At 41.8% G+C, this 57,671-nt stretch carries 54 protein-coding genes (2 of these 54 only partly in view); 6 read left to right on the plus strand and 48 right to left on the minus strand.

Annotation, left to right across the window (positions count from 1 at the left end):
• The 24 genes from CKK33_RS18180 to CKK33_RS18285 form a co-directional block, all read right to left on the minus strand.
• Positions 1-1,988: the 5' portion of an AAA family ATPase gene (locus CKK33_RS18180; RefSeq protein WP_095705479.1), read on the minus strand. The gene continues 22 nt to the left of window position 1, outside the view; only the first 1,988 of its 2,010 coding nucleotides appear in the window; it begins with the start codon at positions 1,986-1,988; its stop codon lies off the left edge, out of view.
• 158 nt (positions 1,989-2,146) lie between these two features.
• Positions 2,147-2,524 (minus strand): helix-turn-helix domain-containing protein, encoded by a 378-nt coding sequence (locus tag CKK33_RS18185; RefSeq protein WP_095705480.1) that lies wholly within the window; start codon positions 2,522-2,524, stop codon positions 2,147-2,149.
• A 93-nt stretch (positions 2,525-2,617) separates the two neighbouring features.
• A complete protein-coding gene (locus CKK33_RS18190) occupies positions 2,618-3,847 on the minus strand; it encodes a site-specific integrase (RefSeq protein WP_095705481.1) in 1,230 nt (409 codons plus the stop codon).
• A 563-nt stretch (positions 3,848-4,410) separates the two neighbouring features.
• Entirely contained in the window at positions 4,411-4,836 is a 426-nt protein-coding gene (locus CKK33_RS18195; protein ID WP_095705482.1) for a MarR family winged helix-turn-helix transcriptional regulator, read from the minus strand.
• Positions 4,837-5,443: 607 nt separating this feature from the next.
• Entirely contained in the window at positions 5,444-5,674 is a 231-nt protein-coding gene (locus tag CKK33_RS18205; RefSeq protein WP_095705484.1) for a hypothetical protein, read from the minus strand.
• A gap of 482 nt (positions 5,675-6,156) precedes the next feature.
• Positions 6,157-6,594 (minus strand): HD domain-containing protein, encoded by a 438-nt coding sequence (locus CKK33_RS18210; protein ID WP_095705485.1) that lies wholly within the window; start codon positions 6,592-6,594, stop codon positions 6,157-6,159.
• Between the two features lie 4 nt (positions 6,595-6,598).
• On the minus strand, positions 6,599-7,198 hold the full coding sequence (locus CKK33_RS18215) for a hypothetical protein (RefSeq protein ID WP_095705486.1): 600 nt from the start codon (positions 7,196-7,198) through the stop codon (positions 6,599-6,601).
• A gap of 3 nt (positions 7,199-7,201) precedes the next feature.
• Entirely contained in the window at positions 7,202-8,515 is a 1,314-nt protein-coding gene (gene rseP / locus CKK33_RS18220; protein ID WP_233138283.1) for an RIP metalloprotease RseP, read from the minus strand.
• A gap of 26 nt (positions 8,516-8,541) precedes the next feature.
• Positions 8,542-9,147: a D-sedoheptulose 7-phosphate isomerase gene (locus tag CKK33_RS18225; protein ID WP_233138258.1), complete on the minus strand. Its 606-nt coding sequence runs from the start codon at positions 9,145-9,147 to the stop codon at positions 8,542-8,544.
• Complete coding sequence (locus CKK33_RS18230) at positions 9,119-9,604, minus strand: MgtC/SapB family protein (protein WP_233138259.1); 486 nt, start codon at positions 9,602-9,604, stop codon at positions 9,119-9,121. Before CKK33_RS18230 ends, CKK33_RS18225 begins: the two co-directional genes overlap by 29 nt.
• The gene (locus CKK33_RS18235; protein ID WP_095705488.1) at positions 9,594-10,205 is read right to left on the minus strand and encodes a hypothetical protein; all 612 of its coding nucleotides are present in this window, start codon (positions 10,203-10,205) and stop codon (positions 9,594-9,596) included. The genes CKK33_RS18230 and CKK33_RS18235 overlap by 11 nt, the downstream gene beginning before the upstream one ends.
• Before the next feature lie 3 nt (positions 10,206-10,208).
• Entirely contained in the window at positions 10,209-10,385 is a 177-nt protein-coding gene (locus tag CKK33_RS19650) for a hypothetical protein (RefSeq protein WP_198952498.1), read from the minus strand.
• A 30-nt stretch (positions 10,386-10,415) separates the two neighbouring features.
• Complete coding sequence (locus CKK33_RS18240) at positions 10,416-11,075, minus strand: DUF1345 domain-containing protein (protein WP_233138260.1); 660 nt, start codon at positions 11,073-11,075, stop codon at positions 10,416-10,418.
• A 59-nt stretch (positions 11,076-11,134) separates the two neighbouring features.
• A complete protein-coding gene (locus CKK33_RS18245) occupies positions 11,135-11,860 on the minus strand; it encodes a ZIP family metal transporter (RefSeq protein WP_095705489.1) in 726 nt (241 codons plus the stop codon).
• On the minus strand, positions 11,850-12,605 hold the full coding sequence (locus CKK33_RS18250; protein WP_143822996.1) for a hypothetical protein: 756 nt from the start codon (positions 12,603-12,605) through the stop codon (positions 11,850-11,852). Before CKK33_RS18250 ends, CKK33_RS18245 begins: the two co-directional genes overlap by 11 nt.
• Entirely contained in the window at positions 12,524-13,834 is a 1,311-nt protein-coding gene (locus CKK33_RS18255) for an Nramp family divalent metal transporter (protein WP_095705491.1), read from the minus strand. Before CKK33_RS18255 ends, CKK33_RS18250 begins: the two co-directional genes overlap by 82 nt.
• Positions 13,827-15,950, minus strand: coding sequence for a heavy metal translocating P-type ATPase (locus CKK33_RS18260; protein WP_198952499.1), 2,124 nt, complete (start codon positions 15,948-15,950; stop codon positions 13,827-13,829). Before CKK33_RS18260 ends, CKK33_RS18255 begins: the two co-directional genes overlap by 8 nt.
• A gap of 60 nt (positions 15,951-16,010) precedes the next feature.
• Positions 16,011-17,246 carry an efflux RND transporter periplasmic adaptor subunit gene (locus tag CKK33_RS18265; protein ID WP_095705493.1) on the minus strand — a complete coding sequence of 412 codons (1,236 nt, stop codon included), beginning with the start codon at positions 17,244-17,246 and terminating at the stop codon, positions 16,011-16,013.
• An 8-nt stretch (positions 17,247-17,254) separates the two neighbouring features.
• Positions 17,255-21,628 carry a CusA/CzcA family heavy metal efflux RND transporter gene (locus tag CKK33_RS18270; RefSeq protein WP_095705494.1) on the minus strand — a complete coding sequence of 1,458 codons (4,374 nt, stop codon included), beginning with the start codon at positions 21,626-21,628 and terminating at the stop codon, positions 17,255-17,257.
• Positions 21,629-21,634: 6 nt separating this feature from the next.
• The gene (locus CKK33_RS19760; protein WP_095705495.1) at positions 21,635-21,820 is read right to left on the minus strand and encodes a hypothetical protein; all 186 of its coding nucleotides are present in this window, start codon (positions 21,818-21,820) and stop codon (positions 21,635-21,637) included.
• 63 nt (positions 21,821-21,883) lie between these two features.
• Entirely contained in the window at positions 21,884-22,198 is a 315-nt protein-coding gene (locus CKK33_RS19915) for a DUF6660 family protein (RefSeq protein ID WP_369803581.1), read from the minus strand.
• A 383-nt stretch (positions 22,199-22,581) separates the two neighbouring features.
• The gene (locus CKK33_RS18280; protein ID WP_095705496.1) at positions 22,582-24,609 is read right to left on the minus strand and encodes a heavy metal translocating P-type ATPase; all 2,028 of its coding nucleotides are present in this window, start codon (positions 24,607-24,609) and stop codon (positions 22,582-22,584) included.
• Positions 24,610-24,626: 17 nt separating this feature from the next.
• Complete coding sequence (locus CKK33_RS19655; protein WP_198952500.1) at positions 24,627-24,803, minus strand: hypothetical protein; 177 nt, start codon at positions 24,801-24,803, stop codon at positions 24,627-24,629.
• Between the two features lie 49 nt (positions 24,804-24,852).
• Positions 24,853-25,266 carry a Fur family transcriptional regulator gene (locus CKK33_RS18285; RefSeq protein ID WP_095705497.1) on the minus strand — a complete coding sequence of 138 codons (414 nt, stop codon included), beginning with the start codon at positions 25,264-25,266 and terminating at the stop codon, positions 24,853-24,855.
• A gap of 748 nt (positions 25,267-26,014) precedes the next feature.
• On the opposite strand from CKK33_RS18285, the gene CKK33_RS18290 reads away from it, so the two are divergent.
• The 6 genes from CKK33_RS18290 (at position 26,015) to CKK33_RS19570 (ending at position 33,121) form a co-directional block, all read left to right on the plus strand.
• Positions 26,015-27,694 carry a hypothetical protein gene (locus CKK33_RS18290; RefSeq protein ID WP_095705498.1) on the plus strand — a complete coding sequence of 560 codons (1,680 nt, stop codon included), beginning with the start codon at positions 26,015-26,017 and terminating at the stop codon, positions 27,692-27,694.
• A gap of 598 nt (positions 27,695-28,292) precedes the next feature.
• Positions 28,293-30,470 (plus strand): SulP family inorganic anion transporter, encoded by a 2,178-nt coding sequence (locus tag CKK33_RS18300; RefSeq protein ID WP_198952501.1) that lies wholly within the window; start codon positions 28,293-28,295, stop codon positions 30,468-30,470.
• Positions 30,471-30,518: 48 nt separating this feature from the next.
• On the plus strand, positions 30,519-31,697 hold the full coding sequence (locus CKK33_RS18305) for a retropepsin-like aspartic protease (protein ID WP_095705500.1): 1,179 nt from the start codon (positions 30,519-30,521) through the stop codon (positions 31,695-31,697).
• 303 nt (positions 31,698-32,000) lie between these two features.
• Positions 32,001-32,156: a hypothetical protein gene (locus CKK33_RS19565; protein WP_158223476.1), complete on the plus strand. Its 156-nt coding sequence runs from the start codon at positions 32,001-32,003 to the stop codon at positions 32,154-32,156.
• Between the two features lie 48 nt (positions 32,157-32,204).
• Complete coding sequence (locus CKK33_RS18310; protein WP_095705501.1) at positions 32,205-32,966, plus strand: HAD-IIB family hydrolase; 762 nt, start codon at positions 32,205-32,207, stop codon at positions 32,964-32,966.
• Positions 32,963-33,121, plus strand: a complete 159-nt coding sequence (locus CKK33_RS19570; RefSeq protein ID WP_158223477.1) for a hypothetical protein — start codon at positions 32,963-32,965, stop codon at positions 33,119-33,121. Before CKK33_RS18310 ends, CKK33_RS19570 begins: the two co-directional genes overlap by 4 nt.
• A gap of 274 nt (positions 33,122-33,395) precedes the next feature.
• Here CKK33_RS19570 and CKK33_RS18315 read toward each other — a convergent pair whose 3' ends face one another.
• The 24 genes from CKK33_RS18315 to CKK33_RS18430 form a co-directional block, all read right to left on the minus strand.
• The gene (locus CKK33_RS18315; RefSeq protein ID WP_095705502.1) at positions 33,396-33,590 is read right to left on the minus strand and encodes a hypothetical protein; all 195 of its coding nucleotides are present in this window, start codon (positions 33,588-33,590) and stop codon (positions 33,396-33,398) included.
• Positions 33,591-34,220: 630 nt separating this feature from the next.
• Entirely contained in the window at positions 34,221-34,877 is a 657-nt protein-coding gene (locus CKK33_RS18320) for a metal-dependent transcriptional regulator (RefSeq protein ID WP_095705503.1), read from the minus strand.
• A gap of 986 nt (positions 34,878-35,863) precedes the next feature.
• A complete protein-coding gene (locus tag CKK33_RS18325; protein ID WP_143822997.1) occupies positions 35,864-37,141 on the minus strand; it encodes an efflux RND transporter periplasmic adaptor subunit in 1,278 nt (425 codons plus the stop codon).
• Entirely contained in the window at positions 37,107-38,375 is a 1,269-nt protein-coding gene (locus CKK33_RS18330) for an HlyD family efflux transporter periplasmic adaptor subunit (protein WP_095705505.1), read from the minus strand. Before CKK33_RS18330 ends, CKK33_RS18325 begins: the two co-directional genes overlap by 35 nt.
• A complete protein-coding gene (locus CKK33_RS18335; RefSeq protein ID WP_095705506.1) occupies positions 38,350-39,582 on the minus strand; it encodes a TolC family protein in 1,233 nt (410 codons plus the stop codon). Before CKK33_RS18335 ends, CKK33_RS18330 begins: the two co-directional genes overlap by 26 nt.
• Positions 39,583-39,586: 4 nt before the next feature.
• On the minus strand, positions 39,587-41,479 hold the full coding sequence (locus tag CKK33_RS18340) for an efflux RND transporter permease subunit (protein ID WP_095705507.1): 1,893 nt from the start codon (positions 41,477-41,479) through the stop codon (positions 39,587-39,589).
• Entirely contained in the window at positions 41,476-42,750 is a 1,275-nt protein-coding gene (locus tag CKK33_RS18345) for an efflux RND transporter permease subunit (protein WP_095705508.1), read from the minus strand. Before CKK33_RS18345 ends, CKK33_RS18340 begins: the two co-directional genes overlap by 4 nt.
• Before the next feature lie 60 nt (positions 42,751-42,810).
• A complete protein-coding gene (locus CKK33_RS18350; protein WP_233138261.1) occupies positions 42,811-43,071 on the minus strand; it encodes a heavy metal-binding domain-containing protein in 261 nt (86 codons plus the stop codon).
• A gap of 39 nt (positions 43,072-43,110) precedes the next feature.
• A complete protein-coding gene (locus CKK33_RS18355) occupies positions 43,111-43,533 on the minus strand; it encodes a hypothetical protein (RefSeq protein ID WP_095705509.1) in 423 nt (140 codons plus the stop codon).
• Between the two features lie 126 nt (positions 43,534-43,659).
• A complete protein-coding gene (locus CKK33_RS18360) occupies positions 43,660-44,034 on the minus strand; it encodes a hypothetical protein (protein WP_095705510.1) in 375 nt (124 codons plus the stop codon).
• A gap of 362 nt (positions 44,035-44,396) precedes the next feature.
• Positions 44,397-44,582 (minus strand): hypothetical protein, encoded by a 186-nt coding sequence (locus CKK33_RS19765; protein ID WP_095705511.1) that lies wholly within the window; start codon positions 44,580-44,582, stop codon positions 44,397-44,399.
• A 263-nt stretch (positions 44,583-44,845) separates the two neighbouring features.
• Positions 44,846-45,496 carry a c-type cytochrome gene (locus CKK33_RS18370; RefSeq protein WP_095705512.1) on the minus strand — a complete coding sequence of 217 codons (651 nt, stop codon included), beginning with the start codon at positions 45,494-45,496 and terminating at the stop codon, positions 44,846-44,848.
• Positions 45,493-45,921, minus strand: a complete 429-nt coding sequence (locus CKK33_RS18375) for a hypothetical protein (protein WP_095705513.1) — start codon at positions 45,919-45,921, stop codon at positions 45,493-45,495. The genes CKK33_RS18370 and CKK33_RS18375 overlap by 4 nt, the downstream gene beginning before the upstream one ends.
• A 15-nt stretch (positions 45,922-45,936) precedes the next feature.
• Positions 45,937-46,440, minus strand: a complete 504-nt coding sequence (locus tag CKK33_RS18380; RefSeq protein WP_095705514.1) for a GNAT family N-acetyltransferase — start codon at positions 46,438-46,440, stop codon at positions 45,937-45,939.
• 26 nt (positions 46,441-46,466) lie between these two features.
• The gene (locus tag CKK33_RS18385) at positions 46,467-48,572 is read right to left on the minus strand and encodes a heavy metal translocating P-type ATPase (RefSeq protein ID WP_233138262.1); all 2,106 of its coding nucleotides are present in this window, start codon (positions 48,570-48,572) and stop codon (positions 46,467-46,469) included.
• 7 nt (positions 48,573-48,579) lie between these two features.
• Positions 48,580-49,155, minus strand: coding sequence for a TlpA disulfide reductase family protein (locus CKK33_RS18390; protein ID WP_095705515.1), 576 nt, complete (start codon positions 49,153-49,155; stop codon positions 48,580-48,582).
• Positions 49,156-49,512: 357 nt separating this feature from the next.
• Complete coding sequence (locus CKK33_RS18395) at positions 49,513-52,323, minus strand: multicopper oxidase domain-containing protein (RefSeq protein WP_095705516.1); 2,811 nt, start codon at positions 52,321-52,323, stop codon at positions 49,513-49,515.
• A 61-nt stretch (positions 52,324-52,384) separates the two neighbouring features.
• Complete coding sequence (locus tag CKK33_RS18400; RefSeq protein ID WP_095705517.1) at positions 52,385-52,846, minus strand: heme-binding domain-containing protein; 462 nt, start codon at positions 52,844-52,846, stop codon at positions 52,385-52,387.
• Between the two features lie 4 nt (positions 52,847-52,850).
• On the minus strand, positions 52,851-53,456 hold the full coding sequence (locus CKK33_RS18405; protein WP_095705518.1) for a DUF3347 domain-containing protein: 606 nt from the start codon (positions 53,454-53,456) through the stop codon (positions 52,851-52,853).
• An 84-nt stretch (positions 53,457-53,540) separates the two neighbouring features.
• Positions 53,541-54,041 carry a DUF3347 domain-containing protein gene (locus tag CKK33_RS18410; RefSeq protein ID WP_095705519.1) on the minus strand — a complete coding sequence of 167 codons (501 nt, stop codon included), beginning with the start codon at positions 54,039-54,041 and terminating at the stop codon, positions 53,541-53,543.
• A gap of 75 nt (positions 54,042-54,116) precedes the next feature.
• Positions 54,117-54,545 carry a hypothetical protein gene (locus CKK33_RS18415; RefSeq protein WP_095705520.1) on the minus strand — a complete coding sequence of 143 codons (429 nt, stop codon included), beginning with the start codon at positions 54,543-54,545 and terminating at the stop codon, positions 54,117-54,119.
• 91 nt (positions 54,546-54,636) lie between these two features.
• Positions 54,637-55,887 carry a hypothetical protein gene (locus tag CKK33_RS18420; protein ID WP_095705521.1) on the minus strand — a complete coding sequence of 417 codons (1,251 nt, stop codon included), beginning with the start codon at positions 55,885-55,887 and terminating at the stop codon, positions 54,637-54,639.
• 162 nt (positions 55,888-56,049) lie between these two features.
• Positions 56,050-56,772, minus strand: a complete 723-nt coding sequence (locus CKK33_RS18425) for a methyltransferase domain-containing protein (RefSeq protein WP_095705522.1) — start codon at positions 56,770-56,772, stop codon at positions 56,050-56,052.
• Positions 56,773-57,033: 261 nt separating this feature from the next.
• Positions 57,034-57,671 carry the 3' portion of a multicopper oxidase domain-containing protein gene (locus CKK33_RS18430; RefSeq protein WP_095705523.1) on the minus strand. 460 nt of this gene lie beyond the right edge of the window, so only the last 638 of its 1,098 coding nucleotides appear in the window; the start codon falls outside the window, past its right edge — the gene reads right to left on this strand; the stop codon is at positions 57,034-57,036.

Genomic DNA, 57,671 nt, shown 5'->3' on the forward strand with positions numbered 1-57,671 from the left:
GTGGTTTTACTAACCCCCAGTTGTTGGCCTATTTGCCTAATAGTAATCCCTGGTACAGTAGCCCTTAGACGCATTGCTTCTTCTTTTAAACTCTCCATATCTAAAGAATCTGCTAACAAAGATGCTTCGTCACAAAACTCGATGAACTTGAACGTTAGTAGTGATTCGTCAGATTCCTCCCTTTGCAACTCACATTTTAGTACATTACTTTTATCATATACAAGTTCACCACTTCTACTGGGTTTAACTTGTTTAACGTATCGATGACCTGAATCGGCCGCTGATACCCCAATAGCAAACACCGTGTCAGCAAAATTGCTGAGTTGTTTACTTCCCGCTAAGTCATTAATTGTAAGCGATTGAGAGGCCTGCCTTTTGGGAGTATGGGCAAGCACTAAGATGGTTACACCCAGTTCCGTTTTTAGCTGCTTCAAAAGCTTCATCAATTCCATTGCAACCTGAACATCAGAAGATGTTTGAGCACTTAAAAAAGTGATGTTGTCAATAACGATGAATTTAGCATCTGTATCAATTATATCTTGCTTTATTTTATCCAATAAAGCATTTTCAAATTTATATTGACGATCTGTTACCAACTGGGTGAAATCTACGTTGTCCGTAAAAAGATTATCGCTAAACATGTGCATGGTACCGCCTTCGCTACTATACCTTTTTTGAAATTGCTTGTCAGATAATTCAAAGTCGTAGTAAATCACTTTGCAAGGGTCACATTGATTCTCTAACGATAACAAATTACTCCCTCGGCTTACAGCATCAGCAATAGCTACAGCCAAGATGCTTTTGCCGATACCTGTATCGCCAAATAATATACCTAACTCGCCCGAGTGTAAAAACACATCAAACATCTTGTATATTTCAGGCATATTCTTCGCATCTTCCATTCGTTGGGAAGCAGTACGGACGCTTTTTCTTTGCGAAGTTGGTGCTGGAAGTAAATGGTTCGAGACTGCTTCCCCTATGATTTGATTTAATTCTGATATAGTACCACCATGTTTAAAGAAGTCTGAAACGTCTTTGCCGCCGACATCTTTCAACCAACAAGGCAACTCAACTGAAGGGCAATTGAACGTTTTTGATAATTCTTTACTTCTTCTTACTCCTGTTTCGTCATTATCATACAGAACAGACGTTATGCGCATTCTGCTATCAAAAAGATTCTTTTTTTGTTTAGGTGTGAAATCCGAAGTCTCGCTGTTAAGTGTAATAGCGTTGTAACCATGAGCAATCAACGATAATGTATCTTTTTCACCGGCTGCTAAAATCACATCTTGCGTTTCTGGGTAATTATCGAACGGTGTTCCAAAGGTGTAATCAACTGGTTTTATACCAACATACCAAAAAGCTTTGGGGTTTGGGCTGTAAATTTTTCCGTAATTATCCCCTTTGTAGGCAAACCACATTTTCCCAGCTGGTCGCTCTTTAAATATCGGTAAGAGGTCTTCATCATGCTGTATGCTATAAGAATCTAAAGCAACAACTCTATGTTTATCCAGTGTTGCACCGTCAATTCCATATTGACTCCAATAAGAAAGCTCATCAGAGGTAAAGTCAATGCTTTTTCTGTCATTGAATTTTACCTTAACAAAATCGTTGTCTTTATTTAAGATATTAGGTTGAACCCAACTGTTTATAGTCGTCTCATCGAAGCTATCAACATGCTTCCACATTGTAGCCAACAGTAGCTCAATCTCGTCTTCAGGGTCAATCCCATATAGCGTGCCTGCAAATTCAAAAACGTTGCCGGCATAGCTTTCATCACCGAAGTCTTTGAACCGCCATTGACCATTCCAGTAATAAATGCTTAAACTGGGATTGGAGTCATTATAAAATGGGTTACGTACAGATTTACAACTTACATTATTTTCTTTGACTGTTAGGTTAGGTATAATGCTTTTGTAGAATAGAAAGCCACCTTTAGTGGCATCGAGTATGTCTTGTTTTAATGTTAAAATTTGTTTATTAAACATTTGTTCTTTTTCTTTTGAAGTTTACACTTCGGTAGTATTTCAGTCTTACGTTGTTATCAACGCTAAGTAATTGCTGATATTTATATATCTACGTCATATGTTTTTTAAATGAGGAAAGGGCCGATTTCTCGGCCCTTGATTTATTAATTTGTATTAATTTATTTTTTATTTAGTTGTCGTCCTTTTTTTCGACTGACATTTTTTAGAGAATCCAATACCTCTGTTTTATTATATAAGCACTTTCGGCCTATTCGCACAACCGGAATTAGTCCCTGGCATTGGTATCTATGTAATGTCGGGTAAGAGATTTGGAGGAGGTCGGCTACTTGCTCGCGGGTAATGTATCCGTCGTTTAAATTATCAACGCCGGGGTGGGTTGTTTTTTGTTGACTTAGCTCGGCTATAATATTCTTTGCAGCTTTGTCTACGCTCTCCTGAACAGCATCAGTGACAAGCGTTAAAAATTGATTTACGAAGGTAACCATGCTTAACTGCTGGCCTTTTAAAATGTTGTTTCCTTCTGTTTGGGATGCCATTAAATTTGAAATAAAATCATTTTAATATAATTAATTGATTAATAAATATCTTTTATAGATATATATAAACGCAAGGTCTCACAAATTTAAAAACTATACAAGCGAGCCGAAAGCTAAGTTCATTGCATCGGATTTTTGCTGATCTTGAATACTGTTGTACTTAGAAAAATTTCGATGGGTTTTATGGTTCGAAAGCTTCATTATAACTTCACTCGGCACGCCTTGGGCAAACATGTAACTTATAAATGTACGCCTTGAGCAGTGAAAATGTAATATCTCGTGTAACGGACAAGTTTGTTTTAATAGAACAGATCCCCTATACTTCATTGTTGTAACTAACCTATTCAATTTTGCTTGCTCACCAATCTTTTTCAAATTGTTATTGACTTTTTGGCCGGTGTAGACGGGGATGGCTAAAGCTATCGGCGTATCACGATACTTATCTAATATTGCTTTAGCTTGAACATTCAGCGGAACTTTTAAATAGTCTTTTGTCTTTTGAACGGTAACGTTGATAAAATGATCAGTAATATCTTCTTTGCGCAGTTTTTGTATGTCTGAAAAGCGAAGCCCGGTAAAACAACCAAACAAAAACGCATCTTTTGCAACCGACAGATAAAAGTCAGTAAGTTGTAGGTCCATGACAGCTTTTAATTCGCCAGTAGTTAACGCAATGATTTCGTTTTCGTGCTGACGTATATTCCCACTGATTGACAAATTGATCTCTGTAGCATAACCGTTTTTACTTGCCCATTTCAAAAACCACTTAAAATTGCCGATATTCTTATGTATAGTATTATTAGTGTGTTTTAGATCATTAATGTAGTATCGCTCAAATCGGCTTATAAACGCGTCATCAATATATTTAAACTCGATTGTTCCTTCCTTTTTAGCAAAATTGCGTAGATGCTGTAGGTTCGTTTTAAGTTTCTTAATGGTGCTTTCCGAAAAGTTAGCATTTGATTTGATAAATTCCTCGTAAAGTTGAAATACAGATTTTCGAGCGGTGATTTTATTGCCGTTAAGGGCCTCCCTGATATATTTGATTGAAGGCTCTGTACCTGCTGCAATTGCATTACGATAGATACCCATAACATCGTCTCTTTTTTTCTGTAGCACGTTATTGATCTCTGCCGCACCTATCGCTGAACTCTTTACCTTTTGTTTGTCATCATCCCATTTATTCGCGTCGATTCGCTCACCTGTAGGAATCCACATTCTATTGTTATCAAAGCTGAAGGACAATAATATTGGTACGTTTTTAGTCTTTATTACTCCATCCGCACCTTTACGCTTTTCGATATAAAATTTAGTACTCGCCATTCTAACTGAAAATGTTAATTAATAATAATTTATTGGTTTTTAACTATTTGTATTTTGAATTGGCGCAAAGAGGATACAAATATTAAAACTTTACAAACTTTATTTTTGCGCCTTGAGGATGGATTTTGAGGAAGTCGCATACAAAAATCCATACGAATTTTCCTTTACTCAAATTGGCGTTCTTTCTTTGTCAGAGATGAGCGACGAATAAAAAATTATAGGGCTATATAGATTGGTAGAGAAATTGGAATAGGTAGTAATAGGGGGAGCGTTCAACGTCTGGAACGATATTCTCCACACTGATAATCAAGGCTTTACGAATTTTCGTAAAGCCTTTTTTCTTTCCGATAAAACAGTGATAAAACAAGGTTTTTTTAAATAGATTTAAGATCTATTTATTTTTATGGATTAAAGGGGGTTTTGCAGACCTAAATGTCTAATTTTTTTTGAAACATATTTGCAAACTTGCGCGATCAAGTCTGTTTTGCTGTAATTATTGTGATTTCCTACCCGGATAGTCGAGTAATTATCCAGAACCAATCTGAAGCTAACTTCGTTTACCACTATAACGCAATCTCAACTAAGTTAGATTGCATTTTAAAAAGCGTTGCGTAGAAATGATCCAAGTGCGTCTTATCTAGTTGCTGGTTGATCAAATTATTCACTTGCTCTATCGCTTCTTGAATCTTGGGCACACTTTCCTTGCCCTTACTTGTCAGGTAAACAAAATGGGCCCTTCTGTCTGCGCTGTTCTGTTCGGTATAAACAAAACCGTTCCTGGTCATACCTTCGATGAGCACCGCTATGCGCGACTTATCTACTTGGAATAGCTCAGCCAGCTCTTTGTGAGTTGGAGTGTGTTCCGTGGAGGCCAGTAACAGGATAATCTCTGCGTAATGTTCGAGGCGGAGGTCAGGCAGGACTTTAACGATGGCACGGCTGTACAGCCTGCTTAAACGACGTAAACTTTTCGATAATAAAATTTGCATAATAAATTTCTTTTAGAAAAATAGAAATGAAACAAGCCGGACTGGACAGTTTGTCAAACAGTTAATAACTAAAAGAATCAAATACGAAGGGAGAGCCGGAAAGGGAAAATGGACGAAAAGTAATGCCGAATTGGAACTGGCGGTCTTAGTTGCCACACCGTCTTGGCAATTAACAACAATATCAAAAATACCCCGGCCAGTTTCAAAAACAAGCTCTGTATATTTTGATCTTTATTCAATACTGACTTATCAGTACGATGCATCAAACTAAAAGTCTGGGCGCTGGCATTATCCAATTTCCTTTTAAAGATCGAATTATAGCGCGCCTGCGACTTATTTGACACCAGGTGATGGTTAGGCAGCATGAGTATATGGGTAAGCACAATAAAAAGGTATGCCGCAGTTAGTAACAGTACACTTGTTTTTTTATGATCAGGCAGCCTCATAGACAAATGTAAGTAATTTGGTTTATTTAATTCAAATCGCCAGTACAAGACAATACCACTTATGAATCGTCATTAATGCCGGAAGAACACACTGATTAACACATAAACGATATACACACATGAAAATGAAAATAATTATCTTAGGCACGGCAGACTGTTTATTAGCAGCCTGTTCCGGTAATCGCAGGGCGTTGAATAGCACAACTTAATTGCACCACCGCGCTTCGATGAATTGTAAATAACATATTCATTCCAGCCATATTATCACTCTCATTTTTAAATACCGCTTGGATATTCAACAAATAAGCGCCATCTGTTACCACGATCTCCCCCGCATTTAGTCCTGATAGAACAGGCACATAAATTTGATTACCCACACCTGCTTTAATCATTGTGGCGAAAAACCACCAAATTGTATTCTCAAGTACAACTATGTCTTAAATTGTAATTATAGATTTCAAAGTTCTGAAATAAGTAGCGGTTTCATTGCGAAAGCTGCTACCAATTCGATCGGACTAAAATGGCAGTTGAGAAATAGTGAGTGATCAATATGGCAGAATTCCCTTTGATCGCTGAATGAGACGAGTGTTGTTAAAGCCAAAATGTGAATACAATACCTAATTAAATGCCCAAAAATACATATTTATAAAAATACTTTTTTCAAAAAACAGATTATGATTCGATGATGTAATACTTATATAAATAAGCTATTAATTAATGTCCTTTTTAACAATCGCGGAACTCAGCGTTTTGATGTTTACCTGTTTTCTACTCTCCAGAATCTGCCGTCCATAATCTGTATGAAACTGGTGTTTCCTCAACATTTCGAGATTCTGTAAATTCCAATCTCGATCTGTAAAGGTTTTATGCAAAATTAAAGACCATTCCGCCCGTAAACGCCCGGCATAATCGTTATAATTTTTTTTGAAAAATGATAGAGATCGGCATCACAAATGATTTGTTCCAACAAGTTTTCCGGTTTCTGTGGAAACCGGGTCGACCAAATGCAGTTTAATACTTTTTCAATGAAAGATCGCTCGCAATTTTCGTTGTTCAGAAAACCATCTGCAATATCAACGCTGGAATTTTCGTGCCCTTCGTATTCAAAGCAGTAACCGGTATCGTGAAACCAAGCCGATACAGCCAGAACATCCAGATCTCCTTCATGCAACGGACTGCTCAGACCAATCTGGTTAACAGCGTAAGCTACATCCTCCGCGTGACCAATATTGTGAAAGTGCATGTTTGCCGGTAGATTTGTTGTTAGAAATTCCCTGACAAATATTTCTGATCTTTTAACTACTTCTAACATCCCCTTACCTTTGTTTTAAAAGTTCAACCAGTTTGTTTTGCTTTTTGATACTGTCCCAGGCCAGTTGCTTCAACTGTTCACTTTTTCCCATTGATACAAAAGCGATACTGATCTGATCCATATTTTCATAAAATTCAATGAGGACAGCTGCCAGCAGCTTGCCGGCTTTGATATTTGGCTGGTAATTGAACCTGCTGAAATGCTGTAAAGCGGCATCAACCGTTAATTTAAAGCGTGCGTCTACCGTTGTTTCTTTGGATTTGACGGACAGAAAACCGACAAAGCGATTACTCATTTGGCTATGAAATCGCTGAAACAGGGCTGATTGTTGTGCAAGGCTGTTTGATGGCCCATTCCTTATTTGGAATTTTACCATGTCGTTCGCTCCGTCGTACAAAGCGAGCATAAGTTTAACATAATAATTATCAGTACCGCTTTCTACCGGGATCGCTTTGAATTTAGCAACACGGGCATTAAGCAATTTGCTCAGGGAGGAATCGACCGACTGAATGTTATTACTTCTTAAGGGAATTGTATGGCCTTGAACACCCTGGGTTAAGCCCAAGCTGCAGTAAATCAATAAAGCTATGATGATGATTTTCATTTATTATATATTAACAAGTCTTATTATATCTATAAAGCATACATAAATTGCCAGCAGTGCCAGGATGACTAATCCGCTGATCTGCAGGTAAGCTGTTATCGTAGTGCTGATTGGCTTTCCCCTGATCGCTTCGATACCAATAAAAAAAGCTTGTCCACCGTCAAGTACAGGCAGCGGCAACAAATTAAAAAAAGCTATTGCGGTGGAAAGTACGGCAAGCAGGCGCCAGAACCGGGGCCAATCGAAACTGCCGCCGAACAATACAGCAATTCCTATCGGTCCTGTTACCGCGTCCGCCACTTTTATCCTACCGCTCAAAATATCATTTAACCCATTGTCTGAAAATGCTGACCATGCACGTCCGGCACCATAGGACAAGTTCTGCGGGACACTGATCTCCACCGGCTTCATTTGAGGGTGTATGGCCTGCAAAGAAAAGCCGAAATGCCCGTCTTTATCCTTGTGTGCAATTACCTGACTGGCCTTTCCATCATGGATAACGGTCAATTGAATCTGCTTTTTTTTGTTCTTTTGCAACCTTACCAAGAAGTCCTCATAGAAATTTAACGGCTTTCCATCAAGTTCGGTTACACGATCGTTTTTTTGGATCCCAGCAGTTTTAAGATCGCTGTTGGTATAAATAGAATCAAATTTAAAGATCGTGCCCATCCTGAAAAATTCGGTAGGTGCCTTATCTGCCAGCAGGCGCATGATCTCAGGGGAGATTTTAAGATGCATATGTACCTTTTCGTTCGCTTTCGTCCTGATAACCGTCAGTATCGTGTTGCCTTTCAGGATACGTGTGCTTAGTAATTCATCTTGATAAAAAACAGAGTCGCCGTCAAGCGCAACTACTTTATCACCCGGTAATAAACCGGCCTTTAAACCAATCTCGCCGGGCAATATCTCATAATCAGTTTTTAATTTGCGGATATAATCTTTGCCGTAAATCGCTGTTTGAACGGAAAAAATCAGAACTGCCAATATCAAATTTAAAAGGACCCCGCCGGACATTACAATTAATCGCTGCCAGGCAGGTTTTGAAGAAAATGATCCTGCTTGCTCGTTGCTTCGACTGCCGTCCTCTTCATCATCAATTTCATGCAAGCCGGTCATTTTTATATAGCCACCTAAGGGTAGCCAGCCTATTCCGTATTCAGTGCCATTTTTTTTAAATTTAACCAGGCTCAAACCCCAGGCATCAAAGAACAAATAAAATTTTTCAACACGAATACCGAATGCTCTGGCGGCAATAAAGTGCCCCAGTTCATGGACTGTTACCAGTATAGAAATGCCCAGTATGAACTGCGCTATCATGATCACTATATCCATATCAGTGTTTATTAGTATAATCTGTCGACCGCGCTACAAAGGATATGGCCGAGCAAAATATGCATTTCCTGTATGCGGGCTGTCGTCCGGCAATTGACATTTAACAAAACATCGGCCAATCCGGCCATTTTTCCACCTCCATTTCCGGAAAATCCCAGGGTGTGGCATTGGATATTTTTTGCCATTTCCAAGCCTCGCAGGACATTTTCACTGTTCCCGCTGGTTGATATGCCGATAACCAGGTCTCCCGGCTGGGATAACGCTTCTACCTGACGTGCGAATACCCTTGAAAAGCCATAATCGCTACTGATCGCTGTGAGTGCTGAAGTGTCCGTTGTCAAGGCAATTGCGGGCAGGCCTTTGCGCTCTTTAACATAGCGCCCGGTAAACTCCGCCGCAATATGCTGGGCGTCGCTGGCTGATCCGCCGTTACCGAATACGAGGATCTTTTTGCCGCCGGAAATAGTGGTGGTAATCAACCTTGCTGCCGCCGCAATTGCATTTAATAATCCGGGTTCATAAAGTGTAGCGACTGTTTCCTGGTGCTCACGGATCGCCATGGTGATCAATTCCTCATTTTCCATCATATTATTCTTCATCATTTTTTTCACTTCCATGTTTGGCCTGCATTTTTTTCTTCCAGTTTGTATACCACGACTGATGGTGCAACGCCAACAGGGCATAAAGCGCGCCTGCTGCTACGAAAGCAATGATCAGCATGTTTAATCCGACTGCCACACCTATCCCGGCCGTGCACCAAATCGTTGCCGCTGTTGTTAATCCGCTGGAACTATTGGTGACATCATTTTTATAAATAATGCCTGCACCTAAAAATCCGATTCCAACGAGAATATTGGCGATGATCCGGGACGCTGCCGCGAGGTCACCCAAATGCTCGCCAATAGCTGTGAATAAGGCCGCACCCATACAGACAGCGGCGTAGGTCCTGATGCCTGCACTCCGGCCATGTTTTTCCCGGTCAAGCCCAATAACGCCGCCGAGTGCTACTGCCAGCAGCAGTTTTAAAACGATTGTCCACTCGCTTTCATTATTCATCATATCATTATAATTCATTACGGTTAATCACATTAATATTATGGGCAATACTTTGCACTGATTTAATCAATATCGTATCATAAAAACCGGAACATTTGCCGCAGAGAATATGAATAAAAATTTCACTTTCGAGTAGAAGCTCCGGTAGGTAAGGGATTCGCTGCGTTCCCAAAAACGAATGCAGATCCTGTTCTGAACCGGACTTAAGCGCAAATACCGTGATAGAAGACGATGTGTCCCCAAAAGTGTCTTCTGGAAAACTTTGCAGCGTCAGCAGGTCTTTAAGTGGAAAATATGCACTTTGCTCCTTAACGACATTGCCGTTACTCAATCTATGGGACAGACTAAATCCAAGATCTGTACCTAATCCCTGAAAATCGTCCGACTGCAAATTGTAATGCCAGTCTGTGGTATATATGACCGGCAATACCTCCGCCAAGAACGGAGAATATCGAATCAGCATGTAACAATTAAGTCCTGACGTTAATTTTTTAGCCAGCGACAGGTAATAGTGCAGGTGCCTGTAATACTGTGTTGTACGATGATCAGCTGCTGTCTGTTTAACGAATAAATAATTGTTCAGCCCTTCACCGGAGGTTTGATTAAACATAATATCCATTGCTCAGCCCTCCATATTTAAAAACCATTCCTGGGCCTGCTTTATAGCTTCCGGCACAATTGACAATTCAGATACCGTGCGCTCTTCTTTCAGTTTGTTGGCGATCTCGATCGCCTTTTCCCGGACCTGTGGCTCCAGGTCATTCATTTCAAAGGGATAGTGCTCATTATTCCAAACCATAGCTGTTATTTTTAATTGTTACCATTCATTCTATTTTTGCATTAAACCGGCAACCACATTAATACTTAATGCAACAATGACGGTATTGAAAGTAAAGGATAGTAAGCCGTGCATCAGGGCAAGCCGCCTGATCCTTTTAGAGGTAATCTGCACATCTGAAACCTGGAACGTCATGCCGATCACGAAAGAAAAATAGCTAAAATCCAGATAATCCGGCTTGTTTTCCTCCGGGAATTGCAAGCCGCCGGGTTTAGGATTTTTACCGTCGGCATCTTTATCAATATCGCAATAATAAAAATGCGCATAACGGAAAGTAAAAATAGTATGCACCAGCACCCAGGAACTGACCACGCAGGCCAGGGAAAGCAGGATATGTAAAGTTAGCTGTTGGGTATTCTTATCACTTCCCGTAGTTCGTAAAAGCAGCAGTATCGCCAGCAGGCTGGCCAGCGATGCAAACACCGCAAAGACAAAAACGATCGTCCGGCTGGAATCCTGCGCATGGGCTTCCCGATGCACTTCGGCGGGATGAATGTTAAATATAGTCAAACCTGATAAGGTCAGCGAAGTGGCAGCATAGGTCAGCCAGGTAACCATGAAATGTACGGATCCTGAGAAACGGCCAAGCGTAACAAAAAAGCAAATCCCCGCCAGACCCAATGAAACATAAAGTTTGTGATGCGCGTCCATACGGTTGATGTTAAATTTTGTTTTTGTTATCATGTTTTCTTTACTGAAATCCTTACTGGTCAAATTACCATTCCCAGGATCATAAAAATTAAAAAGCCGCCGAAAAAAGCAGCCGTTAAAAATGGAGAATCGCGCTCTTCGTGTGCTTCTACCAGCAATTCTTCGGTAACCAGGAATAAAAGTGCCGCTGAACCGAAAGACAGGATCAGCTCTAATACTTTGTCACCTGCCGCATGTAATAGCAACAAGCCAATCAGTGCACCAATGATAAATAACCCGCTTAATCCTAATAAGATGATCATGACAGTTTTCTTCGGCAAAGATGATTCCTGCAAAGTGGTTACTGTTGCCATACCGAGAGAAAAACATTCCAGCGCAAGCGCTAATGCCAGCAATACACCTTCTTTTGCTCCGGCGGCAAAGCCGATTCCCAACAAGATGCCATCGAGTAACAAGTCAACACTGATAGCCGTCAGTATTCCCCAGGGAAGTGATTTGCTTTCTTTTATAATGCTCTCCTTATTCGCCAGTTTCTCGGTATAATGTTTGATTAGCAGCATTGCCGTTATACCCATTGTAAACCCAATTATGATAGATTTCGCATCGTGTATTTTGATCATATCCGGCAAAAGCTCAACGGCGACCACGGAGAACACTACGCCTGCAGCAAAGTGAAGCACAAAACTTTTCACGACTGCGCCAGGCGGCCGGTATAAAGCGATAAGACCGCCAGCACATAACAGTAGCACCGGAATAATGGAAAACAGGATTTCTTTAGTGTTCATTTCGGTATAGTTTTTTTACAGTTGATTCGGCACCTAATCGCTTAAACCAGGTACGGCAAACAATTGCGCTGATCAGCCCTGTGCCCATACCTAATAACACGGTAACCGGCAGATCATCACCTAAATAGATCAGGTTATAAATAAAGATCAAGGCAAAAATCAACATCAATACCTTGATCACGGTAAATCTTTTATCCAAATAAAGACTGACAAAAATTGCAGCGCCGAAGAAAAGCGTGGTTTTTAAACAGACGAATGAGCAATCCACAGAAACAATGGCGCTATAATTATAATGGAATTGATTACAAGAAAAAATCTTCGTGCCAATGCTGTTTAATCCATAAGCAGATAAACCCGCGATGACGAGATAGGCCCCAAGAAATACGCAGTTTCTGAAAAACTTTACCCGGTCGAGACCGATTAATAATAAGACCAGGCAACAATAAAAAGGAATCCAGAAGTAAAAATTTCCAAAGTGCGGCGAAAGAGTATCCATCAAAGGAAACCGGGCGCTATTGATCCCCTGACCTACCTGCCGATTGATAACCGCTAACTTTGTGGTTAGCGCAGCGTTAGCCAGGCACGTAAAAGTGATCACGCTGAAGAATACCAGCCCGACCAGTTGTACAGGAAATTTCATATCTATCTCCTTCATCATCATTTTCAGAATTGGAGGTAAATAAGAAAACCCGCCCCTGCGGTCATGACCAGCAGGCAAAGACCACCCAGTGTATTGGATAGCCATTTATTTGTATAATTACCCATAATCTTTTTATTGTTGGCGATATGCAATACGATAGCTATGATCACCGGACAAGTTACCCCATAAAGGATAGCCGTATATAGCAGCGCATCAACCGGGTTGATCCCGAAATAGTTGATACTCAACCCGAGCAATACCGAAACGATCAAAATCGCATAGAAAGCTTTCGCCTTGCGAAATTTTTTATCCAGGTTACCTTTCAGGCCGAAGGTTTCCGTTACGATATAGGACAAGGAGCCGCTTAATACCGGGATGGCTAAAAATCCAGTTCCAATAATCCCTAATGCAAACAGCAAATAGGAAAATTTACCGGCAACAGGTTCCAGAGCTTTAGCCGCCTGCTCAACCGTATCAATATTTCTGATACCGTGGCTATATAATGCGGTACCGGTCGCCAGTATGGTAAAAAACATGATCAGGTTGGAAAGGAACATACCCAGATTAACATCAATGCTCATTTTTTGGATCAGTAGTTCCAACAGCCGGCTTTCGCGTTTTTTGCCGTTGTCGGGAAAACTATCGCTAACAGACAACAATCTTTTATTGATCATGATCTGCCTTTTAACCGCTTTTACATCTTCAGCTTCCATAGCGGTTTGCCAGAAAAACAGGTAGGGGGAGATGGTCGTGCCTAATATCGCCACCAACACGCCTATAAAATCCTTATCCCATTTGATCGTCGGCATCAGTGTTTGCTTTAAGACTATACCCCAGTCGGGTTTAGTAAAAAAAGGCACAGCGATATACAACAACAAGGTGAGGCATAAATACTTCAGCACTGCGGCTAACTTTTGATAAGGCAGGTACACAATAAAAAATAACAGCAGGCCTGTAAAGAGTATACTGAAAAAAATGGCCCGAACCGATGGAAACAGCAGATTAGCAACCGCGCCCATCGCGGCGATATCCGCCCCGATATTCAGGATTATAGCAGGAACGCTGAAAATCACCATCAGATAAAGCACAGGTTTACCATAGTGCTTTTTCAGCGTAGTGGTCAGCCCCGCGGAAGTAATCAGGCCGATTCTGGCGCACATTTCCTGGATGGCGGCCATCAAGGGGAAAGTAATTAGCACCGTCCATAATGTAGCGATACCATATTTTGCGCCTGCCTGTGAATAAGTCGCGATACCCGACGGGTCGTCGTCACTTGCACCTGTTACGATCCCCGGCCCTAACGCGCCGAAGAATTTTTTTACTTTTTTAAGCATCTTTTTTCTTTTCCGTTTTAGCTACATTTTTATGGTCATTATCATAAGCCAGCAGCCGAAGTGCGTTGAACACAACAAGTAAGGTTGATCCCTCGTGAGCGATCACGGCCGGCCCGATTGAGGCGATGCCTAAAATGGTAAGCGGTATCAGTGCAGCTACTACACCCAGGCTGATCCAAAGATTTTGTTTGATGATACCCTTTGCTTTACGACTCAATCCAATAGCAAATGGCAGGCTTTCCAGTTTATCCCCCATCAAGGCAATATCAGCGGTTTCTAATGCTACATCTGACCCCGCAGCTCCCATAGCGATGCCTACAGTACTTTTGGCCATAGCCGGCGCGTCATTCACACCGTCGCCAATCATGGCAACCATTTTTTCCGACTTGTCCAGTTTTTGTACAGCCTTCACCTTGTCTTCCGGCATCAGGTCGCCCCAGGCCTCCGTAATGCCGATCTGTTTGGCAACCGAATCCGCGACCTGCTGGTTATCACCGGTGAGCATGATCATTTTTTTGATACCTAAACCGCTTAGTTCAGAAAGGACGTGCTTGGCTTCTTTGCGCGGTACATCCATTAACGACAGTAAGCCGATGAAATCCTTGTCCCTTTTGACCAGCATCGTTGTATGTCCTTGCTTTTCCAGGTCTTCAACTTGCTTAAGTATCCCATCGGGTATGCTTTTTGCAAATAACGCTTTATTCCCAATAAGAACTTTTTTTCCGTTAACTTCAGCTTGTACGCCCCTGCCTGTAATACCTTTCACATGATGCGCTTCCGGGATATGGGCCTTTTTCAGTTTTTCCATGGCTCCATTAACGATAGCCTCTGCGAGGGGGTGGTCACTTAATTTTTCCACCGCTACCGCCACTGTCAGCAGTTCCTCTTCGGTTATTTTATCAAATGGGATCGCATTAGTTAATTGCGGCTTGCCTTCCGTTAAAGTTCCGGTTTTGTCAAAAGCAATTGCATTCAGAGAACCGAGGTCCTCCAAGGGTCTTCCGCCTTTGATGAGCACACCACCACGGGCTGCACGGGCTACGCCGGCAAGTACGGCGCTTGGCGTTGATATCGCAAGAGCACAAGGGCTTGCTGCAACCAGCACCGACATGGCGCGGTAAAAGCTTTTGCTGAACGGTTCATCAATCACCAGGTAAGCAAAACACAGCGCTGTAACCAAGATTAACACTGCCGGCACGAAGAACTTTTCGAATTTATCGGTGAACAGCTGAGTCGGAGATTTTTGCTTTTCTGCTTCGTTGACCATTTTCACCAAACGGGATATGGTAGAATCTTTGGCCTCTTTGATCACTTTCACCTCTAAAGCGGAAGCACCGTTGATCGTTCCTGCAAAAACCCTGTATTGCGGTTTGATGCTGACATCCTTGCTATAATCTTTTCCGGCATCAGGCACCGGAGATTTATCTACTGGCACACTTTCGCCCGTGATCGGTGCCTGGTTCACACTGCTTTCACCTTTAACGACTACACCATCGGCCGGTATCTTGCTGTTAGGTTTAATAATAATGACGTCACCTAACACCAGTTCTTCAATTCGAACTTCTTCCTGTTTGCCGTCGCGTGAAACGAGCGCCGTAGGCGGTGCGAGACTGGTAAGTGCCGCGATAGATTTTCGGGCTTTGGCCATCGCGTAATGTTCCAGGGAGTGCCCCAGGCTGAACAGGAACAACAATAATGCGCCTTCAGCCCAGGAGCCTAAAATAGCCGCCCCGATAGCCGCCACAAGCATCAGGAAATCGATCTCGAAGCCACCCTTAAGAATGGTCTGCACTGCTTCCCTGGCCGTGAAGAATGCTCCAAAGAAATATGCGACGATATAGAGGGACAGGCTTATCCAGGAAGGCAGGCCGGTAACGAATGTAAGGCCCCAGCCAGCTCCAAGTGCCGCACCGCAAATGGCAGCGAAGATCATTTCCGTGTTTTTTCCGAAAATTCCGCCATGCTCATGGCCTTCTTCTTCATCGTGGTCATCTCCCTCTTTGTGGTTATGCCCGTCTTTGGGCGCATCTTTTGCCTTAGGTTTGCCTTTTTTTATGCCGTCTGAAGATGAACCTGCTGTTTTCTTTACTGGTTCTCCCTTTACTGCCGATGTCATATTTTTGTTGTTTTTCATAGCGTTTGGTATTAAATATTTAAACAGGCCCATCATAACGGCTTACTCTTCTTCGCTGTTTTTCATTTTAGATAGTAGGTCATAGGCGCCTTTCAATACGATCCTTCCTTTGAAAGGCTGGTCGGTAGATAATTGCACCTCAGTAAACCCACCGTCGGATATGCCGGTGGTCACTTCAACCATTTCAAAATGAAATGATTCCCCGGCTGCTTCTTTTATACTTTCCGGTTCATCTTTTTCATGCTGGTGGGCATTACTTTGTTTTACCTCCGTGTGTACAAAAACATATTTTTTACCCTGAAAATCGACGATGGCCGTTTCCGGCAACGCGGTGACTTGGCTCGTCCCGGTTTCGATATAGGCTTTCAAATAGGTCCCGGGAATAAATTTGATGCTGCCCTTGGCAATAGCGTGCACTGTAACCGTTTTATCCGCATTGATCTCGCGCCCCACAAGCTGAACAACCGCTATGCGGTCTGTTGAATCGTTGGAAAGGTTAAAGCGAACCTTTTGCCCCGGTTTAACTTTTTCCGCATCTTTTTCGAAAACATTCAGTTCAACATGCAAGTTGGAACTGTTTACGATCTCGAACATAACATCATTGGGATTAACAAACTTGCCGGTATTCACATTAACCTTAGTTACATAGCCGCTGATCGGCGCGTAGATATTGATAGAACTTCGGATATTGCCTGCCGTCAAGCTCTCCGGGCTAATATTGATCAGCCGGAGGCGCTGCTTCAGGGCATTTTCTCTTGCCAGCATCGTCTGGTACTGCGCTTTGGATTGTTGCAAGACCTTTTGAGAATTGACATTTTGCTGAGACAGTTCCTGCTGCCTTTTGTATTCTGTATCACTTAGCTCCAATTGACTCTTGCTCTCCAGATAGTCTTGTTGCAGCTGTACATAGTCCTGGTTTTGCAGAACGGCGATCACTTCGCCTTTGCTCACACTGCTGCCCTGCAATAATGGCGTGGATTTGACGATCCCACCCATCTGTGTGGTAATACTGACAAGGTTCTGTGGCGGAACATCGATAAAGCCATTAACTTTCAGTAGTCCGGCAAGGTTTTTAGGTTCTGCTGAACCTAAACTAATATCGATCGCCTTGTATTGGGCTGCGGTCACTTCTACGGTATTTTTATCTTCTTGATGGGCCGTATCCGGCTTGGCCTCGGCAGTAGAATTTTCCGCCGGCTTGCTGCCGCAAGAACTGATGAAGAATGGGAGGGCTATAGTAACAGCCAGTTTTCCTATGGATTGAATGGTAAATTTCATATGCTTAATTATAAACCGATAAGGTATTGGAGCGTGTAAACAGATTGATTGTATTGATTAATAGCTTGCAGGTAATTGAACCTGATCTCAGAATAGGTACGGAGCGCCTGGGCAAATTCGATATAGCCGATATCTCCGCTCTGAAACGCGATCTGACCTTGTTTCAGGATAAGGTTGGTATTTGGCAGCGCGCTCTGTTCATAATATTCGATGCTTCGCGCGTTCTTCAACACATCCTGATAGGCTTGCTGATACTGGCTTTGCAGATTGACCTGGTAGAGGTTATACTGGGATTCGGAAACCTGTTTGTCAATCTTTGCTGCCTTTATTCGTGCCGCGTAAGGTTTGAAAAATAAGGGGACTGAAATACCGGCCTGTATTCCCTGGAAGCGGTTCGAGCCTGAAAAGCTGCGGTCTTGCCCATTGATATTCTGTATACCGATCAGTGACTGGTTGAAATAGCCTACCGTAAAATCAGGCCCGGAGCGTGATTTCTCTAAACGGATATTTTTATCAGCGATCACGATCTGCTGTTTTTGGTAGGCCAGCAGCGGGTTTCTCACAATACTGCTGTCTGAAAAAGGAACTACCTCCGTTGTTTTAACGAATTGTTCCGGCATCACGGTCACACTATCTGCGGTGTTAAGCAAACGTTTGAGCTCCGATTTTGCCGCTAATATATCAGACTGGTTTTTCATCATCTGATTTTTGACCTCATTGTATTGTGTTTCCGCAGTGGTCTTTTCAAGCAGGTTTGTTTCGCCGGTCTTGTAACGAAGCCCGGCTGCCTTTAGAAAGGCACTGTAAATGGAATCCTGAGTGAAGTACAGCTTTTGCAGTGCAACAAAATAGGTGAGCTGTGTATAGGCCTGTCTGACCTCATACGTAAGCTGATTTTTTGTCACGTTCAGGCCGATCTCCGCTGCGCCGATCCGGGCGTTGTAAACCTCGCGCTGATTTTTGTATAAGCCCGGGAATGGAATATTCTGCTGAATGCTGATGTTATTATCCCTTTTTACACTATTGATCTGCCCATATTGAATATTGAAATCCGTTTTTCCCAGTTCAGTTGCGCTGCCTTTAAGCGCTTGCTGCTGGGTAATCTGCAGGCGCGATGATTGCACATTTTGATTGTTCGCAACGGCTGTACTGATCGCCTGCTGGATACTCAATGGTTGAGTTGGAACAGTCTGGGCTTTAGCAGGTAACCCGAATAAAACCAGCAGGGCTATAACGGCAACCGGCACAGCCTTAACCTTTTTGGTCTCCCGCCATTTTTCGAAATAGGTATATAACACAGGTAAAACAATTAAAGTTAGAATAGTAGAAGTGATGAGTCCGCCTATCACAACAGTAGCCAGTGGTTTCTGTACTTCGGCACCGGCCGCAGTGGAGATCGCCATCGGCAGGAACCCGAGCGAAGCCACGGTTGCAGTCATTAATACAGGCCTGAGGCGAACTTCAGTACCCTCCAGGACGATCGCTTTCAGATCTTTTTTGCCTGATTTTTTCAAACGGTTAAATTCGGTGATCAGAACGATACCATTCAGCACCGCTACACCGAATAGTGCGATAAAACCGACGCCAGCGGAAATACTGAACGGCATTCCCCGTATAAGCAGGGCGAATACACCGCCGATGGCGGCCATAGGTATGGCTGAGAAAATAAGTATGGACTGGTTAAATGAACCAAAAGAAAAATAAAGCAGCAAAATGATAAGCAACAAAGCCACCGGTACCGCTACTGAAAGGCGCTTGGTTGCTTCTTTTAGGTTCTCGAACTGTCCGCCGTAAGTAATATAGTACCCTGCAGGCAGTTTGATCTGTTGGTCTATCTTCTGTTGAATTTCGGTAACCACACTTTGAATATCCCGGCCACGTACGTTCAACCCGACGATGATGCGCCTTTTGGTATCTTCGCGCTGGATCTGGTTAGGTCCGATCTGGAAAGATACATCAGCCAATTGTTCCATCGGCACCTGGTTACCATTTGGTGCGGTCACGTAGAGATTTTTGACATCATTAATGCCCTGGCGATTGGCCAGAGAAAGGCGGACCACCATATCATAACGTTTCTCACCCTCATAGACCAAACCCGCCGATTGACCGGCAAACGCGGTATTAAGCGCCTGATTAACCGTACCAATGCTTAGACCGTACTGGGCTACTTTGTCCCGGTTGATCTTGACCACAATTTGCGGTAAGCCGGTAGCCTGTTCCAGGTAAACGTCTTTCGCTCCCTGTACTGAACTAACGATCTTGCCGATTTTTTTAGAAAGATCAGTAAGTCCGTCGAGATCATCTCCGAATATTTTGATTCCGATATCCTGCCGCACACCCGAGATGAGTTCATTAGAGCGTAGCTGGATAGGTTGTGAAAAACCGAATGTCACACCCGGAACTTCCTCTAATGCTTCTGCCATAAGATTAGCCAATTCTTCGCGGCTGTGCGTCGTGGTCCATTCCTTTTTGTCCTTCAGGATGACCGTGAGATCGCAGGCATCCATAGGCATTGGATCGGTCGGAATCTCCGCTGCGCCGATTTTACCGATAACCTCTTTAACTTCGGGAAACTTCTTCACGAGGATTTGAGAGGCCTGATTGACTTTATCGATGGTTTGCGAAAGGGAACTGCCGGTGAGCAGGCGGGTTTCCACGGCAAAGTCACCTTCTTCCAGCGTCGGGATAAATTCACCTCCCATACGGGTAAAGACGAATATGCTGACAACAAGCAAAGCAACTGAACTACCTACTACGATCAGCCGTTTGTTCAGTGCGCCTTTGATCAGCGGCAAGTAACGGCGGTGGATCGCATCCATCATCCGGTCAGAAAAATTCTTTTTATGACTTTGGTTCTTACTTAAGGCCAGTGAAGAAACCATAGGTACATAAGTTAGCGACAGTAAGAATGCGCCAAGTATGGCAAAAGATACCGTTTGTGCCATAGGGCCGAACATTTTGCCTTCAATTCCGACAAGGGCCAGGATAGGGAGATAAACGATCAGGATAATGATCTGACCAAACGCAGCAGCGCTCATCATTCTTCCGGCAGACTGCTCGACCTGCTCGTTCATCTCCTTTTGCGTAAAGGGGCGTCCTGGATTATTGACCGCTAGCACATGCATGGTCGCTTCCACGATAATAACGGCACCATCGACTATAAGGCCGAAATCGATCGCGCCAAGACTCATCAAATTACCTGAAACGCCGAAAACGTTCATCAGGCAAATAGCAAAAAGCATCGCCAGCGGTATAACCGAGGCAACGACAAGACCTGCCCTGATGTTCCCGAGGAATAGCACCAGTACGAAAATTACAATAAGTGCACCCTCGATCAGGTTTTTAGCGACGGTGCCGATTGCCCTGTCGACTAACGCGCTGCGGTCAAGGAACGGCTCTACGGTCACCCCCTCGGGTAGTGTTTTGTTAATACGTGTGATCTTTTCTTTTACCAGCTTAACGACATTGTTAGCATTGGCGCCTTTGAGCATCATTACAATGCCGCCGACAGCTTCGCCTTCACTATTCGTCGTCGAACGGGTTAAAGCACCATAGCGTATGGAATTGCTGATCCCTACGTTTGCGATATCCCTAATGAGTACGGGTAAACCATTTGCATTGTTCTTGACTACGATCTTGTTGATATCATCAACGGTACCGACCAGACCTTCACTGCGAATAAAATAGGCATTCGGCTTTTTATCGATGTAGGCTCCGCCGGTATTTTGGTTATTTTGTTCCAGTGCATTAAATACATCGCTGATACTTAAATTTAAACTGCGCAGCTTGTCCGGGTCAAGGGCGATCTCATATTGCTTAAGTAAACCTCCAAAACTGTTGACTTCGGCGATCCCTGGGGTACCAAGCAGTTGCCTGCGAACGATCCAGTCTTGGATGCTCCGTAATTCGCGGGCATCATACTTCTTTTCAAAACCGGGTTTAGCGTGAATTACGTATTGATAGATCTCACCAAGACCGGTTGATATGGGCGAGATTTCGGGGTTACCAAGACCAGCCGGAATATTATTTTTTGCTTCGGACAGCTTTTCGTTAACCTGCTGCCGTGCCCAATAAATGTCTACCTTATCGTGAAAAACGATAGTAACCACCGAAAGTCCGAAACGGGATAGTGAACGTACTTGCTCTATCTCGGGAATGGTAGCCATCGTTTGCTCTACCGGGTAGGAGATAAGTCTTTCCACTTCCTGCGTGGCAAGGGACGGGCTGAGCGTGATTACCTGTACCTGATTGTTAGTAATATCGGGAACGGCGTCTATAGGCAATTTATTCAAAGAATAAATTCCCCAAGCGATCAGGGCGAGCGTAAATAGCCCAATGACCAACTTATTATTGATGGAAAAATTGATTATTTTATTTAACATGTGAATTTAGTGCTTAGTTACCATATGGTAATATTTCATGGCAATGCCAATCATCGCCAGAACCATTACGATCACAATAATGACCAGTGAAATAATTCTGATAACGCGCATCCATGTTGGTTTAGGCTGGATTTTTTTTCCATAGTAAACCACACGGTGCTTGTTTGGCAGTGCTCTCTTTTTTCGAGCCATACCTGATGAATAAATTATTAAATAGAAATTTTCACGCGTTTAGCATGAGAGAGAAGAGAAGTCTTAGGAAAATAATTTGGGAGGTTGCCAAATAACTATGCTCCTGTTTTTGATCTTTGATGTAGGCAGTTCCGGATAGAACTTTAACACCTCTACGGGTATTGAAAATAATAGGGGTCTTATAACGGTTAGTGTTGGCGAATTACAACAGGAACACTGACAAAACGGGGAACAATGATCCTGAACCGGGTTAGCCCCCCGGTGGCCTTGATCGACGGCTACTTTTGTGAGCGTTTTAGACGCGGCATTACTGTCTTTGCAGGGCATGAGCCCCAGCACAAGTATCACAGCGCACATAAATAAACTCCAAAATTTCATTATTGGCAAAAATACACAACTAAATCTATAAATACAAATTCCACTTTTATAGCAAAATTCATGTTAAGCATCATCGGATCCATCCGATTTCTGATGTAAATATATAACAATTTGATTAGTTGTAACAGCTTCGCATATTGTATATTATAACTGAGTCAAAACAATCAATCAAGTTGCAAGCCTCAAAGTCCGCGTCTGTTTATATCTACTAATTTAGTCACAAAAACATTAAACGTTTAATGCAACAGAATGGATCAAGTTTTATTGACTTTTTAAGTTTGCATAAGAATATTTATATTTAACTATTTAAGAAATTAAAATTTGTACGGTGAGAAACAGTCTTTAGCGTCGAGGTTATGATGTTACTTAGTTATATGCGTGATTTATTCCAACTTAATTTTCTGTATTCTCACCGCATTCAGGATCGCCAATAGCGCAACTCCTACATCAGCAATAACCGCTTCCCATAAATTAGCTACCCCGCCTGCGCCAAGAATCAAAACAATGACTTTAACCACCATGGCGATAGTGATGTTCTGCCACACGATCCGTTTGGTTATTCGTCCGATTTTTATAGCGGCGGTAATTTTAGAAGGCTGGTCGTTCTGAATAACGATGTCTGCCGTTTCAATGGTCGCATCGCTGCCCACCCCCCCCATCGCAATCCCGGCATCAGCCAATGCCACTACCGGCGCGTCATTTACACCATCACCTACAAAAGCTATCCGGCTGCCGGCGTTCTTGTATTCCTGTACTTTCTGTACTTTTCCGTCCGGCAACAAGTCGCCAAAGGCTTTATCAAGCCCTAATAATTTAGCCACCTTATCCACAACAGCTTGTTTATCCCCTGATAACATTACTGTTTGAATTTTTAAGCTGTGCATCTGCTCAATCGCCTGTTTGGCATCTTCTTTTATTTCATCAGCTATGGTTAGATAACCGGCATACTTTTCATCGATGGCAACCACAACCACCGTATCAACCAGTTGATCTACTTCCGGCGGGTAAGCGATATTGAATTTTTTTAGCAATTTGGCATTACCGGCTAAAACAGTTTTACCCTCAACTACCCCTTTTAAACCATGCCCGGATATTTCTTCAACATCTTTAGCTTTGAGATCACCTAAAGCCTTGCCTGCATAGGCGACTACCGCTTTGGCAATCGGGTGGGTAGAATTACTTTCGATAGCCGCAGTGACCCTGACCAGTTCTTTTTGGTCAAAGCCATCGGTAACCACCTCCTGAACATTAAAAACGCCTTTGGTCAGCGTACCCGTTTTATCCATAATAACCGTATTAATGGTGGTCATTACGTCTAAGAAATTTGAACCTTTAAAAAGGATACCGTTGCGGGAGGCCAGGCCTATGCCACCGAAATAACCCAATGGAATAGATACGACTAATGCGCAAGGGCAACTGATCACCAGGAATACCAGGGCCCGGTAAAACCATTGGTAGAAATTGTAAGGGTCTGTAAAAAAATAAGGCGCAAAGCAAACCAATAGTGCCAGCGCGAATACTATAGGTGTGTAGATCTTAGCAAAACGGCTGATAAAGAGCTGCGTTTGTGATTTTCGGGCGGTAGCATCCTGCACCATTTCCAATATCTTACTTAGCTTACTATCTTTAAAAAGTGATTTAACCTGAATTTCTGACACTTTATCGAGATTGATCATCCCGGCTAAAACTGTTTCGCCTTTCCTTTTTGTATCAGGTTTACTCTCCCCGGTGAGGGCAGCCGTGTTAAAAGTGGCGGCATCTGAATAAAGCTCACCATCAAGTGCAACCTTTTCACCGGCTTTAACCTGGATGATCTCATCTACTTTGATCTCTTTCGGGTCGCTTACCAATGTTTTGCCATCACGCATGACGGTTACTTTATCAGGCCTGATATCCAGCAATGCTTTAATGCTTTTCTTAGCTTTGTTTACTGCCGCATCCTGGAACCATTCTCCAATAGAATAAAACACCATTACTGCCACACCCTCACTGTAAGAGCCGATACTGAAAGCGCCCAATGTGGCGATACTCATTAAAAAGAACTCATTAAAAAAATCAAAGTGTTTGGCTTTACGCCAGGCCATTCCTAAAACATTATACCCGGCCAATAAGAATGCCCCCGAAAATATGATCAGATTAAAAGGAAAAGGCGGCTGGTATTTAAAACCAAATTCCAGCGTCAGCATGACCAGCAATATCGCTAATGCCGTGAGCAGGGGCCAATGACTTTGCCAGCCTTCTTCTTCAGTGGGTTTGTTCAGATCAAGAACTTCTTCGTCATCTTCGCCCTCGTCCGCTTTCAGTTCGCGATCCTGATCTTTAATGATATTCACCTGGGGACTGTCGTTTTTAGCGGGCGCATTAGGATGAGCCGTTATTATTGGTGTCTGCTTATTTTTAATCTCTTTCATAATTTTTTTTAATTCAATTATCCTTCTGAATCTAAAAACCATAGCTCCGCTTCCGCAATTGCTTTCTTTAAAGCAACTCCCGGATCGGTTCCATCATCAAGATAACCGGCAGCCAGTTCGAGCGCCTTTTCTTTTACTTCAGGCCGCAGATCTGTTAACTGATCATCAAACCCTTTAAATTTTATTTCACTCATTTTTAATTCCTTCAAATTTAAGCAAGAAACAACTGCAATCGTAGTGCATTTATTTCTTACATTCTGAACATAAGCCTTTCACCAGCAAACTTGTTTCCTGCCGCTCGTATCCACACGGTAATTTGACTTCCGGTATCTGTGCTTTCGGCAGGCAGTGGGTTTCCTGGCAATTGATGCAGTAGAAGTGCACATGCAGGTCATGATGTCCGTCGATGGTACAGGCTGGTTGACAAAGCGCAAATTTGGTAACACCTGTTCCATCATCGATCCGGTGCACTAATCCATGCTCTTCAAAAGTTTTGACACTGCGGTACAGGGTTACCCGGTCTGTTTTTTCCAGGCTTAATTCCATATCAGTTAAACTAACCGCATTAGTTTGTTTAACTAAATAATCTAATACCACTAACCGCATAGCAGTTAGATTGATCTGTTTTTCGAGTAATCTGCGTTCGAGTTCTTTCATCTTTTGCCCCTTTGCTCCAAGGCCGTTAAGCTATAATGTTCTTTTGTCGCTATTTATACATTAGGCGGACAGTATCTAATGGTGTAATCTATATAGTCTAATTGCGCATGTAGCTATCCCCTTTGTCTTGATAAATAGGGTTTATCATCTTTACTTCTTTTTAGTTCAGATAAATGCATTTGCCTTCCGAATGAACCACTACCTCAACAGGTACAACGACCATTAGTTTGCTGAATGTGCTGATATGAACAGTGACGTACATGCCGGTATCAGGTTAATTCGCCGTATTCAGCGGCTACTATAATAAAGAAATTCAGATACGGCCCTAGTATGTTGGCAGGGTGTCAGGCTCCAGCACAAAGATCAGAGCGCACATAGATTGAATTGCAATATTCGTGCTGTAGAACCAAACAAATATTTTTTATTGTGTAAATTCCACTTATAACGCAAGATATGTGCAAAAAAAGATCACATAAATTAGATTGCCATTGGTATATCTTCTACAATTTTAATAAATAGTGACAACTTAGTATATTATAAAGAGTTATAATAATCAACATGGGTGCGACACAAAGTCAATATCTTTTTACATTGTGAATTAAAAAGACTATTGTTATTAGTTTATACTGGTTTTTTATGTTTCAACTTCGTCATATATATTAATATCACAATGATAAAATTTAACGAAATATATAATAACCGCAAAACCTTATCCAGTTCAAAATTATAATGCTAACATGTTCATAAAATGAAGAAATGTTTAGTTTTTTTCTTTTTACTCTTTGGAACTATATACGCCAAAGCTCAAACAATTATATTAAACGGAAGTGTTAAGGACTTTGATTCTAAAAACTTTTTACAGGGCGTTACTGTTCGGGTTGGTGAAACAAGTACTGCAACGGACTCATTAGGGAAATTTAAAATTACAGTTGAACTTACCCAATTCAAACAGCAGGGTATTCGTTTTACGAATGTAGGGTATAAGCAATTATTTCTAAATTATACCAGTGATTATACTTTTGATATAGAATTGAGAGCAAGTTATGTAGAGCTTGCCGAAGTCAGAATTATGGGTACAGGCACGGCCATATTAAAAAAGGCAATAAGTCGTATTCCGAATAATTATCCGCAAAGACCCTATATATTAACAGGCGCGATGGGGCTGCAATATTTAAGGAACCGGTCAGATCTATTCAATAGCGTTGCTATCGTGCAAATATATGTCCCATCGTATAATGCAAATAAGCAGGAAAATGTAAAATTGATTCAAAATAAGATTGATACCATTACTGATAAATCTTTAATTTTTATAAAATGGATAGGAGGATATTTAACAGTTCCTCATGCCGACATCATCAATAATCGAGAACCTTTTATTACAGCATCTAAAGTAAAAGACTTTCAATATCAGTTGATGCAAAACAGAATGTACCATGATAGGAATGTTTATGTCATCAATTTTTCGCAAAGAGATTCTACTCAAAAGCAAAAAGCCACCAGCGGAACTTTATATATAGATACAGCCACTTATGCTTTTGTTGGTGCCGACATTAGTTATTTTAACGTTACCCGCTATGGCACTTTACCCAAGTCAAAGCTTCAGTACCACATTGCTTATAGTCCTTTAGGTAATAGTTGGTACATACAAGAAGCCTTCATGAAAGGTAATACGATTTATAAAAATGAAAATCCAACTACAATAACTAATTATATCACCTCAAAAATAGACACATCCAATATCAAACCATTTGCCTATGGGGATATAATTCAAGAAAATGATATAACACAAAACATTTCAAAACAAGGGGATTCTTCAATTTGGCTTAAAGCTGATACACTGCTTAGTCATTCTGAGCGATATAATTATTTAAGCAAACTTTCTGCTGATATAACTGATACCATACGAACAAACAGGAACTCAGTAAAGCAAAAAAGCAGTTGGTTAAATTATTTTACGAAGGATAATTTTCATTATTCGTTAACTTTTATAAAATTCCCGGTTAATATTGTAAACTCACCTACACACATTTCAAATTTTGTAAAATACGGATTTCAGATAGGGACGTATTTTCGCCTATATAGATCCTTGTTTTTTCAATTTGAAGGATCGGGAAACACAGGTACGGATAAAATTAATTTTTCCCGATATGCTTTTCATTTGTCGAATGACATTGTGCTAAACGAATCTGCACACGCTATTACATTGGCACCTTATTTTGGATACAACCTATTATCAATTGATGAGAAGAACGAGAATAAAACGGGCCGGGCAAATTATTTTGTTTATGGGACCTCCGGTGCTTACGAAATAACCCATAACGTTTCTTTACTGATTTCCGTCGCCCGGAATCATTTTACGCTCTCTGGTAACACTCATTTTCAACCAACAAATACAACTATTTTCGCTGGTGTGCTTATAAAACGATAATTGAAATTGGCTGAAACGGTAAATAGCTGGTATATTAATCCAGTTTGTTTTCAGCTTCATATCCTAATTTAGGTAACTTTGTGTATAACATCGGTTAATTATTATAACTTAGCCTGCAATGAAGTTTGCCTGTTATCTTTTACTTATCATGATCACGTGGCTGGTAATGGTTCCCTGCATGGATTCCCGCGCAGCGAAAACTGACCAGCCGACCGTTCGTCAGGTCCCGTTAAAGAATTTCAGTCTATGTTCGGCAACAGTTGATGATTGCTCCCCATTCTGTTCTTGTACCTGTTGCAGCACTCCGTCACTTTATAAAGATTGTGCGGACCACTCAGCCATCCCAACATTTTACGCTGGTCATTATTTTTCCGTTGATCAGGACGACCTACCCGTAGCAGCTGCGCCGGTCTGGTTGCCTCCCAAAATATTAGCTTAACCTTTCTCCCGAGCCCTTTCAGGCTCTCTGTAGTTCCGTAAGATCCCGGCGGAAATCTCATGTATCAACAATTTAATCTTCCCACCCAATATTTCGGTGAGAGTCAACCTGTGAATTATCGCCGGACAGCCGTGCGTTTAATTCTTATATAGAAAAATAATGACTATCCTATCAAAAATCAAACACGACTTACCCGCAGGTTTAGTAGTATTTCTCGTCGCCTTGCCGTTATGCCTCGGCATTGCAATGGCATCCGGAGCGCCACTGCTTTCCGGAATTATTTCTGGTATCATAGGTGGTATCGTAGTCGGCTCAATAAGCGGTTCGCAAACCAGTATCAGCGGGCCGGCCGCCGGCTTGGCGGCTGTCGTTCTGGCCGCCATCAACAAACTGGGCGGCTTTGAAGTTTTCTCATCAGCTTTGCTGATTGCCGGTGCGTTGCAGTTTTTAAGCGGTATATTCAAAGCCGGCTTTATCGCAAACTATATCCCTTCCAATGTCATTAAGGGTCTATTGGCCGCTATCGGCATACTTCTTATTCTTAAGCAGATACCCCTTGCTTTTGGTTATAATAGTGGCCATCAGGATGACTTTGCCTTCGTACAGGCTAATGGAGAGAACACAATTACCCATTTATACCATGCCTTATTTCATATTACACCGGGAGCCGTTATTATCAGTTTCCTTTCGGTGCTGATTCTGGTTTTTTGGGACATCATGCCGTTAAAAAAAATCAAATTTTTTCCGGCATCGCTTGTTGTTGTGCTGCTTGGGATCGGTATAAATCAACTATTCCGTTTTTTTAAACCTATACTTTATCTTGGTCAAAAGCACCTGGTAGCGCTTCCTGCTGTTAAGCCTGGTGATCTGTCCTCTTTCTTACATTTGCCAGATCTTGCCTCACTGACCAACTACAACGTTTGGTTAACTGCGTTCACCATCGCTGTTGTGGCCTCGCTGGAGACGCTGTTAAATTTGGAAGCAATAGATAATATTGATCCACATAAACGGCAGTCTCCGCCTAATAAAGAACTGGTCGCACAGGGCGTTGGTAATATTTTAGCAGGGTTGACGGGCGGTCTGCCCGTTACTTCGGTGATCGTCCGCAGTTCAGTCAATATTAATGCAGGCGCAAAAAGCAAGGCTTCCAGCGTTATCCATGGTATTTTCCTTCTGCTGGCGATCTTGTTTTTAAGTCCTTTTATCAATCTGATACCTTTTGCCTCTTTAGCGGCCATATTAATGGTGACAGGTTACAAGCTGGCGAAGATTTCCATCTTTAAAGAGATGTATGCGAAAGGCTGGACACAGCTCATTCCGTTCGTTGTAACAATCACTGCCATCATTTTTACTGACCTGCTGATGGGCATCCTGATCGGTCTGGCCGTCAGTTTATTCTATCTTTTAAAAAGCAATTACAGCAATCCGTTCCTGCTTGAAAGGAACCAGCTCCAGCAGGGTGAAACGATCCGGCTGGAATTACCCAGTCAGGTTTCCTTTCTAAACAAGGCGGGTATAAAAGATACGCTGTTAACGGTTCCGGCCGGTTCTAATGTTATTATTGATGGTAGTAAAGCTGACTTTATTGATAACGATGTGTTGGAATTATTCGATGATTACAAGAATGTGGTCGCACCGGAAAAGCAAATCATGCTGAACATGATCGGCATCAGGTCAGCTTATCAACTGTCAGACCATGTGCAGTTTGTTAATGTGTTAGACCGTCAGGCGCAACAGCAACTTACTCCGGAACAGATAGTAAATTTGTTAAAAAGCGGAAATGAGCGGTTTAGACAAGGAAAATGGAATGCGAAGTATTTCCGGCATCAGGTCAATGCGACCTCATCAGGCCAATTTCCTATGGCGGTGATCATCAGCTGCATCGATTCGAGGACATCGCCAGAGATCATCTTTGATGTCAGCCTCGGGGATATTTTGTCTATCCGTATAGCAGGCAATATTGTCAGCAATGAGATCATCGGCAGTTTAGAACTCGCTATCAGGGAAATGGGGGTAAAACTGGTCGTTGTTATGGGGCATTCCAAGTGCGGAGCTGTGGGCGCCGCGATAAATGCTATGGATGATGAGAATATCGGCTTTGTTACCAGGAAAATCAATCCGGCCATCGTTACAGCCAAAAACATTAGCCCTGTTTTTGACGGTGACGAATTCTCTGAGCGGGTGGAGCACATTAACATTAGCAATTCTATCGAGGAGATCTTAAACGGCAGCCCGCTGATCCGGCAACAAAACCATGAAGGTAAAGTTGGCCTTTTAGCCGCTTACTATGATACCGCAACCGGAATTATAGCATTCAAAGGGCTCATATGGTGTTGACCCCTATCTATTTGAAGTAAGTGAATTACAAATTTAATCCTTTAAACTATGAAAATATCCTTAATTTTAATAATAAGCCTGTTTTGCCTGAGGTCAAGCCAGGCTCAATCACAAACCTTAAATCTGGGAGGCGCAGCACCTAAAGGCTATTATGCCGAACTGCCCTATGAATTCATCGGAGGAAAGATCATTATAAAGGCAGAACTTGGCGGGAAGTTGCGCAGGTTTTTATTGGATACAGGTGCCCCTGTTGCAATCAGTAAGGGATTATCTGCCGAATTAAAAGCTGACCTCATTTATAATAACATGATCAGGGACGTTAATGGCGTGGCTGATTCCGGAGCCGTGGTCAGATTGGGCCATATCCGATTGGGTAATATCGATTTTGTTGATATCCCGGCGGTAGTGGTTGAATCGGATTTTTATAAGTGTTTTGACATTGAGGGGGTCATCGGCAGTAATCTGTTCAGAAATTCGATGATTACCATCGCCGGCGATAGAAGGCTGGTCATTATCACCGACCAGCCGGACAAACTAAAATTAAATCCTAAAAGCAGTGTGCCAATGATCACTACCGGAAAGAACAACCAGCAAAGCAATCCTTTTATTAAGGTCACATTGAAACATGGCGTCGGCATGTTATTAGGGTTCGATACAGGCGATAGTGATTTCATGCGTTTTACCGATGACTATATGAAGCAATTACAGAATAAAGGGGTTTATGACATTGTAGCGAAAGGATATGGTGCGAACAGTGTCGGTCTCTTCGGATTGCAGGCGGTTGCCGATAAATACCTGCTGAAATTAAGTGCCATAAGTATCGGCTTGGCACGCTTCAATAATGTGATTACGGAAACCAATAAAGGCGGCTTACCGGCGATGGGAACGAAGCTCTTAGAATATGGAAATGTCACGCTTGACTTTATTAAAGGTAAATTTTATTTTGATGCTCATAAACCCGTCCATGACCTGAACCGAAAGACCTGGCCTTTTCAACCAGTGGTTTCTGACGGCAAACTTGTGGTGGGGCTGATCTGGGACAAGAGCGGGAATTCGGTAAAACCGGGTGAACAAATTACAGAAATCGACGGCAAAGCCTATCCGAGCGTAAGCCTATGCGAGATGATCACGAGCAAACAACCTTTGTTGGCCGGAAAAGAATCCGCGATTATTTTGATAAAGGATCAACAAGGCAAAAGCCGAAAATTATTGATCACAAAAAATTAAAGTATGCATAAACTCAAATAATCAATAATCAAATCTACATAAGATGGAATTAATAACTGGTTTAGCAATAATCTCTTTGATATCGATTGCTGAAATTCTCAGTTTTTTGGAAATCGTTCTTTCTCTGGGTTCAACTAAGGGGCCGAAGGGAAAGGGGCGCCTGGGACATGCTATCTCAGATAAAATAATACGCATGCTCGCCTCTTTTCAAAGTAACCCGTCTTTTTGTTTTATATGTCGATCATTACGTTCAGCATTAATGTCCTGTCCAATATTATTCAAAACTAAACGATCAATAGCACTATGAAAGATCAAAACGAACCAAAAAAGCGGGAAGGAAAAAGAGCGTGGTTTAAAAATATAAGATTTCCGTCCTTCTGGGAGGGGATCATTTATATTATCTTATCTATTCTGATTGGCATCGCTTTATTGGGTAAAATACTCCTGCCTTATCTGTAGTGTTGCCCAACAAAACTACCGGTCTGAATAACTTCTTAAACATTATTAATGAAAAAACTAATCATATTTGACCTTGATGGCACTTTAGCTAAAAGCAAGGCGCCGCTTGACACTGAGATGGCGGAATTGCTAACCCGCTTACTCACTACGGCTAAGGTCGCCGTAATCTCTGGCGGAGACTGGCCGCAATTTGAAAAACAGGTACTTGCGAAACTTCCGCAGAACAACCTGTTAAAAAGATTGTCGATCCTTCCGACCTGCGGAACAAAATTCTACCATTACACCACGCGCTGGGAACCGCTCTACGCTGAAAATTTTTCGAAGACCGAGAAGGAACTAATCACAAATAGCCTAAACGGGGCGCTTGCACAATCAGGTATAACGTTCAGCAAACTTTGGGGAGAACAGACGGAGGATCGCGGTAGTCAAATTACATTCTCAGGGTTAGGGCAGCAGGCACCACTGAACGAAAAAAGCAGATGGGACCCTGACTTTTCAAAACGCGCAAAGATCAAAGCGATATTGGATGCGAAGTTAACCGGCTTCTCCGTACACATGGGTGGAACAACGTCTATTGACATTACTAAACCTGGAATAGATAAAGCTTATGGAATATATAAGTTAAGGGATATTCTGAAGATAAGTGTCTTGGAAATGATCTTTTTAGGTGACGCGCTGATTCCGGGAGGTAATGATCAGCCTGTCCGCAAGACCGGAGCGGATTGCATTAAAGTGCGGGATCCGGAAGAGACCAAGCGTGTGATAGAGGGAATAATCGCTTGTTTAGCCGGAGTTAACACGAATAAATGAGAACCAGCATACTTTATTTGTCTCTTGTTTTTGCTTTGTACGATCGCAGCAAAGCGTTGATTTATTTAGGCATGGTCGTCAGCACATATGCGGCTTATCATCGTTTGGCCGTCAAAGATGAATGCTACTTCAGCGAAGGCAGCCGGATAAATTAGGGCTACGCTTAATATGAAAAAGACCGGCAACCAGTTTGATATGATCTATACCAAATTTCTAATCAAACATATTAGAGAACAGTTTATTTAAGTTTCCACCAGGCGACTGGAAGCTAAATGATAACCAACAGGCGTTCAAAGTCATTACAATTTAGGCCGCAAAAAATTAGTAAACTTAAAGACGATGAATAGTGGTGTAGATTCAGAGGCGTAATTGGGTTATCGCATAATAAAATCAAAAGGCCCTATATTCTGTTCGGGCCTTTTGATAAGATCAGGGTTTTTTAATATGGTGCTCCGATTCCTCGTGATGTTCCTCTTCCTGATGATGTTCCGGCTCATCGTGATGTTCCGGTTCGTTTTCGTGTCCCGGTGCCTCATGGTGTTCGGGATGTACATGGTGCTCCTTGTGCTCGTGATGTTCCGGGTGCTGATCTTTTTCCGGCTGTTCTTGATTTCCTGGTGTCATAATTAAATTTTATATTGGTAATTATTAAATAACAGGAATAACCAACAATAAGTTTCATCGGTGTACAACAAAAGTTAGAAGTTAACAACTAATTCATTGCCAAAAAATCAAATTACTATCTGTAAATTTTGATCAAATTACTTTATAACCACCGCCTGTATTGCTTTAGTTCTTTTGTAATGCAGTAAATATTTCGGTGATCGAAAGGCGATTAACTTTTAGCCGGTCAGCGTCTACTGAGATTACATATTGTTCCGGTTATCCGCCGAAACTGCCGACACTTGCCATACCGGGTAATTTTTATAAAGCCACTACCTTTACCTTTATAAAAGGAGTGGTCAATTTTCATAAAGGTCTATCGCATCATGTTCATGATGGTAGACCAGTAAATCGGCAAAAAATAGTTTTATAATAAAATGCTGTCATCGTTAATGTTTGCTGATCACATGATAGTATTGTAAAATCGCTTCAACTATGATCAGTAACATACCTATGGCCAGGATGATCATTCCGAAAATTCGGATTATTTTTATCCATAAGGGGCGCGGTTGAGTTTTTCGTGTATAATGAACTGTACGATTTGCCGCCGTCCCTTTCCTTTTATTTCGGGCCATTACTTTCGGAAGAGGTTTAAGTTGTCAATATACTTTCCAAAAATTTTCTTGAAACGCTAATAATGCTGCTGTTGTTGATTTTAATTACGGCGGATTGATCGAAATCAATAATTTGCTCGACCATAAGTTTTGATCCGATTTTTATGTTCAGCTGTTTCAGGTAATTTAAAAACATGGATGAACTGTCTTTCACACCAACAACTTCTAACTCAATTCCAATAGCCGAATCCGCTAATAATTTCCCCGATACCTTCGAGATGTTGCCTTTGATATCCGGTATGGGGTGGCCATGCGGGTCGAATTGAGGAAATCCCAGGAATTTATCCAGACGGTCCGCTAATTCCGGGTGATGGACATGCTCTAACTGTTCGGCGATATCGTGTATCTCTTCCCAGGAAAATTCCAGTTTTTCAGCCAATAAAACTTCCCACAACCGGTGTTTCCGGACAATATCTATCGCTGCTTTTTCACCCGCAGTCGTTAGACTTGCACCTTTCTTTTTGTCATAATCAACCAATTCCTTAGCCGTCAATTTTCTGAGCATACTAATTACGGAGGCTGCAGTATTCTCTAATGATGCGGCCAGCGTTGTGATACTGACCTTCTCCTTGCTGTTTCTGCTTGAATGAAAAATAGCCTTTAAGTAATTTTCTTCTGATAATGTGCTTGTCATGATTATACAGTTTTACTTCCTCCCACTTATTTGCATTATATGAGGGCACATATATTTTTACTATTGCATCACTATTGAATAGATCTGACCGATTCCTTAAATATTGCAGCCGCATTGCGCCTATTAAATATAAGGTTTTTGCGGGTAATTAGCAGGAATACGACTTATAGCCTTTTTTAATATGGCTGAGCCCGTGCCCACAATTCTGACTTCTGCAAGTTCTACATAACTTGCTCGCAATTCTATGTCAAGGTATAATTGCTGGTATAATTTAGAAATAATTGCTTGTATCCCACATTTGTAAAGCGAATACTCTGCTGTTTAAATTGGGAAGCTCAACCGTGATTTTAAATTTTCCTAATAAGTCACTTGCGGTACTTGTCTCACCATCCGTACTGCCACATCCTGTAAAAAGTTTTCAGAATCAAAGTCCCTAACGATTCCATTTAAGACAATATTTGGGGCATTGCAGCATATAATATCAACGAGTAGAAAGACAAAAGTTAAATCTCTCCATTTAAATCAATATAAGGAATATAAAAAAAGCCCAGTCAGGTATCAATAACCACAACTGGGCTTAAGTGAGGTTGGATTATGGATTGACTAAATCTTCAAGGCCGCCCCCAACACTTAAGATGGCTCCTTCAACAAATAGGCGTTACCACCGGTTGCAACAAGCAAAATTGCACATATTGGCAATCTGGAGTATTTTTTTAATTTACAGTCGAGTTCGCATGTGTTTAATATCATCTATGTAAGGATCTACAGTTACAATGTTACTTTCAGTGAACATTCATGGCAATTATTCCATCAAAAGCTAGTCGGTGAATCATGTTAATAAATTTACTTCGTTTTACCGTTGATAATATATAACACTACAGAAAGTAATCATATTATTTAGCATGTTAAAGGCTTAAATTATGGCAAAAAAAGGAAAAGAAATAATGAAGCGATTACCCAATAATTCCTGCTAATTATCATCGAGATTACATTTTCATTCCACTCATGCTGTTATCATTTCCATTTTTAAATATTGCTTCACTATTCAATAAATAGGCACCACCCGTTACAACAATATCCCCCTTATTTAAACCTGAAAGGACAGGCATATAGCTTGGATTTCCAGACCCTGTTTTTATCATCCTGGGTGAAAAGCTACCATCGGAATTTTTAATCCAAACCATATTGCCTTTTCCGCTGGTTAAAACAGCAGCGGCAGGAACGGCTAACGAACGCTGTTTGCCATTGGCAATGGAAATATAGGCCATCATTCCGGGTCTTATCAGGCCCTGCGAGTTAGGAACACTGAGCCTGATCAAATCTACTTTGGAGGCATCCGATAATTCAGGGTTAATAAATTCAATCTTACCGGCGATGACCTGTCCGCCCAAATCAGGAAAGGAAACATTTAGGCGGTCATTTACTTTATAATTTGCGGTTTCGCTGGCATATAATTGAGCCTCCACCCATAAATTATTTAATGCTTGCGTTTTCAGTACCGACATGCCTTCGGTTACATAATCTCCCTCATGAACGGTTATGTCACTCACTGTCCCGCTGATTTTACTTAAAACAAATGTCGTCGCAGCTACTTTTTCAGAAGCTGCTAAGTTCCTGATCTGTGCCGGAGACAAGCCCCATAATTGTAATTTATTTTCGGCAGCACTGATCAGTTGTGGATAATCTACATCCGGGTTATGCAGCACTTTTTGCTGCTGTTTGGCCAGCAGGTATTCCTTTTCTGCTTCCAGCAGGTCTTCACTGTAAATGGAATACACCGGCTGCCCCACTGCTATTTTTTCGCCGACAGCTTTGACGAATAATTGCTGTATCCGGCCTGCGATCCTGGCGCTTAATTCTGACGCAGTATTTTCATTAGTGGTTACCGTTCCGGTCAGTGTCTTTTCAAGCCCGACATTTTCTTCCCGAACCGTGTCCGTCCGGATACCTGCTAACTGGATCTGTGCGGCAGTTAAAGTGATCTTGTTCATATCGGCACCGCTATTGCCGCCTGCAAGTTCGACTTTGATCAGCTTCATTCCACAGATCGGGCAATTGCCCGGATGGTCTTCATGAATCTGCGGGTGCATGGAACAGGTATAATAAGCTTTGCTTTGCGTTTTTGTCACCGGCTGTGGTTTTTGCTTACAGGCGGCGAACAGCGCAGCGATCAGTAATGAAAAGGCTAATAATCGAAATGCTTTTAGCCATATATATTGTTTGATCCTGTTATTCATTGCCTGATGTTTTAATAAAACTTTCACTGTCTGTTAAATATTGGGCATCTGAGGCCAGGCTATCCGTAACAGATAAACCTTTTGTAATTTGTATTTCATTCCCATTTTTAACACTTGCAAGAACCTGATGAGCTTGAAATGATGCGCCTTTTTTTAGCCATACTACCTGGGTTCTCCCAAGGTCCAATAATGCCGATCTTGGTATCCATAGACCCTTTGTTTCCCCGGTTTGTATGGTGGCTTTGACCAGGCTATTTACTTTCAGCGCATGATCCATATTGTCTATATAAACCCGGATACTGGTGGTTTTATCACCATCTTGTAAAGTAGGCTCTATGAAATTGACTTTACCGCGGATCGTTTTACCCGGCATATCCGGCAGGGTGATCTCTACAGGCTGGTTTAATTTCAAACCGGCAATGACAGAGCGGTCGATTTTAATGATCGCCCATAACTGATGCGGGTTTACCACATTAAAAATATTCTGCCCTTTTTCGACATACATGCCCTCTTTAATGGCTAAAGGCAGGTTATTGGAAAAGTCCGAAGCGGCTTTTTGATTTGCCGGGCCGCCCATTTGACTATGCGGCATATCATGTACGTGTCCATCATAGGGACTGTACACCGGCAGACTATAAAACGGTTTACCGCTTTTGATTACCTGGGTCACCTGTGGCATGGTCATTCCCAATAACAGTAGTTTTTGTTTGGCCGCATTGATCAATCCCGTTTCCGCTGCTGAGTTTTTGCTCAGATAAATCAGGTCTTGCTGCGCGGCAACCATATCCGGGCTGTAAATATCAAAGATGCGCTGGCCGGTATGTATTTCCTGGAAAGCATATTTGATATAGAGCTTTTCGATACGCCCCGAAAAACGGGCCGCAAGGTTATTAAATGTCCGGGAATCAAAATCAAGGTATCCCTGGGCCGTTATTTGGGTTGGAATGGACTTTTCTTCAGGGCTAATTGCACTAATGTCGGCAATTACCGATGAATTAACAGGCTGTAATACTGTATTCAGACTGATGCCTGACCCTTCACTGTCCTGGCCTGACTTTTTAACCAGGGTCATCCCGCAGATGGGGCAATTACCCGGATGATCTTCCATGATCTGCGGATGCATCGGGCAGGTATATTTGACATCATTTTTTACCTGTGTTGCAACAGGTGTTTTCTTTTTATCGGAGCAGGCACTGATCAACATCGTGCTTAACAGCAGGCTGGTCAATATGATCCTAATACCTTTCATTTTCTTTTTCATAAGCTACCTGTAAGGTTAATAATTCCTGTAAGCGATCTAAAGCATCCATCCGGGCTGACTGCAAGCCTTTGATGCTATCCAATACCGATGCCAGATCGCCGGTATTCTGTTCATAAGCGAGTAGGGATGTTTTATAAGTATTCTGCAAAGCAGGAATGATATTTTGATTATAGTTTTTGAGCTGCCTTTTTTTGCTGCCCATGTCTGTTCTTAAACCGGCCAGCTGACCTTCGGCCTGGTTCAGCATATCCAGCTTCTTTTGCTGTAGTTCAGCCACCTCATACCGGATACCTTTCAGATTGGCCTTATATTCTTTGGATGCCCAGGGGACGATAGGTATGGTTACCGAAGCCATTAAAATGTATTGGTTAGCCATTCCCCCATAGCTGAACATATGCCCTGCCTGGATACCAAAATCGGGCTTGCGCTTGCTGTATTCCACCTGTGCATTTAATTGCTGTAAATCAATATTCCGGCTGATCCCTTTAATATCACTGCGGGCATTTGCAAGGCTTGCAGTATCTGTTACAGCAGTTTCGTAATCCTTTAATACCAAACTCGTATCCACTGTAAACGGCGTTTGCTTATCCCGGTTCATTAGCGTATTGAGCATGATATTCTTCTGGCTGATCTCATTGTTTAATTGTTCCCGGATATTATCCAGCTGATACAAGTCTGCTTTGGCTTTGTAAATATTAGGAAGCTTTTCCTTGCCATAGGTAAGCCGGATATTCGCGTCCTTGAGCATATACTCTAACAGGCTTTGCGTATTCTGCAATAAAGCCAGTTTTTTCTCCAGCACGACCCGATCGTAATAGTTTTGCTTTGCCTGCGCGATCAGTTGATTTTTCAGGTAGTTCTTATCCTCGGCGGTTACTTTAGACATGCCTTTCATATAATCTTGCTTCGCCCGGAGCTTCGCCGGGTTGGTGAACATCTGCTCGGCCTGGACCATAAAGGAACCTGTATTAGGGTTGACCTGGTAAGGAGTCTGGTATTGCCCTGCACTGATCTTTGGTGCATCCAGGCTTTTAGCGCCTGTAGCATAAACATCCTGTGCACTGATTTTGGCATCATAAGCCTGCAACGCCGGGTTAGCGGTAATACGTGCCAAAACGCTGTCTAAAGAGAGCCGTTGTGCTTTCACAGTACTTACGCCCGCGAAACAGATGAGCATCGTAAATATAACTTGATAGGTTTTTTTCATGATATTATTCCTTTACCTCCAATACTTCCAGCTGGCCATGCTTCTTTAATTCGTATTCCTTTACCATTAAAAAGATCAGAGGGGTAACGAGTAAAATATGGGTGGAAGAAGTTAATACCCCGCCGATCATCGGCAGCACTATGGGCAGCATCACATCGCTTCCTGTTCCGGTAGCCCAGAGTACGGGCACTAAACCAAACAGGGCCACGCAAACGGTCATGAGTTTTGGCCGCAAGCGTTTCACTGCCCCATTCATCACATAAACGCGCAGATCTTCACGTGTAATGGTTTCTTTGGAATTTCCCTTCAGGGCGACCAACTGCTGCATCGCATCGTTCAGGTAGATCACCATTACGATACCCGTTTCTACCGCGATACCAAAAAGCGCGATAAAGCCGACGGCTACCGCAACGGATAAATGCACCCCGAAGAAATACACCATGTATGCACCGCCGATCAAGGCGAAAGGAATACTAATCAAACTAAAAAATGCCTCCCTGATAGAGTGGAATGCAAAATACAAGCAGCCAAAAATGATAACCAATACAATAGGAAGAATGAGCTTTAAGGTACGTTCTGCCCTGATCAAATTTTCATACTGGCCGCTCCACTCAATAAAGTATCCTTTAGGCAGCGCTTTCACCATGCTGTTAAGCCTGTCCTGTGCTTCTTTTACCGTACTGCCCAAGTCGCGATCACGTACATTGAATAGTACGGTGCCCCGTAATAGTGCGTTTTCAGACTGGATCATTGCCGGGCCATCGCTGATCTTAATATCTGCAACGGAAGACAATGGTATCGGACCATAACTCATCGTTTGAACTAAGGTGCGCCTGATCTCATCCAGGTTACTCCGGTAATCCTGCGCAAGTCTAAGGTTAACACTGAAACGCCTGCGCCCTTCAATAGTAGGTGTCAGGTTCATCCCGCCCAATGCGCTTTCCACGACCTCGTTCACATCATCTACACTCAGTCCATATCTGCCAATTGCATCTTTGTTGACCTGAATATCCAAATATTTACCGCCGGTGATCGGGTCAACATACAGATCTTTAACACCGTTAATGCCTTGCAAAGCCTGTTTCATCTGATTGGATAAGGCATAGATCGTATCCAAATTCTGACCATATACTTTTAATCCCACATCGGTACGGATACCTGTAGAAAGCATATTGATCCGGTTGATAATAGGCTGTGTCCAGCCATTCACTACGCCGGGTATTTGTAGTTTGCTATTGAGTTCATTAATGATATCTTCCTTTTTAATACCCTTGCGCCATTCGCTGGTAGGTTTTAACAGAATGATGGTTTCCACCATGCTGATCGGAGAATTATCGGTTGCAGTATTTGCCCGGCCTGCTTTTCCTAATACATTCTTTACTTCCGGTATGCTTTTAATGATCCTGTCCTGTACCTGCAACAGTTGCTTGGCTTCAGAATTGGATACATCCGGTAAGGTAACCGGCATAAACAGGATCGTTCCTTCATCGAGCGGCGGCATAAATTCACTGCCCAAACTCAACAACAGTGGGATACTGATCAACAGTGCTATGATATTAATTCCTATTGTCGTTTTACGCCAGGTAATGCACCAGTTTAAAATGGGCCGGTAAACGCGTTCCAAAAAACGGTTCAATGGGTTACGGTCATCTGAGCTCAATTTACCTTTCAGAAAAAAGGAAATAAGTACCGGGGCCAGCGTAACTGCGAGGATCGCATCGATAGCCAGTATGAAGGTTTTTGTCCAGGCTAAAGGGCCAAACAATTTACCTTCCTGTCCTTCCAGCATAAATACCGGGAGAAAGGAAGCTACGATGATCAGCGTAGAAAAGAACACGCCACGTCCGACCTGCTTGCAGGATGCTTCTATAATTTTAATTCTTTCTGCTGTAGTCATGACTTTTCTTTTTCTTGTGCAGCGGATAAATTCCGGTGCGAGTTTTCTACCATGACGATCCCGTTATCTACGATCACCCCGATGGCCAAAGCGATACCCGTTAAGGACATGATATTGGAGGATATTCCAAAAGCATTGAGCAGGATAAAGCTGGCGGCAATGGTAATGGGAATTTGAATAATAATACTTAAAGCGCTTTTTAAACTCAATAAGAACAGGATAACGATGATAGACACCGTGATCATTTCCTCGATCAGCGTATGTTTGACAGAGCCGATAGCGTTTTCGATCAATTCGCTCCTGTCATAAGCGATCTTAAATTTCACACCCGGCGGTAAGCCTTTTTGGATATCGGCCATTTTATCTTTAACAGCATGAATAACCTTATCCGCGTTTTCGCCGTAGCGCATGACGACAATACCGCCAACCGCTTCCCCTTCACCGTTCTGATCAAATATGCCCAGGCGAAGATCACCGCCCATTTGAACAGTTGCAATATCTTTTACCCTGACAGGTATGGTTTTGATGGTTCCGATGGAAATATTTTCTACATCCTGCAAACTCTTGATATACCCGAGGCCACGGACAATATAACCGGTGCCGTTCATTTCAAACTTGCGCCCGCCCACATCATTGTTATTGCTTTTAACAGCCTTTAATACCTGTGATAGGGGAATATTATAATAGCTGAGTTTATGCGGGTCTATATTGATCTGGTACTGCTTTTCAAAGCCACCGAAAGAGGCTACTTCACTTACGCCCGGAACGGTTTGCAGCCCTAATTTGACATACCAGTCCTGTAAGGCCCGCTGTTCGCCCAGGTCAATTCCCTTAGCATCCAGTGTGTACCACAGGATATGGCCCACACCCGTTCCGTCCGGCCCGAGGGTTGGCGTGATGCCTTCCGGCAGCAAACGCTGCGCATAACTTAACCTTTCCAGTACACGACTGCGTGCCCAATATACATCTGTATTATCCTGAAAGACTACATAGACAAAGCTCATCCCAAACATGGAGGTGGCCCTTATGGCCTTTACTTTGGGGATGCCCTGCAAATTACTCACCAGCGGGTAAGTCACCTGGTCTTCCATGATCTGCGGGCTGCGGCCTTCCCATTCCGTAAATACGATTACCTGGTTTTCCGAAAGGTCGGGAATGGCATCAATAGGATTTTCTCTTACGGAATAAGCTCCCCATGCAAAAAGCACAATGGCGATCAGTAATACGATATACCTGTTTTTTAAGGACAGGGTAATAAGTTGATTGATCATCTTAAAGGTTTTGATAAGCCCGCCTATCCGCCAGGTGGCAGAGGGACGGGCTTAAATGAATTACATCTTCATTGTTTCAGCTTTCTTTTTTGCTGGTTCCTTTTTTACCAGTTCCATGCCGCATTTAGGGCATTTGCCCGGTTTGTCGCTTAATACATCCGGGTGCATACCGCAGGTGTATTGTACCTTTTCAGGTTTCACCACTGGCTTTACCTTTTTTGTTTTGGTCGTGTCTGATAAAGCTTTGACAGGCAGGCTGCCAGCAAATACGGTTGCACCGGAGAAAAGAATGGCCATAGCCATCAGGGTTACTTTTTTCATTTTTTTTAATTTGAAAATGAACAAATAGACGCGCATCCCTTAAGAATGATTAATTTTTGACAGATAATAATTGATTCGGTACTGATGGTGATAAGCATCGTAAGAAAACAAATCACTATCCGCCCTGAAGTTGCCATCTATCAAGTCGAAAGCTTTACCGTCCCTGTATATATTTTTCAAATTTTCCAGGGTAAGCGAATGTATCTTTTCCGAATCTTTCAAGCTGAAATAATAAGAAACAACGGGTTTAAAAAGATTAAGTTTACCTCCGGGACGCTCACGTTCGTATATGATGATGACGCCTCTATCCACAACTTTATACTCAGAAGGTTGATGTTGTTGAACGGCAGTAATGACAGTACTATTTGAAAGGATTTTGCTAGCATTTAAGCTATGAGCCTGAATAAGTGTTGTTGAAAACAACAATACAGGCAATATGGTTGAAAATGTGATAGTTTTCATTTTTTAAAAATTTAAATAAATATCCCACTGCATGAGTTTGCAGCAAAATTTGATTAATAAAAAAAGAGATTTGTAGGTTTAAGAGCAAGATGCTCCATTAAACCGTAAGAAAAGAGGAGAAAGGAATCAGATTCTGTAAGTACAAAACAGTGTGTAAAGCGCATCCTGAGTGGCTGGCGGCGCATGACTATTATAAGCCATGGCATTTTTGACGCTTATGTTTTCAGCAGGTATTTGGATATAATACTCAGCAATTACTACTGCAAATTGTACATATACAATGGAGCTTGCTTTTGCAAAGACATGATTGTCTTTTATCTTAAACTCTTGTTTAGTTGTTTTACAACAAGAAGGATCGGACTTGTTCGGACAATTCAGTTGTGCAGTTTTAGCAATACTGACGGTTGAAAGTTGCCCGCAGCAATAAAATCTATTTACGGAAACCCCGTAAACAGAGATTGCATAAGCAAATACGAGTAATATGGCAATTACTTTTTTCAATACACAAATATAGATAAAGAACTATTAATATTAACACGCACTACAGTAAAAAGTTTGTACAAAGCGAACTTTTATGAAAAGACAGTTGTTCACGCGCAGTCGGCCATGCTAACTGCCAATACACTATATTTAATATTTAATTAAACAATTGAGATAATCCAAAGCCATGTAATGCTTTTAAACGGGCCGCAACTAACTATTTTTGACATCAACAACAACTAACTAGCTAAAATATTAAGGCAGCAACCAAAGATCAGAATCAGATTAATTTGGCCAAGTTGAAAAAAATTGAAAAACTCTTGAAATAGCCTGTTAGATATAATAACGCCCCGTAAGCCGGGGCGTTTAAAACTAAGTTAAATTTACATTTTCATTTTACCCATTGAGGTTCCTTTTTTCATTTTCATTGGCTTTTTCTTCTTATGAAGAACTTTTTTCTTATGGGTTTGCAATACGTCAACTTTCACAGCTGAGTTTATGTTTGGTTCCGCGTAGACGCTGCCAAATGAGATTGCAGCTAAAGCAATTATACAACAAAAATTTTTCATGGTATTTTTAATTTGTTATTAAGGTACTCACGTTTACACACAATAGTCATTCCAATATTTGAAATGCTATGGATCAAACTGCAATTAATCGCGTTAACTGGCTTTAACAATTGTTATCAGACCGCATACCTCACTCGCTCCTTTTGCGTGCTAAAAGCGAATCCCCCAATGTACAATGAATATGCGGTTTTTGGTAATACAGAACTTACAAATGCAAATCGACCAACGGACAAATTTTTAAAGTGTTTGATTGGCAATTCCTGCTATCTTTTCTTTTTTGAAAATTGTTTTTTGGGTAATATTTTTTTCCTGTTGAGCAATAGGCCTTCCAGCCGGGCTATTGTCTTGTTTAAGATAACAATAATGAGAAAGGCAATAATCAACGTAATAACTAATCCAATAATTGGCCAGGTATTGTCTGCAGACGATTTTCGCCCAACAGATTTTCCATTACTCTGCATATCATTGTTTACAGGTTGCATGGTTTTCCACTCGCTTCTTATATAAGAAATGATATCCTTAACGTCCTTATTGGTCAGGTTACTGAACACCGGCATCGGCTGCTGATTAAATTTATTATAAATCTCCAATGCCTCTGGATTCTTTTTTTCAATCAGGGCCTGATTGTTTTGTATCCAACTAATCAGATAATCTTCTTTATGACCCATTGTCACCATTGGCCCTAGGGCCGGCCCCACCATTTGTTCATCTATTTTATGACAGGTGCCACAGTTGTTGGCTGTGAATAATGCCTTACCTTTGACTGGATCCTGCGCAACCGCAAATTGTATAGCCGATAGCAGAATTAAGTTAATGATTAGTAATCTACGGGTGAATTGATCTGAACTCATAGCAATAGCTTTTAATGGTTTAAAGGAGGCGGGTGATATAGCGCTTACTATTTCCGCTTTCATTTACTAAACTCGATATTAACATCCCTGTCGTGCAGATGAAAAATTATTTTTTCAATTCTCTGATCGGTCCGCCGCACTGTCAATCCATAATCTGAATATTTACTTCCGCTCGGGTGAACCCCAAAACCTTTTAAAACAGTAATATATTTGTTGGAATGCATAATGCTCATAGGAATTGGCATGACAGATGTATCCCCGGTAATATTCTCGTCAGACTTCTTAACGAAAACACTATATCCCGGATTTGTTGGCATGTTAGTTTTGACCCTGATGACTGTATTTTCCGTATGAAAGCCTGAGGCGTCCGATTGGGGGCTTATTACAATTTGTTTATTCTGATAACGACGATAACATGAAGAAAAAAAATCTATGTCGACCTGCGGTTCAGCTTTCGATTCTTTAAATAAATTAAAAAATTTTATCATTTTTTTAGCAAATGGTTAATGAGATAATTTAACATCATGATCTTCTAAATCGAGCGTAAGCTTTATAAAATTATTTTCTGCTAATCCGATTTGGATAAATCCACAATTTTTAAAAACTGAAAGCGCAGGCTTATTTTCACTGTAAATTTTTGTGTAGAGACGTTTTAATTTGAGATAGGAGAAGGCATAGTTGCTAACCAAGGATAAGGCCCTACCCGCTATTCCTTTACCCCAAAATAGTTTTTCTCCGATAAGGACATTGCATCGGGCCTCTTCATCTGAAATATTCGTTAGCTCGATATTTCCAATATGATGATCAGGAAAATTCAAGCATATGGCAAAACATTTATCTGTTGTATTCTGCAGCACATAAGATAACCAGGCAGCTTCTAAATCCATCGATATGTATTTTTCCGGATTTTCCCCGGTTAATTTCCACAGCTCTGGATCAATACTCCACTTTAAATTATTTTCCGCATCGCTAATCAGCAAAGGCCTGATGTAAATTGAATAATCCATGCCATCATTCTATTATTAATTTATAACTATTTTACTTTTAATAAGCTTGCATTAATGGCTACTACAACCGTGCTAACGGTCATTAATACAGCCCCAGCTGCCGGGCTTAATACAATACCCTGGTTATACAGCACACCGGCGGCGAGAGGCAGGGCAACCACATTATAACCGGTCGCCCAGGCTAGGTTTTGAATCATTTTCCGGTAAGTGGCTTTACCAAACAAGATCAAACTAACAATATCCTTCGGATTGCTGTTTACCAAAACGATTCCGGCGGTTTCTGCCGCAATATCACTGCCGGAGCCCACCGCAATGCCAATATCTGCCTGTGCCAGGGCAGGGGCATCATTAACGCCGTCTCCGGTCATGGCCACAAACTCGCCTTTTTGCTGTAGTTCCTTGATTTTATCTAATTTTTGATGGGGCAAAACTTCGGCAAAAAATCCATCCATTTTTAACTGGTTACTTACACTTTCGGCTACTTGTTTATTATCGCCGGTTAAAAGCAGTGATTTGATCCCGTTGTAATGCAGGGTTTGTATAGCCTCGGCCGATTCAGGGCGTATCGTATCTGATAAAGCTATATAGCCGTATAAAACGTCATTGATCATAACGAAGACCACCGTTTCGCTTCCGTTGGCCTCGAATCCCTCCGGTAGAGCGATATTCTTTCCTTTCAGATAGCCTGGGCTGATCACTTTCAGATGTTTACCCTCGACCATTGCTTCCACACCTTTACCGGTGATCGCCTGAAAGTCTTTCGCTTCCGGAACATCCAGGGAACGCTTTTTGATCTCAGCGAGGATTCCTGTGGCAATAGGGTGCTCCGAGTTTTGCTCCAGCGCGGCAACGATACGCAGTAGTTCGTTTTCCCATTTTTGATGGTCCTTGCTTTGATGGTCGATCACAACCACCCTGGCCACTTCAAATTTCCCTACCGTGAGAGTCCCTGTTTTATCAAAAACAATCGTGCTGATCTTACGGGAATTTTCAAATGCTGTCCTGTTTTTGATCAACAGGCCATGCTTGGCTGAAAGAGATGTCGATTTGGCGACTACCAGCGGAACGGCAAGCCCCAACGCATGAGGACAGCAGATCACGATCACCGTAACCATTCTTTCCATTGCAAAGGCCAGGTCTTTACCATTCGCTAACCAAAAGGCAAACGTACCTATACCTGCGATCAACGCAATAATGGTTAGCCATTTTGCCGCTTTATCAGCTAATAGCTGTGTATTGGATTTGGCATCCTGCGCATTTTTAACCAGCGTAATAACTTTTGACAAATAAGAATCTTCACCGCTATGCGTAACCTTTACCCGGAGCGAGCCGTTGCCATTTACAGAACCTGCGATTACATCCTGTCCTTTTGATTTTTGCACCGGAGTAGATTCGCCGGTTAACATAGATTCATTGAGGTAGCTTTCCCCATCTTCAATGATGCCGTCAGCCGGGATTTTTTCTCCCGGTTTGATCAGGATCAGGTCGCCAGTTTTTAAACTATCTGTTTTAATTTCGGTCGTATTTTTTCCATCAATCAAATGCGCTTCGGCAGGCATCAACTGTACTAGCAACTCCAGTTCCCTGGAAGCTCCGGCAACAGAACGCATTTCAATCCAATGGCCAAGGAGCATGATCAGGATCAGGGTGGTCAGTTCCCAAAAGAAATCCATTCCTTTCAAACCAAACACGGTCGCTGCGCTGTAAACATAAGCCACGGTAATCGCAAAGCCGATCAGGGTCATCATGCCCGGATTCTTCGCTTTCAGCTCACTCATCCAGCCGGTTAAAAACGGCCATCCGCCATAGATAAATACGACGGTTGACAGGCCGAACAGCAGATAACCCGAACCAGTGAACTGAAGATTAAGGTGCAGCCATTGCTGGATCTGCATAGAAAGCAACATCACTGGAATGGTCAATAACATCACTGCATAAAACCGCTTTTTAAAATCAGCGATCATCATTGCATGATGATCATGGCCTGTCATTCCCATTCGGGCTTGAGCATCGTTCTTGCCGTGCCCCATATGCCCGCTGTTTACTGCTGCCCCCGTGGCTTGTTTTTTATGTTCATGGGGTGATGATATGTTATTCATATCTCCGGGATGATCTTTGTGAGTGTCTTTCATTATCTACTTATTTTGTTATTAAACTCTTTAAATATTTGATAAAATTTTCATCGTTAAAATCTAATCCCCCTTCCTGTTTGAAAACAATTTTTCCAGATTGATCTAAAATGACTGTTGTAGGGATCGCATCGCCTATAAAATCCGCAGGAATCCGGCTCTCTGCCACGTAAACAGGGAGCATCAATCTATTGCTACTCATAAAAGCCAGAGACTTTTGTAGATTATGGTCCATATCCACTGTGATAAAAATTACGTTTTTATCGTCCTTGAAATGCCTGTACAGTTTATCCAAACCGGGCATTTCTTCTCTGCAAGGCGCACACCAAGTAGCCCAGAAATTAATAAGTAAGATTTTCCCCTTTAATTCGGTTAATTTTATTCTTTTACCATTTTTGTCTTTCAGGATAAAGGATGGTACATCTTTTTCTACAGAAGAAATTTTAAATGGAAATACCGAAAGACTGTTTTTATATAAATAAAAAGGGCTAGCCGAAACATTAAATGAAGCCGTTAATATTAAAAATAAGCCGATAGGTATGATTTTACAGGCTTTCCTTTGTGTGATCGATGTTTGATGGCTCATTGTTTAGTTATTTTCTTAACATTTTTATTTCTTGCCCAGTATTGGATGGCTACATTTTAAGTAACCATAGTGAACGGCAAAGCCTTTTGTGAGTTAACAGCATTCTTATAACTACTTCCATTTCATCATTTGACTGTTCGTCTTTTATAAACTGTTGGTGCAGATGTCTTTTAATGTGATGCGTACTTAACTATTTCCTGCACTTTGCAGTCGGTTGCCCATAATTTGGTACTAGTTATAGATAACCGACTATTCAATAAAACTGGCCGTTGAACAAAAACATCAATATGTAGCACGTTTCCGTGAAATTCATGCCGGCAATAAAAAATGCCGGCTCATGAGCCGGCATTTGATAAATTAATAAGTTACTGTTAAACCAGCGCCCAATCCCATATCGCTATCATAATGAGTAGACAGATTAAAGTATTTTGTGACAATATAACGCAGCCCCAGGGCATACTCCTTGTCTGTATTGATCATAAAATTACTTCGAAGTCGTGGCGTTAATGGAATATCCTCCCGGCTAAATTGAAAGCGTAATTTACCATCCAGATCAGCACGAAATTCAGATATAACATTCATCGGCAATAAATACTGAATACCTGCGGTCATAGTGCTGCGGTTGTCTTTATTGCTCACCTGACCAAGCAAGTTGCGCTTGTCGTTGCCGAAGATGTTACGTCCCATAATTCCTCTCATGATTTGTTCGCCATTGGGCCCTTCTTTTTTGTAGTGATAATCAAAACCAATGAAAGGCCTCCACCACTGCATCCTGCCCAGGTACCGTCCAATTGTCGTTTCGCTTTCTTCGCCCATCTCGGGTCGAATGCCCAGATGCCATGCCGTTGCGATGGTATTACGCGTATTGGACAGCATAGCCATACCGTCGCTGCCGGAACTTTCCAATCCTATTCTCGCCATCGAATGGTAGTGCCGATCATCAGAATTTAAGCCCCGTTTAGCTACTTTCGCGCTGGTAATATCTGTTTTATCGATTAGTGTGTCCTGATAGCTAAATACACGCCCCATTCCACTCATCATGTGATATAGAATATGGCAATGGAAAAACCAGTCACCTCCAGGTTCAGTTGCGGCAAATTCTATGGTGTCACGTTCCATCGGCATAATATCTATCACATTTTTCATGATGGCATATTCCCCCTGTCCGTTCAGTAAGCGGAAATCATGTCCATGCAGGTGCATTGGGTGGCGCATCATTGTATTATTATATAACACTATGCGCACATTTTCGCCTTTCTTTATTAAAATTTTATCGGTTTCCGAAACCACCTTGTTATTAATGCTCCAGACATACCGGTTCATGTTTCCGGTAAGTTCAAAGTATAGTGTTTTCAAAGGCCCCGGGCGGAGCGTCGTCTTTTCCGGTGCTTTTAACATGGCATAATTTAGGGTTACGATGTCGCTGCTAGTATTGTCCATGTGCATGTCACCCATATTTTTCATTTCGCCCTTCTCATCAGTCTTGCCTGCTTTCGTTTTGCTTGTGGTGCTGTCTGCGCGAGGCGCTTCGCTTTTGCCGCGCTTCATATCCATATCTTTCCTGTCAGCGTTTTCCCCGGTTATGCCGCTGCTGCCCGTTCCATTTTCGCCTTTGGACCCTTTGGTTTTGTCATCCTTCTCGTAACCGGTTATTTCGGGATACATTACTGTATTCATATCCATGGTTTGGTTGGCCATCTCCATACCATCCATTTTTACCATATTCCCCTTCATATCCATCATTTCATTCATCATTTTCATACCGGCAAAATATTTCAACGTGGGCATTTTTCCCGCAGGTACTTTTTGCCCGCTACCGAGCCAAAGAGAGGCTGATTTAGTACGATCCTCCGGCGTCACCAAAAATTCATAGCTTTTATTATCGGGGATGGTCACCACAACATCATATGTTTCAGATACGGCGATCAGCAATCTGTCTACTTCTACCGGCTCTACGTCATTACCATCAGTAGCTACTACGGTTATCTTACCACCTGCATACTTTAGCCAGAAATAAGAAGATGCCCCGCCGTTGGCAATCCGAAGTCTCACTTTATCGCCAGCCTTAAACTCTGGCCGGCTGCTTTGATTCTTTCCATTTATTAAAAATGAATCATAAGCTACATCGCTTACATCCATTGCCAGCATACGTTTCCATTCATTCGCAAGTTTTGTTTTCAAGTGGCCGGTCTTTATAGCCTCAGAATAGCTTTGTATAGTATTTTTTCTGATCCCAAACCAGTCTGTCTGGTTATGAAGGCTTCGATTTACTTCCTTGGGATTCATATCAATCCAGTCGCTCAGTACCACCGGGATCGTCGGAATATCCCATTCCTGCCTTTTATTCATAATAAAAGCGCCATACATACCGATTTGTTCCTGCAAGCCAGAATGGCTGTGGTACCAGTGTGTGCCGTGCTGAATGATGGGGAACTTATAAAGGTACTTTGTATGAGGCTTAATTGGCATTTGGGTAAGAAAAGGTACACCATCATAGCGATTTGGTAAAAAGAGTCCATGCCAATGCAGCGAAGTTTCCTCATTTAGCTCATTATGTACCCAGATCTCTGCGGTGTCACCTTCCGTAAATGTAAGGGTCGGCATCGGAATCTGACCATTTACGGCAATGGCGCGCTTTGGTTTTTTTCCAAGCATGACCGTAGTGTCTTTAATATATAAGTCATACCGGACCGTACGCGGTGGTGAAATAGCATTGATTGTTTTTATAGGCCCTAAATTGGCCTTGGCACTTTTTATATCAGCGGCAGCAGCATCGCTATCACCCATTTTCATTCCACCCATATTATCCGTTTTCTTTTCGGTGCCTTTCATTGGCATCGTCATATCCCCAGACTTTTCAGTAGCTGCCTTCGGTTTTTCTTCACCCATTTTCATTCCGTCCATATCATCTGCTTTTTTTGCAGGATCCTTCATGGTCGGTTGTTTCCCGGGAGTTTTTTTTGAAACAGCTTTGACTTTTTCTTTGACCAGTTTCATACCGCATTTTGGGCAATTACCAGGCTTGGAAGCGTGAATTTCCGGGTGCATCGGGCATGTATAGGTAACCGGCTGTGTTTTTTGCATGCCAGCCATATTTTGCATATCGGTTTGGGCAAATACAAGCTGCTTCAAAAAAAGCATTACCACAATTATTAATATTTTTTTCATCTTTACATTTCTTATTTTAGTACTATGTAGCCGGTCAGCCCTTCCGAAACTGACCGGTTATTTATTCGTTACCCGCTTCGCTGGCGCTCCTGATCCAACTTTTGATTAACATTTTATCTTTTGAAGTAAGTTTAGCGTCACCGTGTATCAGCAAGTAGGAAGGTAAGGGCATGGTTCCTTCATCTAAACTTGTGCTGATTGCCCGCAACTTGCTTCTTTTCTTCCTTTCCGAATAGGTTGCAAATTCATCGAAGTTTAATTCATCCTTGCCATTACGGACATGCCTGTCCAGCATAAGCCGCATCGGCTGCAAATGCGCGTAAAAGGGATAATTGGTGTTATTGCTGTGGCAATCATAACAGTCTTTCTTAAGAATCGCCTTTACGTCCTGCGGCATACTATATACCTCAGCGATATTGTTCGCTGAAGCCTGTTTACTCTGGTTGAATTGCCCGGGTATAAACTGAATTATAATAAATACAATAATGACGACACCCAGCCCAATTAAAACTTTACGCTTCATATTTTTATTTTAATTCTTCTTTGATCGAACCACAGGTAGGCATGGCAGAGCCCAGGTAGGGATTTTTAATCTCTTTTGTTTCGCTTAACCAGATCGCACCTTTTTTATCATTAAACATCGGGCAACGGTCTACATATAGCGGCAGACTGGGTCCAAATAATTTTACCAGATCATACATGTCCTTGCTCAGCATATCAAAGTGTTCGCGCTGATGCGGTAATTTGCCGCCGCTTATACCGATATGCTCCGCCATTTCCTTCGCGTCATCAGCTATGTCTGTGTACGCCTTTTTTTGGTCTGCGGTCAATACAGACTTGTCGAGTTTAACAAAACCTTCCGATAAAGTTTTACCCGCAGTAGCTGCATCGTTACTGTTGTCGTTAGTCAGTGCGTTTTTCAACTGTAAATAATTTGCGACCATTTCCTTTACGGAAGCCGAGGTTTTGGCATCGACTCCAGATTTGGCTGTAGAAGAAGTGGTAGAAGCTGTTGTTGTCGAAGCAGTAGTATCTTTGGTGGCATCCGCAGACGCTTTTTTGGTGTTATTATTACAGGCTACAATAGATAGAGAAGCCAGGCCGATGGCCGAAATGATAATTAGATTTTTCATGTGATTATATTGGAAAGTAAATCACACCCCGCGCAGTATAACGACCCGCGGGGTATGATAATTAAATAATGGAAGTTAATTGATTTATTTATTCAGGGTTTCAGTGACTTTACCGCAGGTAAGCATCTGGCTGCCGAAATAAGGATTTTTGATCGTGGCATCTGCAGACAACCAATAACTTTTCTTCATTGGGCAATAGTCATAATAAACTGCCTGATCGGTCAGTTTTACAGCCTTGGCCAATTTAAAGAAGTTGGAAGAGAAGTTAGCGAAATGCTCGCGCTGATGCGCGATGTCTTTGCTTTCAGATATATGCTTGGCATCGAACGCTAACTTGTCTTGGAATGACATAAAGGCGTTCATATCAGTTGCTGGCAATGATTTCATATCAACAGCATTAACCGCTTTGAGAAAGTCAGCAGCATGCGTCGCTGCATCGGTGCTGTTAGATTTGATCAAATCGTTCTTAACATCGTAATAAGAAGACAATAAAGGACCAAGTGCAGATGGCTTTGCACTATTTTGAGCGAAACTTTGGGTAAAAGTAGCTGCAGCTAATGCAACTAAAAGAAATATTTTTTTCATTTTGATTTTAATTAATTTTTAATAAACATTTGAGGCATGACTAACCATGTCAACAAGCAACTAAAATTAAAAAAATCAAATTTGAAAACTCTGGATGATGAGCCGGATGCCCCTCGTCGGAGGCCGCTTTTGAGGTATCAGGTAATTAAAAGGTATATCCAAATCATATGCGGGTAGCGAACGGAAACCGTAATATAATCCTGCAGAGATAAATGGAATTTGGATATGAACCTTCTCAGGTTGTGGAACAAGCTTGGCAAGTACCGCAAAATTATTGGACATTCCCTGACAGCAAGGGTCCGCTTTTGATTCAAATTGTGGACTGTCACTTTTCGGCCGTTGAGGGGGCATCATTTTCATGTGATCGTGATGGGCCGCGTGTGAACTCTCTTCATGCAATATGCTTTTCCCCATGCCTTCCACATTCATATGGAGCGCACAACTGAACCCGGCAACCGCGTTCAGTAAAAAAACAATTAAAAGAAATAGAGCCTTACTTTTCATTTTCCGAACAAATCTACATAACTATTTTTATAAATGTTTACATAATTTAGTAAAAAAATTACACAATTATCCATGGTTAAGGATATCGCAATCAACAAACGCATTTTGCTATCTTTTTCATGCTATGATGATCTTCACCTAATTTGCAGATTGCATCACAATATTGTCGCAGGTCAGAAAAACAAATATAGCCCATTTGCATGTTCCCTTTACGGATAGAGGGCCTCGAAAGCTGCATAATGACATCCTTTTCCCGAAGATCAGGGACAACCAAATATAACACTTCACCACCGTCCTGTACACTACAGTTCAAATCAGTCAATCGTAGTATCCCCGAATAAATACTCGTACTCTTTTCGACTTCAAAAGCGGCAATTACCTTGGCTGTGCCTTTAGCGAACCACAAAACATCAATAAGTTTGACTGTATTCAATATTTCTTTTTCAAGATCCATTCGCGGGAATTCTTCCAGGGAAATAAAAGTAAATTTATTCCCGTCCCATGATTTGGAACGGTCATTAGATGCGGCTATTACATCATAGCCTAATGAGTACCCGATCTTTAAAAGGCGATATTGCATTTCGTTATGTAAATGTTCATCTTCTGTTTCTGCCTTTTTGTCCCTATGCCGCTTTTCAATTAATTTTTCCAGCCGGGTACGTTCAGTTTCGGATAAATATTCGTCCTTACCTAACAGTAATTTTTGGGTGCCTATCTCGAAAAGTAAACCAGCGAATGCACCGGTGTCTAAGGAAAGTTCATTACAATATTTACGGTTCATATCCATTATAACCTCCCTGATCTTGAGGTATTCGCTCCAGCTGCCTAATTTCTTTTTGTCTTTAAACAGGTAATTAAACCCGTTTATGATTGCGGTGTTAAAAGGCGGTATCCAGGTTGGATGTAAAAAATAGAGAATGCTCGCAACTGCAGGTCCTAAACCTTTTATCTTCAAAGCATCCAGCTTTTCAATTTCCCGTATGATTTGGGCTTCATTTTTTGCGTTGATGCAGTTTTCCAGGAATTGTCCGAAAGCAATCTTATTTGCCTGGTTCTCATAAATATCCGGAATTCTTAATTTAGGTTTCCAATAAAACGGATGAGAAGCGCCCTCAAAGACTTGTTTTTGTTCCGTAATGCAACTCAAAACAAACTCAAGCGATGTTCCCTTAAAATCGTTGCCGAAACGTTTGGTCTTGATATCATCGATAACCTGCAACACCCCCCTACGGATAGAACGAAAGGCTTTTAATCGTTCTTCATTATTGATGAACCAGGTATTATAGACGGATTCCTGATCATTCTTGTACTGGGCAATGATGGATTGTAAATGTTCGCTCATGTTTAGGATTAATAGGGCTAAGATAACAGAACTCTTTTATTGATTCTAATCATTGCTAAATCTTTAGGGCGATGAAGGCTGGTTAACTAAGGTAAGTGTTAATTGTATTATTTTGTGATCCAACTTGCTAAAGCCTGTTTTATAGCTTTTTGGGATTACGGATCAATCCTTCTTTATAACTATCCAGTAAAAATTTATTTTCCTGATTATCCTGTTGAATGGCCGCTTCGGATTTGCTAAGATCCTATGGTTGAATACTACAAAATCACTTATTGCATGACGATGATAATGATTGGCCATTTCGGGAAGACCTAATCCTTCGAAATACATTTTCGACCTATTCATGGCCTCTGTGAGTTCTTCAGCCTCATAAAAATGGGTATCTGTGATATGTATTTCACCACGATCATTTAAATGTTTTAGCGCCTCGGTTATGACACGCTCAAAGCAAGCAAAATATTGTACAGAAGCGGAAAATAAGATAATATCGAATTTAAGTCCTGTTAAGCTTTCAGATGGAAAGCTATCATGAATAAATTTTAAATTTGTCTTATTGAAAACGTTTATCGCCTGGTTGATTTCGCTTTTGTTCAGATCTAATCCAATGATTTCAGTTTGCGGGATGTCGGTTAATTTTGCAGAAAGCCAACCATTGCCGCAACCAACCTCTAAAATCTTTAAGGGTTTCCTCTTTTTTTTAAGATAATTGATCAATCTATCGCAGGATTTTTTTCTGATCTTCCATTCTTTAAAATGAACATGACCGGGTTCGATATCGGGTAGCAACGATACCTGAAAATCAGAATAGGTTCTCTTTTCCTTTTGTCGCAAAACGACATAAGCCTTTTCAAAATCGGGATCATGATCTATATTATTAATCATCATACATGCTCATCATCTTATCCCGTTATATTGAGCCCCTACAAATAAGGACTTCAATTAGCATATACGCAAAAATAATAGATAACGTTGCTTCTAAATATGAGTAGTGGTGCGCTTGCTTTTAAGCTTAACGACAGCATTTTTTTATAAAGAAGAATTTAAAAAGCCAAATAAGGCCGCTTTTAATCTTTTTCATGATTTATATGGGTATATACGTTTTTTCGGACCTATTATTGTATTGATCTTATCGTTTTCAGGGATCATTTAATTTACTTCATACGTCGCAATCATTCCAGCCGCTATATGGTCATTGACATGACAATGAAACTGCCAGCTGCCGGTGTTATTTGCTATCATATCAGCAGTAGTTAAATTAGCAGGGCCGAGGTATAATACGTCCGTACGGCTACCGGTCACCGTCACGGTATTGCCGTGCCAATGCGCGGTATGATTATCCAACTCATTTCCGAGGTCCATCACATACCAGCGCACTTTATCATCTGTTTTGATACCCGTAAACTTACAGTTCCCATACATCAGCCCATTTACCGAATGCTTTAAGTTGCTTTCCTGAAAATCAGCATCGTCATCATTGACGCGGTTTTGTGTATACCTGGCTTTGTTAGCTGGTAAATAAAGGCTATTATTTTCGTCCATGATCATAAATAAGGCAAATTTCTCCTTGTTCATATCTTTAGGTTTATTGTAATCGAGATAACCCTTTCGGTAGATCACAATAGCACCGACGAGGCCAGCATAAATATCTTTATTATCTTCTTCCATGACATGCGAGTGGTATATCCATCCAACCGATGAGCCATCGCTCATGGCAGGACCGGAATTTTCGCTGACTGCCCACTGATAGGTAAAAGTTGCGCCTGGTGAAACTCCTGTAATCCCTT

The organism is Mucilaginibacter sp. MD40, assembly GCF_002288635.1.
Classification (GTDB): Bacteria; Bacteroidota; Bacteroidia; order Sphingobacteriales; family Sphingobacteriaceae; genus Mucilaginibacter.

Bases quoted from the DNA above. Each gene is read 5' to 3' on its own strand.
- CKK33_RS18185 (WP_095705480.1), bottom strand. From the start codon at position 2,524: ATGGCATCCCAAACAGAAGGAAACAACATTTTAAAAGGCCAGCAGTTA.
- CKK33_RS18190 (WP_095705481.1), bottom strand. From the start codon at position 3,847: ATGGCGAGTACTAAATTTTATATCGAAAAGCGTAAAGGTGCGGATGGA.
- CKK33_RS18195 (WP_095705482.1), bottom strand. From the start codon at position 4,836: ATGCAAATTTTATTATCGAAAAGTTTACGTCGTTTAAGCAGGCTGTAC.
- CKK33_RS18205 (WP_095705484.1), bottom strand. From the start codon at position 5,674: ATGATTAAAGCAGGTGTGGGTAATCAAATTTATGTGCCTGTTCTATCA.
- CKK33_RS18210 (WP_095705485.1), bottom strand. From the start codon at position 6,594: ATGTTAGAAGTAGTTAAAAGATCAGAAATATTTGTCAGGGAATTTCTA.
- CKK33_RS18215 (WP_095705486.1), bottom strand. From the start codon at position 7,198: ATGAAAATCATCATCATAGCTTTATTGATTTACTGCAGCTTGGGCTTA.
- rseP (WP_233138283.1), bottom strand. From the start codon at position 8,515: ATGATAGCGCAGTTCATACTGGGCATTTCTATACTGGTAACAGTCCAT.
- CKK33_RS18225 (WP_233138258.1), bottom strand. From the start codon at position 9,147: ATGGAAGTGAAAAAAATGATGAAGAATAATATGATGGAAAATGAGGAA.
- CKK33_RS18230 (WP_233138259.1), bottom strand. From the start codon at position 9,604: ATGAATTATAATGATATGATGAATAATGAAAGCGAGTGGACAATCGTT.
- CKK33_RS18235 (WP_095705488.1), bottom strand. From the start codon at position 10,205: ATGGATATTATGTTTAATCAAACCTCCGGTGAAGGGCTGAACAATTAT.
- CKK33_RS19650 (WP_198952498.1), bottom strand. From the start codon at position 10,385: ATGGTTTGGAATAATGAGCACTATCCCTTTGAAATGAATGACCTGGAG.
- CKK33_RS18240 (WP_233138260.1), bottom strand. From the start codon at position 11,075: ATGGACGCGCATCACAAACTTTATGTTTCATTGGGTCTGGCGGGGATT.
- CKK33_RS18245 (WP_095705489.1), bottom strand. From the start codon at position 11,860: ATGAACACTAAAGAAATCCTGTTTTCCATTATTCCGGTGCTACTGTTA.
- CKK33_RS18250 (WP_143822996.1), bottom strand. From the start codon at position 12,605: ATGGCTATCCAATACACTGGGTGGTCTTTGCCTGCTGGTCATGACCGC.
- CKK33_RS18255 (WP_095705491.1), bottom strand. From the start codon at position 13,834: ATGCTTAAAAAAGTAAAAAAATTCTTCGGCGCGTTAGGGCCGGGGATC.
- CKK33_RS18260 (WP_198952499.1), bottom strand. From the start codon at position 15,950: ATGACATCGGCAGTAAAGGGAGAACCAGTAAAGAAAACAGCAGGTTCA.
- CKK33_RS18265 (WP_095705493.1), bottom strand. From the start codon at position 17,246: ATGAAATTTACCATTCAATCCATAGGAAAACTGGCTGTTACTATAGCC.
- CKK33_RS18270 (WP_095705494.1), bottom strand. From the start codon at position 21,628: ATGTTAAATAAAATAATCAATTTTTCCATCAATAATAAGTTGGTCATT.
- CKK33_RS19760 (WP_095705495.1), bottom strand. From the start codon at position 21,820: ATGGCTCGAAAAAAGAGAGCACTGCCAAACAAGCACCGTGTGGTTTAC.
- CKK33_RS19915 (WP_369803581.1), bottom strand. From the start codon at position 22,198: ATGAAATTTTGGAGTTTATTTATGTGCGCTGTGATACTTGTGCTGGGG.
- CKK33_RS18280 (WP_095705496.1), bottom strand. From the start codon at position 24,609: ATGAAAGAGATTAAAAATAAGCAGACACCAATAATAACGGCTCATCCT.
- CKK33_RS19655 (WP_198952500.1), bottom strand. From the start codon at position 24,803: ATGAGTGAAATAAAATTTAAAGGGTTTGATGATCAGTTAACAGATCTG.
- CKK33_RS18285 (WP_095705497.1), bottom strand. From the start codon at position 25,266: ATGAAAGAACTCGAACGCAGATTACTCGAAAAACAGATCAATCTAACT.
- CKK33_RS18290 (WP_095705498.1), top strand. From the start codon at position 26,015: ATGAAGAAATGTTTAGTTTTTTTCTTTTTACTCTTTGGAACTATATAC.
- CKK33_RS18300 (WP_198952501.1), top strand. From the start codon at position 28,293: ATGACTATCCTATCAAAAATCAAACACGACTTACCCGCAGGTTTAGTA.
- CKK33_RS18305 (WP_095705500.1), top strand. From the start codon at position 30,519: ATGAAAATATCCTTAATTTTAATAATAAGCCTGTTTTGCCTGAGGTCA.
- CKK33_RS19565 (WP_158223476.1), top strand. From the start codon at position 32,001: ATGAAAGATCAAAACGAACCAAAAAAGCGGGAAGGAAAAAGAGCGTGG.
- CKK33_RS18310 (WP_095705501.1), top strand. From the start codon at position 32,205: ATGAAAAAACTAATCATATTTGACCTTGATGGCACTTTAGCTAAAAGC.
- CKK33_RS19570 (WP_158223477.1), top strand. From the start codon at position 32,963: ATGAGAACCAGCATACTTTATTTGTCTCTTGTTTTTGCTTTGTACGAT.
- CKK33_RS18315 (WP_095705502.1), bottom strand. From the start codon at position 33,590: ATGACACCAGGAAATCAAGAACAGCCGGAAAAAGATCAGCACCCGGAA.
- CKK33_RS18320 (WP_095705503.1), bottom strand. From the start codon at position 34,877: ATGACAAGCACATTATCAGAAGAAAATTACTTAAAGGCTATTTTTCAT.
- CKK33_RS18330 (WP_095705505.1), bottom strand. From the start codon at position 38,375: ATGAAAAAGAAAATGAAAGGTATTAGGATCATATTGACCAGCCTGCTG.
- CKK33_RS18335 (WP_095705506.1), bottom strand. From the start codon at position 39,582: ATGAAAAAAACCTATCAAGTTATATTTACGATGCTCATCTGTTTCGCG.
- CKK33_RS18340 (WP_095705507.1), bottom strand. From the start codon at position 41,479: ATGACTACAGCAGAAAGAATTAAAATTATAGAAGCATCCTGCAAGCAG.
- CKK33_RS18345 (WP_095705508.1), bottom strand. From the start codon at position 42,750: ATGATCAATCAACTTATTACCCTGTCCTTAAAAAACAGGTATATCGTA.
- CKK33_RS18350 (WP_233138261.1), bottom strand. From the start codon at position 43,071: ATGAAAAAAGTAACCCTGATGGCTATGGCCATTCTTTTCTCCGGTGCA.
- CKK33_RS18355 (WP_095705509.1), bottom strand. From the start codon at position 43,533: ATGAAAACTATCACATTTTCAACCATATTGCCTGTATTGTTGTTTTCA.
- CKK33_RS19765 (WP_095705511.1), bottom strand. From the start codon at position 44,582: ATGAAAAATTTTTGTTGTATAATTGCTTTAGCTGCAATCTCATTTGGC.
- CKK33_RS18370 (WP_095705512.1), bottom strand. From the start codon at position 45,496: ATGAAAGCGGAAATAGTAAGCGCTATATCACCCGCCTCCTTTAAACCA.
- CKK33_RS18375 (WP_095705513.1), bottom strand. From the start codon at position 45,921: ATGATAAAATTTTTTAATTTATTTAAAGAATCGAAAGCTGAACCGCAG.
- CKK33_RS18380 (WP_095705514.1), bottom strand. From the start codon at position 46,440: ATGGATTATTCAATTTACATCAGGCCTTTGCTGATTAGCGATGCGGAA.
- CKK33_RS18385 (WP_233138262.1), bottom strand. From the start codon at position 48,572: ATGAAAGACACTCACAAAGATCATCCCGGAGATATGAATAACATATCA.
- CKK33_RS18390 (WP_095705515.1), bottom strand. From the start codon at position 49,155: ATGAGCCATCAAACATCGATCACACAAAGGAAAGCCTGTAAAATCATA.
- CKK33_RS18395 (WP_095705516.1), bottom strand. From the start codon at position 52,323: ATGAAAAAAATATTAATAATTGTGGTAATGCTTTTTTTGAAGCAGCTT.
- CKK33_RS18400 (WP_095705517.1), bottom strand. From the start codon at position 52,846: ATGAAGCGTAAAGTTTTAATTGGGCTGGGTGTCGTCATTATTGTATTT.
- CKK33_RS18405 (WP_095705518.1), bottom strand. From the start codon at position 53,456: ATGAAAAATCTAATTATCATTTCGGCCATCGGCCTGGCTTCTCTATCT.
- CKK33_RS18410 (WP_095705519.1), bottom strand. From the start codon at position 54,041: ATGAAAAAAATATTTCTTTTAGTTGCATTAGCTGCAGCTACTTTTACC.
- CKK33_RS18415 (WP_095705520.1), bottom strand. From the start codon at position 54,545: ATGAAAAGTAAGGCTCTATTTCTTTTAATTGTTTTTTTACTGAACGCG.
- CKK33_RS18420 (WP_095705521.1), bottom strand. From the start codon at position 55,887: ATGAGCGAACATTTACAATCCATCATTGCCCAGTACAAGAATGATCAG.
- CKK33_RS18425 (WP_095705522.1), bottom strand. From the start codon at position 56,772: ATGATGATTAATAATATAGATCATGATCCCGATTTTGAAAAGGCTTAT.